We start from the raw sequence: 56,599 nt of genomic DNA, 5'->3' as shown, positions 1-56,599 counted from the left end.
ACTCGCCCCTTTTTCGCCACCGCCAGCAGCACCGCCGCTCCGCTAGCGGCAATAGCGCTGACCGGGATCCCCAGTGGTTCCAGAATGAAAAAGCCGGCCAGCAGCGCCACCAGCACCACCCAGCCGGTCAGGAACGTCGGGCGATCTTTAATCGCGCTGGCCGGTTCGGGCAACAGGGCCAGATCGTAGACCGGTGGAATATCGCGGCGAAAGACCAGATGCAGCATCGCCAGGGTCGCCAGGATCGCTGCGATATCGACCGGCACCATAACCGCCGCATAGGCGCTGAAGCCAAGATGGAAAAAGTCGGCCGAAACAATATTGACCAGATTCGACACCACCAGCGGCAGGCTGGCGGTGTCGGCAACAAAGCCGGCAGCCATCACAAAGGCCAGCGTCGCGCGCTGGCTGAAACCCAGCGCCGACAGCATCGCGATAACAATGGGGGTCAGAATCAGCGCTGCGCCATCGTTAGCAAACAGCGCGGCCACCACGGCGCCCAGCAGAATTATCCAGCTAAACAGTCGCCGCCCGCGCCCGTTTCCCCAGCGGGCAACGTGCAGTGCCGCCCAGGAGAAAAAGCCCGACTCGTCCAGCAGCAGACTGATAACGATCACCGCAATAAACGCCGCCGTGGCGTTCCAGACAATATTCCAGACCACCGGAATATCGCTCAGATGAATAACGCCGAACGCCAGCGCCAGCGCCGCCCCAAGGCTCGCGCTCCAGCCGATACTGAGCCCCTTCGGCTGCCAGATAACCAGCAGCAGCGTTAAGAAAAAAATGGTCCCTGCGAGCAGCATTCCTCACCCCATCAAATATGCAATAACAGATATATTAAGCCGCCATCAGCAGGAAGACGGCGAAGCGTCAGCCACCCGGGCACGCACCTCATCGCGCAGGCATCGCCATGCGCTGTCGATGATCTCTGCCGCCCAGGCCGGCATATGCGGCGACAAACGGTAGTGCACCCATTTCCCTTCCCGACGGTCAAGAACCAGCCCGCCCTCGCGTAGAATCGCCATGTGACGGGATATTTTGGGCTGAGATTCCGCTGTCACCGCGCAAATATCGCAGACGCACAGCTCACCTTGCTCCCTGAGCAACATCACGATCGTCAGGCGCGTGGCATCAGACAATATTTTAAAAACCTCTAGCGGATGCGGCATTTTTGATTCCTTAGTGCGTCATTTACATATATGCTAATTCATATATGTTTATTTTGAAATAACCCCCCTCAAAAAAAGGTGTTCCCCCATGGCTGATTTTCCTGCCCTGCAAGGTGAATTTTTTGATTTTGAACTTGCCAACAAGCTCCCGGATCGGGCGCCACCGCGAATCCTCATTCTCTACGGCTCGCTGCGCGAGCGCTCTTTCAGCCGCTTCGCCGCGGAAGAAGCCGGACGACTGCTGACGGCCATGGGCGCCAGCGTCCAGACCTTCAATCCTTCCGGGCTGCCGCTGCCCGATGATGCGCCGGAATCGCACCCTAAAGTGGTTGAGCTGCGTGAACGGGTGCGCTGGTGCGACGGGATGATCTGGAGTTCACCGGAGCGACATGGCGCGATGAGTGCGGTGATGAAAGCCCAGATTGACTGGATCCCCCTGAGCGAAGGTGCTGTCCGCCCTTCTCAGGGCAAAACGCTGGCGGTGATGCAGGTGTGCGGCGGTTCCCAGTCATTCAACGCCGTCAATCAGATGCGGATCCTCGGGCGCTGGATGCGGATGTTTACTATCCCGAATCAATCGTCTGTCCCCAAGGCCTGGCAGGAATTTGATGAACAGGGTCGCATGAAGCCCTCGCCGTGGTACGACAGAATCGTCGACGTCAGCGAAGAGCTGTTCAAGATAACCCAGCTGCTGAAAGGCCATACCGCGCTGCTCGCCGGGAGATACAGCGAACGCAAAGAGAGCCATCAGGCCCTCTCAGCGCGAGTCAATCAGGCCAAAATCTGACGGGGAATGCGCGGGGATGCTCCCCGCGCTGGCAGGGCTTCAAATCCCAATCGGTTGATAGCCTTGCCACTCGGGCCTGGCCGCCTCGCCCGCAGCGTTGGGCGTCAGGTGGAGATACCAGTCGCCCACCTTGTCCAGCAGCAGACAGTCATCGACGGCCTGCAGATTGTCCTTATGCTGCTGCCAGGCGCCGCGCAGCAGCGTCTTCAGCGCTTTCTCCTTCGCCTCCCGCGCGTCACTCGCCGCAAACAGACCGAATTCATGCAGTTCCGCCAGGGTGTCGGAGCGATAGCCGCCGGCGTTAACAAAGAACAGCTTCACCCCGCCGTGAGCAGGCGTTCTGGCCAGAGTCACCTCATAACCATCGGCCCAGTTGATCCTGCTATAGCCGTCAATATGGATTTTATCCGCATCGCCAAACCAGGCCTCGCGCAGCGCAGGCCACGCCTCCTCCGGGGTTCGCGCCACCACAAACTGAATGTCATGAACTTCAATATTCGATTTACCCGCATTGCCACCGACGTAAAACATAAACAGATACATTGCCGATCCTCTGATTATCATTTTCGATATATATCAGACTACATAACGCTTGTTTCAGCAAGTTTCCCCGACGCAGGCTGTCGGAAATGCAGCAGCCTGCTATCACCGGTGCTGCATTTGCAGCAACCTGCCCGGCAGATAAAAACGTAATTCATTGATTTTAAATATCTAAAAATTCTCCGCGAACTGGCACAGCCTTTGCTATTCACATATAACACATTGGAATTATAGGTTATTTAGTTATCTATTTTTTGCATATAGCCATTTAGTTAACCACGAGAAAACCGTATGTCAGAAAGCCAATCACCCGTCAGCTATACCCGCCATTCGCCGGATGCCCATGTCATCAGCAGCGATGAAGAAGCCATCGCCATTGCCCACGAGATCGCCCTGCTGCTACAGCCCGGAGCCGCAGAACGCGACCGTAGCGGCACGGTAGCGCCCGAGATTGTCGATACCTTCTCCAACAGCGGCCTGTGGGGCATCACGGTGCCGCGCCAATGGGGCGGCGCCGAGGTCTCCGCCGCCACCCTGGCTCAAGTGATTGCCATCATCTCCGCCGCCGATCCGTCGCTCGGACAAATTCCGCAAAACCATTACTGCCTGCTCGAGGACATTCGCCTGCAGGGCAGCGCAGAGCAACAGGCCTTCTTTTTTGGCCTGGTATTACAGGGGCATCGTTTTGCCAACGCGCTTTCCGAGACCGGCGGCAAAACGGTGCTCGATATCCGCACCCGCCTGGAGACCCGTGGTGATGCGCTGTACATCAACGGACGGAAGGGCTATTGCACCGGCTCGCTCTACGCCCACTGGATAGGCATTCTGGCGCTGGACGCCGACGATCGCGCGCAGCTGGCCTTCGTGCCGCGCGACAGCGCTGGCTTGACGGTGCTCGATGACTGGGACTGCCTTGGGCAGCGAAATACCGCCAGCGGCACGGTCCTGGCGGAGAATCTGGCGGTCGCGCCGTTGCATCTTTTCCCGACGTGGAAATCTTATGCCTCGCCGACGCTCGCCGGCCCCTTCGCGCAGCTCACCACCGCCGCGATTGATGCCGGGATCGCCCGCGCAGCCCTCAACGACACCGTCAGCTTCGTTCGCCAGTTCGCCCGACCGTGGATTGATGCCGGCGTCGAACGGGCCAGCGACGATCCGCTCACCATCTACCATATCGGACAGATTGATAGCCGACTGGCCGCCGCTGAGGCGCTGCTGGAGCAGGCGGGCAAGGTTCTCGACCGCTTTAAACAGGATCTCAGCGAGGAGCATGTGGCGCAGGCTTCCATCGCCGTTGCCCGCGCCAAAGTGTTCACCACCGAGGTTGCCCTTGACGCCGCCAGCCGCCTGTTTGAACTCAGCGGTACCCGGGCGACCGGCAACCGTCACAACTTCGATCGCCACTGGCGCAATGCGCGCGTTCACACCCTGCACGACCCGGTACGCTGGAAATATCAGCTGCTCGGCAACTGGGTATTAAACGGCATTCGCCCGCAGCGTCACGACTGGAACTAAGGTGGCCCCCGTGCTGGAGTTTTTTGCCGATATCGACTGGAGCGATGTGCTCCAGGCGGGCATCGACACGTTAATCATGCTGGGCTGGTCGCTGGGCTTTACCGTACTGCTCGGTCTGCCGTTAGGGATTGTCCTCTACCTCACCGGCCAGCCGCAGCTGCTGCACGCCCCGCGGCTGTATCGTCTGCTGTCGTTTTGCGTCAACGTCCTGCGTTCGCTGCCATTCATTATTTTGCTGATCGTCATGATCCCGGTCACCACCTTAATTACCGGCACCTCCCTGGGCGTACAGGGCACCATTCCGCCGCTGGTGGCGGGCTGCGCGCCTTTCTTTGCCCGGCTGGTGGAAAGCGCCCTGCGCGAGGTGGATCACGGTCTGGTGGAGGCCAGCTGGTCAATGGGCGGCAATACCGCACAGCTGATCTGGCACACCCTGTTGCCCGAATCCCGCGCCGGGCTGGTTGCCGCCGTCACCGTCACCGCGATTTTGCTGGTGGATTACACCTCTATGGCCGGGGTTATCGGCGGCGGCGGGCTCGGGGATCTGGCGATTCGTTTTGGCTACCAGCGCTTTCAGACCGACGTGATGGTGGTCACCGTCCTGCTGCTGATTGCCCTGGTGCAGGTTTTACAGATGAGCGGCGACCGCCTTGTGCGGTACATGAGCCGTAAATAACAAAGACACGCGACTTTCCCAGGAAAAAACCATGAACAAAATAGTGCACAAAACCCTTATCGCCGCCGGGCTGCTGGCCCTCTTCTCCGCCTCTGTCGCCGCCAACGAAACGCTGACCGTCGGCGCCACGCCGGTACCGCACGCGGAAATCCTTGAGTTCGTCAAGCCGGAGCTGGCCAGACAGGGCGTAGATTTGAAAATCAAAGTCTTTAACGACTTTATTCAGCCTAACCAACAGCTGGCGGAGAAAAACCTCGACGCCAACTACTATCAGTACCGTCCGTTCCTCGATAACTACAACCAGACGCGACATACCGATCTGGTCCCGGTGGTAGGCGTCCATATTGAACCGTTTGGCGCCTACTCCAGCAAATATCACGACATCAAAGCGCTCCCGGATGGCGCCACCATCGCAGTGCCGAATGACCCGGTCAACACCGGGCGAGCGCTGGTCATGTTAAGCGATGCCGGCCTGCTGACCCTGAAAAACCCGAAGGATCCGCAGTCGGCGACCCGGGATATCGTCGCCAACCCGCACCATTTTAAAATTCGCGAGCTGGAAGGCGCCATGCTGGCGCGGGCGGTGAATCAGGTCGATCTGGCGTTTATATTCGCCAACTATGCGCTGGAAGCGGGGATCGATACCGATAAAGCCCTGCTGGTAGAAAAAGGCAGCGATCTGTACGTCGAGTATCTGGTGGCCCGCCCCGATAACCTCAACGATCCGGGGATCCAGAAGCTGGCGAAAGCGCTGCACTCCGACGCGGTGCGCAATTTTATCCTCACCCGCTACAAAGGCAAAATCGTCCCGGGCTTCTGATCGCCGGACCGTATCCGGCAGCGCTGATGCTGCCGGTTTTTCAAGGCTGACGGAGCAAACTACCGTGACTCACGATCCTCGTGCCGTACCGCATATACAGTTAAGCGGAATAAGCAAAGCCTACCCTAACGGCGTTCAGGCGCTGCAGAATATTAACCTGACGCTCTATCAGGGCGAGATTTTCGGCATTATCGGCCGCAGCGGCGCCGGGAAATCGACGCTGTTGCGCCTGTTTAATCGCCTGGAAAACGCCGACAGCGGCGAAATCACCATTCACGGCGAACAGACGTTGCGCTATTCACGCAGCCAGATGCGCGACCTGCGCCGCCGGGTGGCGATGATCTTTCAACACTTCAACCTGATGTCGACCAAAACGGTGGCGCAAAACGTCGAACTGCCGCTTAAGATGGCCGGCGTCCCGCGGGCTGAAAGGCAGCGCCGGGTCGATGAGATGCTGGAACTGGTCGGCCTCAGCGCCCTGCGCGATAGCTGGCCGGCAAAACTCTCCGGCGGGCAAAAGCAGCGTACCGGGATCGCCCGCGCGCTGGTAACCCAGCCGGAAATTCTGCTTTGCGACGAGGCAACCTCGGCGCTGGATCCGGAAAACACCCTCGCTGTGCTTAAGCTGTTGAAAGAAATTAACCAGCGCCTTGGTCTGACGATTATCCTCATTACTCATGAAATGGAGGTCATCCGCACGCTCTGCGATCGGGTGGCGGTGCTGGAGCGCGGGCATATCATCGAACAGGGCGAGGTGTGGCGGGTGTTTGGCAACCCGCAGCACGAGGTGACGCGTAGCATGACCAGTACGCTGCATCACGATCGCCCCGGCGAAAACCTGTCGTCGGTGGCCGGCTCGCAGCTGGTGACCCTGCACTTCGACGGCAGCAGCGGCGGCGAGCCGGATTTACACCGCATCGCCGCTTTGCTCGGCGATGGCGCACGCCTGCTGTACGGCAACTGCGAGCAGATTCAGGGGCGGGTCATCGGACAGCTACGCATCCGGCTGCCCCGGCCGCTGGATGACAGCGCGTTAGGTCAGCACGGCTGGGTCGCGGATCGTTTGACTCTCGGGAGCGAACTGACGGTGGAAAATTCTCCGTCTTAATCAAAATCTGGCATTTTATTGCCAGATTATTGCTAATGCTGATTCGCTATAAATCATATTTTTTCGTTGTTAGACAGGCCGTGGTGCGCCTCTTATCTTTCGTCATGAATTGTAAATTTCAGCGCAATTATTTGATGAGGGAGCACTTTTGTCCAGATTACTGCACGGATTAAAAACTAAACAGACGCGATTTTCGCACGCTATTGCAATCGCGTTAATCGGCGGCACGCTGGCATTTTCTTCTGTGACCAGCGCGGACGAAATTTTGCAGGAAGGCATCACGCCGGCCACCGATGCCAGCCAGATCCCGGCGGCCGCCAAACTGCGTAAAGACACCGTCGTCGCCGGGATTTCCGAGCCACAGGGGATCTTTAACCCCTACTTCTTCGTTAACGGCTGGGACGAAAACGTCACCAACGTCATCTTTTCGCGCCTGATTGACTGGGACAGCCACGGCAACCTGGTCCCTGGCCTGGCCGAAAGCTGGCAGGTGAGCGCCGATAACAAAGTCTATACCATCAAGCTGCGGCCGAATCTGACCTTCAGCGACGGCTCGCCGCTCACCGCGGAAGATGTCGCCTTTACCCTCACCGTGCTGCTGGATCCGAAGTATGACGGCGATACCGATATTACCCTCGCCAATATTGCCGGCGGCGCCGAGTATAAAGCCGGGAAAGCCGACAGCGTCAGCGGCCTGAAGGTCATCGACCCGCTGACCCTGCAGGTCACTACGACGCAGCCCGGCGCCACCACCCTTTCGCGGATCGGTGGTCCGGTGCTCTCCAAAGCCTGGTATGGCAAAGGCTACCAGCGCGGCCAGCTTGACTATCTGCGCAGCCTGCATGGAAAACCGCTGGGCAACGGTCCTTACGTCTATGACAAATATATTCCGGGCCAGGAGATTCGTTTCCACGCTAACAGCCACTTCTACCGCGGCACACCGCCGACGCCGCGCTTTATCTACCGCGTTACCAACCCGTCGACCAACTTTCAGCTGTTCCAGACCGGGGAAACCGACTACGACGCCTTTACCTCGCGCCCGGACGATATTGAACAGCTGAGAATGCTCGGCTTCGCCAATATCAACCTCTACGGCTCCAGCGATTACAGCCAGGTGGAGTTTAACGTCCGTCGTCCGGCGCTGAAGGATGTCAAAGTTCGGCAGGCGCTGATTTACGGCCTCGACCGCCAGAAGCTGATCGATGTGGTGTACCAGGGCTATGGCAAGGTGGCAGTTGAACCGATCGCCCCTATCTCCTGGGCCTACAATCCGCAGGGGGTCAACCCGTATCACTACGATCCGGCGCAGGCGAAAAAACTGCTTGATGAAGCGGGCTGGAAACCGGGCCCGGACGGCATCCGCGTGAAAGACGGTCAGCGTCTGGAGCTGACGCTGCTGGTCAGTAAGAAGGTGCTCAACGATGCGCTGATCCCGATTGCCAAAGAGAACTGGCGGCAGATCGGCGTCGTGCTCAAACCGCAGGTGGTCGACTTCAACGCCCTGATGGCCCAGCGTAAAGCGGGCAACTATGACCTGGCCTCCTTTAGCACCAGCACGCTCAACGACCCGCACGACGGCGTATGGGATTTCTACAGCACTGAAGCCAAAGAGTCGGGCTATAACAATCCGCAGGTCGATAAGCTGATTAACGAAGGCAACGCGCTGCTCGACGTCGAAAAGCGTAAGCCGATTTACCATCAGCTGTATCAGGTGCTGGCGGAAGACCCGCCGGTCATTCTTCTCGGCTACCGCCAGATTCTCTCGGCCAGCAGCGCCAGGGTATCCGGTTTTAAACCGGATATTTATAACGGCCTGACCGGCAGCCTGCCGGATGTGAAAATCGCCAGGTAACCATCACAGCCGCCGGAATACCCCGGCGGCTGAGTGAGAATGTTATGAGAAATTTTATCCTGAGACGGCTGCTGCAAACGCTGCCGATGCTGCTACTGGCCTCATTGATTATCTTTATGCTGTTTGCCAAAACTCCCGGCGACTTTATCGACGGCAATATTACCCTCACCGCCGCTCGCGCCGCCGAACTCAAAGCCATCTATGGCCTCGACCAGCCGCTGTTGACCCGCTATCTGCGTTGGCTCGGCCAACTGCTGCGAGGCGATCTCGGTTTCTCGCTGCAGTACCAGATTCCGGTCAGCCAGTTGCTAAACCAGTACATCTGGAACTCGTTCCTGCTGGCAAGCATTGCGCTGGTTTTTTACTGGGGCATCGGCCTGACGGTGGGCATCGTCTCCGCCATGAAGCCAAACTCGCTGTTTGACCACCTGGTGAGCGTGGCGGTCTTTGCCGCGATGTCCTTTCCGACCTTTTTCCTCTGTCTGCTGTTGATTAAGTGGTTCGCCGTGGATCTGCACTGGCTGCCGGTTGGCGGGATGACCAACACCGGCAGCGATGAACGCGGCTGGGGCTATATCCTGCAGGTGGCCGCGCACCTGGTGCTGCCGGTTCTGGCGCTGGTGATGCTGCAGGCCGGCAGCCTGACGCGCTACTTCCGCGCCAGTATGCTCGACGTCGTCAGGATGGATTTTATTCGTACCGCCCGCGCCAAAGGGCTGCGCGAACGGACGGTGATCTTCAAACACGCGCTGCGCAATGCGCTGCTGCCCATTATCACCCTGCTCGGCTTCGAGCTACCGGGGCTGTTCTCCGGCGCCATCATCACCGAAAAGGTCTTTAACTGGCCTGGGGCCGGGCATATTCATATCGATTCGCTGGCCGCCCGCGATTATCCGGTACTGATGGGGTTTACCCTGTTCCTGGCGGTGCTCACCATTCTGGGCAACCTGATAGCCGATGTTCTCTACGCGTGGGCCGACCCGCGAATTCGGGTGAGGTCATAAATCATGTTTAGCACTCTGTTTTCAACGCAACGTCGCCTGCGCAAGGCGGAGATTCCGGCGCTCGCTATGATCACCCCATCACCGTGGCGCCAGGCCTGGCGGTCGCTTCAACGCAACCGGCTGGCCATGTTTTGCCTGCTGCTGCTGGCGGTGATGGCCGCCTGGTGCGTGCTGGGGCCGCTCTGGTCGCCGTGGAAAGATGATGCCACCGATGTCCTGATGATTAACAAGCCTCCCGGCGCTGAGCACTGGCTGGGTACCGACTTTCTCGGCCGCGATGTCTACACCCGCCTGCTGATGGCCGGACGTATTTCGTTGATTATTGGCCTGCTCACTATGCTGCTGTCGGTGGCGCTGGGCTACCTGCTCGGCGCCGTCTCCGGCTATGCCGGCGGCCTGACCGATAAGCTGATCATGCGCCTGGCGGACCTGGTGATGACGATTCCCGGTCTGCCGCTGCTGATCGTCGCCGGGGCGATGTTATCCGAACTCGATTTTTCCCCGGATGCCCGGATCTACATGGTGGTGGTGATGCTCAGCCTGCTGGAGTGGCCAAAGCTGGCGCGGCTGGTACGTGGTCAATGCCTGTCGCTGCGCGAACGCGATTTCATGCTGGCAACCCGGGTACTGGGTCTTTCCGCCCGTCGTCGCCTGTTTGGCCATCTGCTGCCCAATACCATTCCGATTCTGGTGGTCATGGCGACCATGGCGGTGGCGAATGCCATTCTGAGCGAATCGGCGCTCAGCTACCTTGGACTGGGCGTGGTACCGCCCACGCCCTCCTGGGGCAATATGATGGACGCCGCCAACAGCCTGATCGACTTCCAACGTCGTCCATGGCTATGGATGCCGCCGGGTATCGCCATTTTTATCACCGTCATTGCCATTAACGTGCTGGGCGACGGCCTGCGCGATGCGATGGATCCGAAAATGAAACAGAGGCTGAAATGAGCGCCCCGTTACTCACCTTCCGACAACTCTCGGTCTCCTTCGCCGCCGAAAAACAGCGCGTGCGGGCGGTACAGGAGGTATCGTTTGCCATTCATGCTGGCCAGACCGTCGGGGTCGTCGGCGAATCCGGCTGCGGAAAAAGCGTCACCGCAATGGCCTTAATGGGCCTGTTGCCGCCCCAGGCCGCGCGTATCGATAGCGGAGAAATCCTCTTTGACGGGCAGGACCTGCTGCGTCTGAAAGCCCGCAACATGGCCGACCTGCGCGGCAACCAGCTGGCGATGATCTTTCAGGAACCGATGACCGCGCTGAACCCGGTGCTGACCATCGGCGAGCAGCTGTGCGAGCCGCTCATTCGCCACCTGGGCGAAACGCCCAAAGCCGCCTGGCGCCACGCCACCCGCCTGCTAAGCGAAGTGGGGCTGGCCCGCGCGGATAGCCTGATGAACAGCTACCCGCACCAGCTCTCCGGCGGCATGCTACAGCGCGTGATGATTGCCATGGCGCTGAGCTGCCAACCGAAGCTGCTGATCGCCGATGAACCCACCACCGCGCTGGATGTCACCGTTCAGGCGCAAATCCTGCGCCTGCTGCGCGATCGGGCGCAGGCCAGGGGGATGGCGATGCTGCTGATCACCCACGATCTGGGCGTGATTGCGCAAATGGCGCAACAGGTGGTAGTGATGTACGCCGGCCGGGTGGTCGAATCGGGTCCGACGGCCGAGATCTTACGCCAGCCGCAGCATCCCTATACCCAGGGGCTGATCGCCTCGCGGCCGGTGCCCGGCGAACGACGCCGTCGCCTGTACTCGATTCCCGGGCAGGTGCCGGATCTCGCCGCCCTGCCTGCCGGCTGCGCCTTTGCCGACCGCTGCCAGCGGGCCAGCGCAGCCTGTCGCCAGAGTATCCCTGCGCTATTGGGAACAACGCGGCAGGCCGCCTGCTTTCACACCACATCCGCGGAGCCGGTTGCATGAACAGTGAAAACCATCAATATGTCATTGAAGTCGAAGGGTTAAAAAAACACTTTCCGCTGCGCGACGGGCTCTTTGGCCAGCAAACCGGGCAGCTGCGAGCGGTGGACGGCGTCAGCTTTCGCATCCGCCAGGGGACTATTTTCGGCCTGGTGGGCGAATCCGGCAGCGGGAAAACGACCGTAGGACGCACGCTACTGGGGCTATACGAGAAGAGCGCCGGTAGCGTGAAATACCGGGGCCGGGAGCTCTCCACCCTCACCTCGCAGGAGATGCAGGCGCTACGCCCTAAAATCCAGCTGGTGTTTCAGGATCCCTACAGTTCGCTGAACCCGCGGATTCGCGTCGGCGAGGCGATTGGCGAAGCCATGCTGCAGCATAAACTGTGCAGTCGGGCGGAGCTGTATGACAAAGTGATTGCGGTGATGCAGATCTGCGGCCTCGCGCCCCACCACTACAACCGCTTTCCGCATGAGTTCTCGGGCGGTCAGCGCCAGCGTATTGGTATTGCCCGGGCGCTGATTCTCAACCCCGACTTTATCATTGCCGACGAGCCTATCTCGGCGCTGGATGTCTCTATCCAGGCGCAGATCATCAATCTGTTTTCCGATCTGCGCGACGATTTTGGCGTCACCTTTCTGTTTATCTCCCATGACCTTGGAGTGGTGGAGCATCTCTGTGATGACGTGGCGGTGATGTATCTCGGGCAGTTGGTGGAGACCGCCAGCCGCGATGCGCTGTTTGCCCAACCTCGCCATCCCTACACCCAGGCGCTGCTGGCGGCGGTACCGACGCTCGATCCGCACGCCGAACCCGTCGCGGTCGTACAAGGCGAGATCCCCGATCCCTCGAATCCGCCGCCCGGCTGTCGTTTTTCCTCACGCTGCCCGAAGGCCAACGACCGCTGTCGCCGCGAAATTCCCGCGCTGCGTGTGATAGCCGCCGGCCACTCTGTGGCCTGCCATGAGGTGGTCGCCTCCTGCTAAAGCGCGAGGCCCTCCGACTGCCGGCCGGCGCCTGAGGCAAAAAAAACCAGTCAGCAATGACGCTGGCTGGTTTTAACCTACCGTCGCGGCGTACTCAATACGCCGCCTTCAGGCGCGCTACTCTTCCAGCGCGTAGGCAATAATATCATCGCCCACATCCGGGGAGTGGCTGGCGCCACCGGCGGAAATGACCACGTACTCTTTTCCGCTCTTCGGCGATTTATAGATAAGCGGCGCTGCCACGGCCCCAACCGGCAGGCGAGCTCGCCACAGCTCTTTCCCGGTTGCGGAATCCAGCGCCCGCAGGTAGTTATCCTGGGTCCCGGCAAAAAAGATCAGCCCGGAAGCCGTCGAGGTCGGGCCGCCCAGCGTCGGCATACCCAGCGGGATATGCATGTGGGTTTTCAGACCCAGCGGACCGGTATCCTCGACGGAGCCCATCGGCACCTGCCACATCAGCTGACGAGTATTGAGATCGATAGCGCTCATCGTGCCGAACGGCGGCGTATTACACGGTATCCCCAGCGCGGATTGCAGAATATCGATCCGCACGCCGCCATATGGCCCGGCGACCTGCGGGCGCACGGTCCCCATGAACCCCGGAACCTCATCCGTAGAGACTTTGTATTTCGCCATATCCTGCTGACGTACCAGCGACATTCTCAGCGGCATGCGCATATCGTTAACAAACAGCGTCCCGCTACGCTCATCGATGGAGATTCCGCCCCAGTTCATGCCGCCCAGCAGGCTCGGCCATTCGATATACGGCTTCTCTGACGGCGGCGTATACATCCCAAGCCAGGTGGACTCTTTGAAGTCAATGCGGCACATCAGCTGGTCAAACGGCGTCACGCCCCACATTGATTTCTCGGTTAACGGTTCAACGCCGAGCTGCGGCATCCCGGTCGAGAACGGCTGGGTGGTAGAAAGGCGTTCGCCTTCTGCCCCTTCGTGCGCTACCGGCAGTTCGTCAACGCGCGTCACCGGCTTGCCGGTGCGGCGATCGAGAACATAGATCTGACCGGTTTTGGTGGTCTGAATCAGGACCGGAACCTCTTCGCCCTGGTCATTTTTCATGTGGAACAGCACCGGCTGAGACGGCAAATCATAGTCCCAGACATCATGGTGAACGGTCTGGAAGACCCATTTTGTTTCACCGGTGCTGGCATCCACCGCCACCACGGAAGAGCCATACTTCTCTTTCGCTGCGTTACGGTCGCCGCCCCAGTAATCCGGCGGACCGTTGCCGGTCGGCAGATAAACCAGGTTCAGCTCTTTATCAAAGGCCGGCACCGTCCAGACGTTCGGCGTTTCGAGGGTATACACGCGCCCTTTTTGCGGATCGGTCACATTTTCCGGCTGACCCACATCCCAGGCCCAAACCACGTTGCCGTTGCGCACATCGAAGGCGCGGACCACGCCGGAAGGTTCACCGTGAATAATATCGCGAACCCAGCCGCCCAGTACCGCAATATGCCCCATGATCACCGGCGTCGAGGTCGGGTGGTAGCGCTTGCTGTTCTCGGTGTTGTCCATCCCCTGCTTGAGATCGACGCTACCGTGATGGCCGAAGTTATCGCACAGCTCGCCGGTTTTGGCGTTCAGCGCCAGCAGGCGCGCATCGACGGTGGAAACCAGAATCCGCTGCGGACACTGCTGCAGATCCGGGCTGGCTTTCTCCTGCGCCGTCAGCGACGTATCGTTTTGCACATCATAGTAGCCGACGCCGCGACAGGTGACGTGTTCGGCGGTCTGCGCATGCGGGTCAAAGCGCCAGCGCGCTTTCCCGCTATCCGCATCCAGCGCGGTGACCACGTTCAGCGGCGTACAGGAGTAGAGCGTATCGCCAATTTGCAGCGGCGTATTCTCATCCACCCCAATCCCCGGGCCGCTCACCCGGCGGCCGGTGTGGTAGGTCCACGCCACCTTCAGGTTTTTGACGTTTTCCGGGGTAATATCATCGTACGGGGCAAAACGGGTACCTGAAGCATCGCGGGCGAAAAAATTCCCAGTTGTCGCTTTGAGAAGCAAGGGTCGGCTTGCTATCTGCAGCGGCTTTCACCACGCCATGATGAATGCCGCCGTGAGGATAAAACGCCGAGACCAGCGTCGCCAGCAGAGCGATGAAAATCGCCGAGGCGCTCCAGTTGGCATAGCGAACCGCGGCCCGTTTAACCGGCAGCGTCGTTGCCAGCCACAGGCCAAGCATCAGCAGCAGAGCCGGCACCACCAGACGAGGAATCAGTCCCCAGTAGCTGAGCTGCACTTCATAAAGCGCCCAGACAAGGGTCAGTAAGAAGGTCACAATGGTGAAAGGGAGGACGTATTGACTGCGGATAAGGTATCCGATGGCGATAAGCAGATAGGCCACGCCGGCCAACAGATACCAGGCGCTACCGCCCAGAGTCAGGAGCTTGCCGCCCCAGAAAGTGAAAAAGAGTCCCGTACAAAAACTGAGTAATACAAATATAACCCGGTAGACGGTGAAGAAGATCCTCCTGCCGCTACCTCGCTGTTCGTTCATATCTCATCCCATACGACATTAGTCGTTATAACCAATATATTTATTTTTAACAGCATCCGATCCAAACAAATCGGATACAGACCGCATAACATCCTGGTTGGACGCTCATGAGCCGAGCGAAGAACGTAATAAAGTATATGGATTTGTAAAAGTTATGTAAAACAATCCAGCATTAAATGTTTAAAATTTTTTAATTTATAAACGGAAGTTGCAGCGGCGAACGCTGATAAAGCGCGTGATAAATAAGCAGAGGAAGATAAACGGGCGGGAGATGGCTGGCCAACAGCCCCCTGCGGGCCAGCACACCGGTAGGTGCAAATTAGTTTACGGGCCGCGACCCGCTGATTTGCCGTAGAGCAGCCTTCATTTCCAGCTGCGCCAGCTCCTTCAAACCTTCGCGTTTGATAAACTGACTGCGATGTTTGCTTTTGACCTCTTCTATACTTTTTTTGATCTCCTGCGGCGGTAATTTATACCAGCCGCGACGATGTTTTTCGCCCCCGACTTCCAGCCACAGCGCAGAGTAACTGGTTTGTACTTTCTCGCTTTTGACGTGAAAATCGGAGTCGATGGCATAGATCTCTTTAATATCGCTGTGCTGTAGAAAACCATAGAGCAGAGAAATAATTAAATTTTTCGGTCGGGTGCCGTGCAGCTCTTTGGTCAGCACTTTAATTTCATCATTGGCAATATCTTTCCCTCCCTGAATGCCGCCTATATAAGCCCGGCCATCTTCGGTGCAAGAAAAACAGATGCTGTAAATGCGTTTTCCATCCTGAAGCATTAATAGCATCAGTTCGCCCTCCTCCTGAAAAGGCGAAGCCAGCAGTTTTACCGCAATGTGGCTACCGTTTTTCAACGGAATTTCCGCCACGGTCAGCCCGTACTCTACCACGTTATACAGCTGCGGCAGTGCGTCTGCGCTAAAGGTTTTTTCGATAAAAATCAAGGCGCCATGGGCAATATCCAGCTTGGCTCTTCTTGACATTTTTTTATTTAAATAGGCTTTGAACGGCTTATCCTGAAAACTCACCAGCCCCTGCGTTGCACCGGTTAATCTGGCGCAAACATATTTATCACAAAGCTCTTGATATTCCTTATACTTTCCCCCTGCGAGAGGTATTTCTCTGCATTTTCGTAAGACCTTTTTATATTTGAGTTTAATTTGACAAATCAATTTATTATTTTTTCGCCATTCTTTGATGGCAACTGTTGCTGTTTGAGCCATTGATCAAGATCCATAGAATCAACCATAATCGTGGCCATAATATCATAAATAGTTCAAGTCAACGCTTGATTAGTGAGTCGTTGTCCTTTCATTTAATAAATAGGCAGATAATCATTCTTTCGCTTTATAATTAAAGGCAGGGAGATGTCAACTCTTATTATTGGCAGTCTCTTGTGGCGTCAGATGAAAAATATCAGGTGGCGCCACGCTATTACCGCTCTGTGCGGTAACGAGGCGCCCAGGGTTCATCCTGCCGTGGTTTTGCTCTATAATCTGACCACAGTCAAAAGTGAACTAAAGTGGGTAACTCATGGAAATTGATCTCGACAATCTGGTCTTCAGCGGTCTGGAAGAAGCGCAAGAGCGCAATGCCGAACGCCTTGAAGAGGCTGACAAAAAAGCCGAAGCGATCGTTGCCGATGATGATTGTGGCGACGCCTGCAAAATCTGATTCCTGAACCGGCTAACCACGCCGGTTTTTTTCGCCCGTCAGTCAAGCCGTAAATGCCCCCTTCAGCGTGCCCAGCAACGCCTGCGCCGCCTTCGACAGCTGCAGATGACCGGCATGAATCACCCCGACACACTTCTCAATCGGCGGGTTATCCAGCGGCAGGCATACGGCGCCCAGCGCCTGCATCTGCGACTGGCAGAGCGCCGGAACGGCGCTGCCGCCGAGACCGCTGGCCACCATTCTGCCCACCGTCACCAGCTGATGGCTCTCCAGCGCAACATCCAGTTGACGGCCGCTGCGCGCCAGTTCCTCTTCCAGCATCAGGCGGACCGCCGAAGGCCGCTGCAGCGTAATGAAATCCAGCGTCAACAGCTCGCGCCAGGAGAGACGATGTTTACCGGCCAGGGGCGATGATTTCGGCACAATCGCGATAAAACGGTCCACGCCCAGCGGCGTAAACAGCAGATTATTGGTCGGCGCCGGCTCAAAAGCGATGCCCATCTCCACCCGCCCTTCACGAACCATTTCGATCACCTGCTCGTTAATCACATCGTGAACGGTCACGTTAATCCCGGCATAGCGATCGCGAAAAGCTTTCAACACCTCGGGCAGGACGTTTGCCGCAAACGAGGGCATGGCCGCGATCGAGATTTTGCCGCGCTGCAGGGTAAAGCTCTGGCGCATCGCCTCTTCGGCGTTATCCCAGTCGGCCAGCAGCTGGCGGGCCATCGGTAAAAAGATCTCCCCCTCCTGAGTCAGCGTCACCCGGCGGGTGCTGCGTTGCAGCAATGCGCCGCCGAGTCCCTCCTCCAGTCCTTTGATGGTCAGACTGAGGGCAGGCTGCGAAATATTCAGCCGCTCGCTGGCGTGGGCAAAATTCAGAGTGTGAGCTACCGCTAAAAACGCGCGTAACTGTTTGACACTCATTCTCATTTTTCATCCCGTTAACTAATTGAAAAAATTTAGTTAACAACAAATTAATAAGAAAACCCAATGAGTAGGTCACAAATTCAAAATTAACAAATCAGTCTGCGCCGCCAATGATAGCCCCATCGCAAGCCAGCAGAGGTGAATCATGGCAGGACTGGATAAGCGCGTCGCCAGCTACGAAGCGGCGCTGGAAGGGTTAACGGACGGTATGACCGTGCTGGCCGGCGGTTTTGGCCTGTGCGGCATTCCGGAAAATCTGATTGCCGAAGTCAAACGCCGGAACGTACAGGGGCTGACGGTGGTATCAAATAACTGCGGCGTCGACGGTTTCGGCCTCGGCATCCTGCTGGAGACGCGCCAGGTCCGCAAAGTCGTGGCCTCGTATGTCGGTGAAAACGTCCTCTTTGCGCAGCAGGCGCTCAGCGGCGAACTGCAGGTGGAGCTGACCCCACAAGGCACGCTGGCGGAGAAAGTTCGCGCCGGCGGCGCAGGCATCCCCGGCTTTTACACCGCCACCGGCTACGGTACGCCGGTGGCGGAAGGGAAAGAGGTGCGCCAGTTTGCCGGTAAGCCCTACATCCTCGAAGAGGCCATCACCGGCGACTTCGCTCTCGTTAAAGGCTGGAAGGCAGACTGGTACGGCAACGTTATCTATCGCCACACGGCGCAAAACTTTAATCCGCTGATGGCCGCCGCCGGGCGCATTACGGTGGTCGAGGTAGAAGAGATCGTCCCGCCGGGCGAACTTCCGCCCTCTTCGATCCACACCCCCGGCATCTACGTCGACCGGCTGATCGCCGGCCAGTTCGAGAAACGCATCGAACAGCGCACGCTGCGCGCAGGGAGTCTCTGATTATGCTGACTCGTGAACAAATGGCCATCCGCGTCGCCCGGGAGCTGCGCGATGGCGACTACGTCAATCTCGGTATTGGCATCCCGACGCTGGTCGCCAACTACATCCCGGCAGGCATTGACGTCATGCTGCAATCCGAAAACGGCCTGCTCGGCATGGGCGGTTTTCCGCACGAGTCGGAGCTCGATGCCGACATGATCAACGCCGGGAAACAGACGGTCACCGCCCGGACCGGCGCGGCGATTTTCGATTCCGCCCAGTCCTTCGCCATGATTCGCGGCGGCCATGTCGATCTGACCGTTCTCGGCGCCTTTGAAGTTGACGTTGAGGGCAATATCGCCTCGTGGATGATCCCGGGGAAAATGGTGAAAGGCATGGGCGGAGCCATGGATCTGGTGGCCGGGGCGCAAAACATCATCGTGGTAATGACCCACGCTGCGAAAAACGGCGAATCCAAACTCCTGCCGCGCTGTACCTTACCGCTGACCGGCGTCGGCTGTATCCAGCGGGTGCTAACCGACCTCGCCCTGCTGGAGATACGCGACGGGGCTTTCGTCCTGCGCGAATACGCGCCGGGCGTCACCCCCGACGAAATTATGCGTAAAACCGCCGGACGCCTGATTGTCCCGGACGACGTCTGTGAAATGCGGTTCAACTGAGGAGGCAACATGCAAGAAGTGGTGATTGTTGGTGCGGTCAGAACGCCCATCGGCAGCTTTCGCGGCGTATTTTCCACGCTTTCCGCCGTTGACCTCGGCGCCGGGGTCGTGCGCAGTCTGCTGGCCCGCTGCTCGCTGCCGGCAACGGCAGTCGACGAGCTGATTTTCGGCCAGGTTTTAACCGCCGGCTGCGGGCAGAATCCGGCGCGTCAGACGGCCTTGCGCGCCGGTCTGCCGGTCAGCTGTCCGGCAGTGACGGTGAATCTGGTGTGCGGTTCCGGGCTGAAAGCCGTACAGCAAGCGGTGCAGGCGATCCGCAGCGGCGACGCCCAGGTGGTCATCGCCGGTGGTCAGGAGAGCATGAGCAATGCCCCCTATCTGATTGACGGCGCCCGTGCCGGGCTGCGCGTCGGCCATCGCAGCATGCAAGACAGTATGATTCAGGACGGCCTGTGGGACGCCTTCAACGACTATCACATGGGGGTGACGGCAGAGAATCTCGCCGACCGCTATGCCATCGATCGCCAACGGCAGGACGCCTTTGCCGCCGATTCACAACAGAAAGCGGCGGCAGCGATCGAAGCGGGCCGTTTTGAGCAAGAGATCGTGCCGGTGGTCGTCAGACAGGGAAAGCAACCGCCGCAGACCATTACCCGCGACGAGCAGCCCCGTCCGGCCACCACGCCAGAGCAGCTGGCGCAGCTGCGCCCTGCGTTCCGCGTGGAAAACGGCACCGTCACCGCCGGCAACGCCTCTGCGCTCAACGACGGCGCGGCGGCGGTACTCCTGATGAGCGCCGACAAAGCCCGGGAGCTGGGGCTGCCGGTACTGGGACGCATTGTCAGCAGCGCCGTGACGGGCGTCGATCCGGCGGTCATGGGGATTGGCCCCGTCAGCGCCTGCGAGATGGCGCTGGCACGGGCCGGATGGCGGCTCGACGAGGTGGATTTAATTGAGGCTAACGAGGCTTTTGCCGTTCAGGCGCTGGCCGTTGGCCAGTCTCTGGGCTGGGAGAGCAGCAAAGTCAACGTCAACGGCGGCGCCATTGCCCTCGGCCACCCTATCGGCGCCTCCGGCTGCCGGATCCTCGTCACCCTGCTGCATGAAATGCAGCGCCGGAGCGCCAGTAAAGGGCTTGCCACTCTCTGCGTCGGCGGCGGACAGGGTATCGCCATGACCATCGCACGTTAACAGGAGTCACTATGTATAAACCAACGCTGGCGGTGCTCGGCGCCGGACTGATGGGTATCGGTATCGCCTGCCACTTTGCTCGCCACGGCCACCGGGTACGGCTGTACGATACCGACCCGTCGCGTCTGGCAGAAGTCCCTGCCGTTGCCGCCGCTATTTTGCATGAACTGCAGGAGAGCGGACAATTTGATGCCGCCCACCAGCAGGCGGTTCTGGCGCGCTTAGCCGGGACCACCAGCCTCAGCGATCTGGCGGAATCTACGCTGCTGATAGAGGCGATTCCTGAACGTCTGCCGCTCAAACATGCGCTGTACGCGCAGCTGGAAACGCTGATTGCCGACGATGCGATCATTGCCAGCAACACCAGCGGCCTGCCGCCGGATAGCCTTGCGGCGGGCATGCGCCATCCGCAGCGACTACTAATCGCCCACTTCTGGCACCCGCCGCACTTTATTCCGCTGGTGGAGGTGGTGCCCGGCAGCGCCACGCGCCCGGAGCTCCCCGCCCTGGTGAGCGACTTTTTCACCCGCGCGGCGCTGGAAGCGGTGGTGCTTCAGCGTGCGGCGCCGGGGTTTGTTGGCAACCGCCTGCAGTTCGCTCTGCTGCGCGAGGCGCTGCATATCGTACACAGCGGTATCGCCTCGCCGGAAGTGGTCGATCGGGTGATGCGCGCTTCCCTCGGCCGCCGCTACGCGATGGTCGGTCCTCTGGAAGCGGCCGATATGACCGGGCTGGCGACGGTGCTGGATATTTGTCAGCACCTGCTGCCAGAGCTGGCCGGCGACGCGCAAATGATGGAACTGGTCGCGGAAAAAGTCGCCAGGGGCGAGACCGGCGCGCGCAGCGGGCAAGGATTTTATCGCTGGGATACTGCGCGGATGGCCCGTATCCAGTCGCGTCGGCAGCACCTCCTGCGCTATGCCCTGAAACCGTAGCTTCTCGAACTGTAGCCAACAATAACAATGAGCGTGAGGTGTCGTGATGAGTGTTTTGATTGCCCTGGCCGCGCTGGCATTACTGATGCTGGCGGCCTATCGAGGATATAGCGTTATCCTCTTTGCCCCTATCGCCGCCCTCGGCGCAGTGCTGCTCACCGACCCCGGCGCAGTAGGACCGACCTTTACCGGTCTGTTTATGGAAAAAATGGTCGGGTTTGTAAAGCTCTACTTCCCGGTGTTTCTGCTGGGCGCGGTGTTCGGCAAGCTGATCGAGCTGGCGGGCTTCTCGCGCGCCATCGTCGCCGCCGCCATTCAGATCCTCGGCCGACGTCACGCCATCCCGGTTATCGTGCTGGTTTGCGCCCTGTTAACCTATGGCGGCGTCTCGCTGTTTGTGGTGGCCTTTGCGGTCTACCCTTTTGCCGCCGAACTGTTCCGCCAGAGCGCTATCCCCAAACGGCTGATTCCGGCCACCGTTGCGCTGGGCGCGTTTTCATTCACCATGGATGCCCTGCCCGGGACGCCGCAGATCCAGAACATTATTCCCACCAGTTTCTTTGGCACCAACGCCTGGGCGGCTCCCTGGCTTGGCACGATCGGTTCGCTGTTTATCATCACCTTTGGTCTGCTATGGCTGGAACGTCAACGCCGTAAAGCCCAGCACGCGGGAGAAGGTTACGGCACGGATTTGCAAAACGAACCGGACACGCCGGACAACATCAACCTTCCTCATCCGCTGATTGCCATTGCCCCGCTGCTGCTGGTGGGGATCCTGAACCTGCTGTTTACCCGCTGGATCCCGCGATGGTACGGTACCACTCACGAGCTGGTTTTGCCGGGACTGGCGAAGCCTATCGTCACCGAAGTGGGTAAAATCACCGCGATCTGGGCCGTTGAAGCAGCGCTGCTGGCTGGCATTGTCGTGGTGCTGATCTTCGGCTTTCGCAATATCCGCGGGCGTCTGGCGGAAGGCAGTCGCACCGCCGTTAGCGGCGCCATTCTCGCGGCGATGAATACGGCATCGGAATATGGTTTTGGCGCCGTCATTGCCGCGCTGCCCGGTTTCCTGGTTTTGTCAAAGGCGCTGACGGCCATTCCCAACCCGCTGCTGAATGAAGCCATCAGCGTGACGGTGCTGGCGGGCATTACCGGCTCCGCATCGGGCGGGATGAGCATCGCCCTGGCGGCGATGTCGGAGACCTTTATCGCTGCCGCCCACGCCGCCGATATTCCGCTGGAGGTATTGCATCGCGTAGCCTCGATGGCCAGCGGCGGCATGGATACGTTGCCGCATAATGGCGCGGTCATTACCCTGCTGGCGATCACTGGCCTCAGCCATCGTCAGGCCTACGGCGGCATTTTTGCCATTACCCTGATTAAAAGTCTGGCGGTTCTGTTTGTCATTGCCGTCTTCTATTTAACCGGCATTGTCTGATGCGACAATATATAACCGGCATCACGAAGGAAAACACCATGAATCTGAACGGAAAGGTGGCGCTGGTCACCGGCTCAACAAGCGGTATCGGTTTAGGGATCGCGAAGGTACTGGCAAAATCCGGCGCGCAGCTGATCCTCAACGGCTTTGGCGACAGCGCATCGGCGCGCGCGGAAGTGGCGCAGATCGGCAAAGCCCCGGGCTATCACGATGCCGACCTGCGCGATGTGCAGCAGATTGAAGCGATGATGGCCTACGCCGAAGCGGAATTTGGCGGCGTAGATATTGTGATTAATAACGCCGGGATCCAGCACGTGGCCCCGGTGGAGCATTTCGCCGTAGAGAAGTGGAACGATATTATAGCCATCAATCTCTCCAGCGTCTTTCACACCAGTCGTCTGGCGCTCCCCGGGATGCGGGCGCGTAACTGGGGGCGCATTATCAATATTGCCTCGGTTCACGGTCTGGTGGCCTCGAAGGATAAGTCAGCCTACGTCGCAGCCAAACACGGCGTGATCGGCCTGAGCAAAACGCTGGCGCTGGAGACCGCCAGAACCGGCGTGACCTGCAATGCGATTTGCCCTGGCTGGGTATTAACCCCGCTGGTACAGCAGCAGATCGATAAACGCATCGCTGAAGGTTGCGATCCGCACCAGGCCCGCGAACAGCTGCTGGCGGAAAAGCAGCCCTCCGGCGAGTTTGTCACCCCGGAACAGCTGGGTGAACTGGCGCTGTTTCTCTGTAGTGAAGGTGCAGCCCAGGTGCGCGGCGCGGCATGGAACATGGACGGCGGCTGGGTCGCGCAATAACCGACAACCTGCTCAGGAGGCCCCCGTTCCTTCTGAGCAGCCCTCATTTTTTCCGGCGAAATATTTCCCTGCCGTCGGTTTATTTTCGGCAAAAGACAATGAGTTCGGGCTATTTATTTAATAATGATGTATGGTTTCAGGCCATTAAATCAGGAAGGAAATCATATGTCAGATCGAAAAGATGCCAAAAGCCGCCGTAATTATCTTGTAAAATGCACCTGCCCTAATTGCTCCCAGGATTCAGAACACAGCTTCAGCCGAGTACAAAAAGGCGCCCAGCTCATTTGCCCCTACTGCCACAAACTCTTCCAGACAACAGCAAAAAATGCTGCTTAATCTCTAGATGCCAGACGCTGATTGTTCCACGAAATCCAACACTGATTAGATTTTTCTTATCATCTTGAATGAATGGCACAATCGGTTGTTATTTTTTTGGCAAATAGAAAACCCGCACAATGGCGGGTTTTAAATAAATCTATTCTGTCTGTTACCCTGGTAAATCTGTCTACTCAGGCTGCGCCGTCTTCGTTATCGCAGACCCACCAGCGTTCAGCATACTTATCCTACGATCGAAACGTTTGTCGCCGCCGGGCCTTTCGCGCCGCTGCCGACCACAAACTCGACCTTCTGCCCTTCAAACAGGGTGCGGAAGTCTTCGCTTTGAATGGCAGAAAAGTGGACGAAGATGTCCTTGCTGCCATCGGCCGGCGTAATGAAGCCGAAGCCTTTATCTGCGTTAAACCATTTGACTAAACCAGTCATTTTATTCGACATTCGATATTCCTTTTTATGAGCCCTTAATCGGCAAACTGGTTTGCGCTACAGAATCAACTTAACACTTAATGGAGGGACTCAAGGAAGGAGGTATCAGCGATAACGCCTGGAAATGAGGACTGCTTTAGTGAACTGCTTTCTGTCTTACAAACCGACCAGGCTATTAAGGCACAGGGGATATTTATTAGCAAGGTTTATTTTAGCCGTCCGGAAGCCTGCTCCGGTAAGAAATTAAATCAATAGCTTTATTGTTCGATTAAGGTATAGTGCGCCGGTACTTATTTTCCCAAGGATTTTATTTGTTCCAAAAAATGACAGGCATTGTCAAAGCGTTTGATAATAAAACCGGCAAAGGCCTTATAATTCCCTCCGATGGTCGTAAAGACGTTCAGGTCCATATTTCTGCATTATCCCCTGGTGAATCAGCAACCATAATCCCGGGTATTCGCGTTGAATTTCGCCGGGTCAACGGCCTGCGCGGTCCGACGGCGGCAAACGTCTACCTTTCATAGTCACAGCCCGACCACTGATGACGGCCCCGATAGCAGACCGGGGCGGCTAAAACATCTCCAGAAAACGTTTTACCGTTCGCGATCGTTCGAATCGCCGCCACGCAATCGCAATATCGGTCGTCACCGGCGTCCCCGACAGCGGGCGATAGATTACCTCGGGATGGTGGATACAGGTCATCGACTGCGGCACCAGCGCAAAACCGAATCCGGCAGCCACCATGCTTAAGGAGGAGGAGAGTTGCGAAGATTGTCTCGCCTGACGCATATCGATGCCCGCGCGCAAACAGCTATTAAAGACCTGCTCATACAGCCCCGGGGCCACCTCGCGCGGAAACAGAATCGGCGCAGTCTCCTGCAGTTGCACCAGCGGCAGCATGGCCTCACCGGCAAGCGGGTGGTCACGGTGCAGGGCGATAACCATCGGCTCCACATCGATAATGCGCAGGTTAAACGCTTTGCTGCTTTCGCACGGCAGGCGCACAAAGGCGATATCCAGCTCCCCTTCCCCCAGCGCGCTCATCAGCGCCGCCATGTTGCCCTCGACCTGACGCAGGGTGACCGCCGGATAGCGGAGCTGAAACTGGCGCAGCAGCGCGAAAATCTGCGGATGAAAAGCATTAGAACTGGTGATGCCTAACGCCAGCCTACCGTTCATCCCGCGGGCGATACCTTTGGTCTTTTCCAGCGCCGCGTCGCTAAGAGCGAGGATCTGGCAGGCATCTTCATAAAACGATTCTCCCGCTTCCGTCAGCTCAATTCCCCGCGTCAGACGGCGCAGCAGCGGCGTGCCAATTTCTCTCTCAAGCCGCTGAATTTGCTGACTTAATGGCGGCTGAGAAATACCAAGATCCCTGGCGGCGCGGGTGAAATTTCGCGCCTCAGCCACGGCGACAAAATAGCGTAGATAACGAAGTTCCATATCAAAAACGTCTCAAACCAGCATGCTTTCTATATTGGAACTGAGAGCTGAATCGGGTCAACAATTATTTAATCTTTCTTATATTTGTTGAGCGAGGACGTCTCTGATGACCCATTCTTCTGCATGTACCTGCCAGCAAAGCCTGTGTGAAACCGTACGCGGGTTTTCCGCCCAGCAGCCTGATAACGTGCTCTATCAGACCTCTTTGATGAGCGCGCTCCTGAGCGGCGTCTATGAGGGCAATACCACCATCGCCGATCTGCTTACCCACGGCGACTTCGGTCTCGGAACCTTTAACGAACTCGACGGCGAGCTGATCGCCTTCAGCAGCGAGGTCTACCAGCTGCGCGCCGACGGCAGCGCACGCAAAGCCCGCGGGGAACAAAAGACGCCGTTCGCGGTGATGACCTGGTTTCGGCCGCAGCACCGCGTCAGCTTCGACCATCCGGTAAACCGCCAGCAGTTGCATGAGATCATCGACCGGCAGATCCCCTCCGACAATCTGTTCTGCGCCCTGCATATCGACGGCCACTTTCGTCACGCCCATACCCGGACCGTCCCCCGGCAGACTCCCCCCTACCGGGCGATGACCGATGTTCTGGACGACCAGCCGGTGTTCCGCTTCAACCAGCGTAAAGGGATACTGGTCGGTTTTCGCACCCCGCAGCATATGCAGGGAATTAACGTTGCCGGGTATCACGAACATTTCATCACCGACGATCGTCAGGGCGGCGGCCATCTGCTGGATTACCAGCTCGATAGCGGCGTGCTGACTTTCGGCGAAATCCACAAGCTGCTGATTGACCTCCCGGCCGACAGCGCTTTCCTGCAGGCCGATTTGCATCCTGACAATCTCGACGCCGCCATTCGCGCGGTAGAAAATTAAGGAGCTTCATATGGACAATCAACGTCACGAACGCCAGTGGGCGCACGGCGCGGATATGATAGTCAGCCAGCTTGAGGCCCAGGGGGTACGCCAGGTCTTCGGCATCCCCGGCGCGAAAATAGATAAAGTCTTCGATTCGCTACTGGACTCCACCATCCGGATTATTCCCGTGCGCCACGAAGCTAACGCCGCGTTTATGGCCGCGGCAGTCGGCCGCCTGACCGGTAAAGCGGGCGTCGCGCTGGTCACCTCCGGCCCTGGCTGTTCGAATCTGATTACCGGCATGGCCACCGCTAACAGCGAGGGCGATCCGGTGGTCGCGCTGGGTGGCGCGGTTAAGCGGGCGGATAAGGCAAAACTGGTCCATCAAAGCATGGATACCGTGGCGATGTTCAGCCCGGTGACCAAATATGCCGTGGAAGTGACCGCCTCCGACGCGCTGGCGGAAGTTGTCTCCAACGCTTTCCGCGCCGCCGAGCAGGGGCGCCCGGGCAGCGCCTTTATCAGCCTGCCGCAGGATGTTGTCGATCAACCTACCCGCGGCGCGATTCTCCCGGTCGGCAACGCCCCGCAAATGGGCGCGGCACCTGACGAGGCTATCGAGAAGGTCGCGCAGATGATCGCCGCCGCCAAAAACCCGATTTTCCTGCTCGGGCTGATGGCCAGCCAGCCGGAAAACAGCCATGCCCTGCACCAGCTGCTCGAGCAGAGTCATATTCCGGTCACCAGTACCTACCAGGCCGCCGGGGCGGTCAATCAGCAGCACTTTGCGCGCTTCGCTGGCCGGGTCGGACTGTTTAACAACCAGGCCGGCGACCGCCTGCTCCACCTCGCCGACCTGATCATCTGCATCGGCTACAGCCCGGTCGAGTATGAACCGGCGATGTGGAATCGCGGCGACGCGACGCTGGTCCATATCGACGTGCTGCCCGCTTATGAAGAGCGTAACTACACCCCCGATATCGAGCTGGTGGGTGATATCGCCGCGACGCTGAACAAACTGACCCGGCGCATCAGCCATAAGCTGGTGTTAACTCCGCAGGCGGCGGAGATCCTCACCGATCGCCAGCATCAGCGCGAGCTGCTCGACCGCCGCGGCGCGCAGCTGAATCAATTTGCCCTTCATCCGCTGCGCATCGTGCGGGCAATGCAGGATATCGTCAACAGCGATGTCACCCTCACCGTCGACATGGGCAGCTTCCATATCTGGATCGCCCGCTATCTGTACAGCTTCCGCGCCCGCCAGGTGATGATTTCCAATGGTCAGCAGACGATGGGCGTCGCGCTGCCGTGGGCAATCGGCGCGTGGCTGGTCAATCCGCAGCGCAAAGTGGTCTCGGTCTCCGGCGACGGCGGGTTCCTGCAATCCAGCATGGAGCTGGAGACCGCCGTCCGACTGCAGGCCAATATCCTGCATATCATCTGGGTCGACAACGGTTACAACATGGTGGCGATTCAGGAACAGAAAAAATACCAGCGCCTCTCCGGCGTGGAGTTCGGCCCGGTTGATTTCAAAGCCTACGCCGAATCGTTCGGGGCTAAAGGCTTTGCGGTGGCGAGCGCCGACGCGCTGGAGCCGACGCTGCGTGCCGCCATGGACGTCGATGGCCCGGCGGTGGTCGCCATTCCGGTCGACTACCGCGATAACCCTCTGCTGATGGGGCAACTCCATCTCAGCCAAATACTTTGAGTCACTACAAAAAGGAAAGGAATATGCAAAAAGTCGCACTTGTCACCGGCGCCGCTCAGGGCATCGGTAAAGCTATCGCGCTGCGCCTGGTTAAAGACGGATTTGCCGTGGCCATTGCCGATTACAACGATACCGCAGCGAAAGCCGTGGCCGCCGAAATCAACCAGCACGGCGGCCGGGCGCTGGCGGTTAAGGTTGACGTCTCGCGCCGTGAACAGGTTTTCGCCGCCGTCGAACAGGCGCGTAAAACGTTGGGCGGTTTCCACGTTATCGTCAACAATGCCGGCATCGCCCCTTCGACGCCGATCGAAGCGATCGTCGAGGAGACCGTCGATAAGGTCTATAACATCAACGTCAAAGGCGTCATCTGGGGCATTCAGGCGGCGGTCGACGCCTTTAAAAAAGAGGGCCACGGCGGGAAAATTATCAACGCCTGTTCCCAGGCCGGGCACGTCGGCAATCCGGAACTGGCGGTCTACAGCTCGAGTAAATTCGCCGTACGCGGCCTGACCCAGACCGCTGCCCGCGACCTGGCGCCGCTGGGGATCACCGTTAACGGCTACTGTCCGGGGATCGTCAAAACGCCGATGTGGGCGGAGATCGATCGTCAGGTCTCGGAAGCCGCGGGCAAACCGCTGGGCTACGGTACCGCCGAGTTCGCGAAACGCATCACCCTCGGACGTTTGTCCGAACCTGAAGACGTCGCGGCCTGCGTGTCGTATCTGGCGAGCCCGGACTCTGACTATATGACCGGTCAGTCGCTACTGATCGATGGCGGGATGGTTTTTAACTAATTCCATGATGCTCTGACATGGTTTGCCCCTGCCGCGAGGCCGGGGCTTTTTTTATCTGCCGGTCACGCTCACTCGGGCGCTAAACGCGCGCCCCGCAGCCCGGCGGGTAAGGGTTATCCCGGCCGATTAGCGCGCGCTCGCCTGCGCCTGCGCCAGCTGGCGTTCAATAGCCTGACGTCGCGCATCGTTCGCCGGCAATATTTCCAGCAGCTGTTGCAATGCCGCGACCGCCTGCGGGTAATTTTCGCTGCGCAGCGCGCTCAGCGCCAGCAGTTCCAGCACCGGCAGATTCTGCGGCTGCCGCTGATGCAGTTCGCGCAGCAGAAGTTCTGCCATCCGCAGCTGGCCGCTATCGCCGGCCCGCACCAGCACGCTGGCGTAATCGAATGTGGCCACCGGATCGTGCGCCGCCAGCTGATGGGCGCGGGCAAAGGCGCCGATCGCCGTCTCGCCGTCGTTGAGCAGCAGGGCAATGCGCCCCAGCAGCTGCCAGCCGGCAAGATAGTCAGGTTGATCCTGTAACTGGCTGCGCAGCCCGAGCCTGAGCTGAGCCAGTTGATCCATCCGCAGCGGCGCCGCCGTTGGGTCTTGCAGCTGGCGGAGCAGCGCGGGAGTTTGACGTTCCGCCTGTTGCCAGAGCAACACCTGACCAATATCGCTGGTTTTCAGGAAGATCCCGCAGCTCAACAGTACCAGCGCCACGGCGCCGGGCAGCAGCACCCAACGGCCGAGCGGGCGAACTTTAGCCGGCGAGGCGTCGGGAATATCGGCCAGCAGCGTACGCTGCAGTTCAACCACCATCGCTTCCCGGTCGACAACGTTGTCCTCCTGCGCCAGCTCGTCGAGCCGCGTCTGGTACAGCGTCCGGTTCAGGCTATCGCGATCCGCCGCCGTCTCCCCCTGCCACGGAAAATACAGCAGCGCCAGCGCCCCGGCCAACATCAGTAGCGCCGGCAGTAAAAACAGGGTCATCAATCCTCTCCTTTGTTCAGTAACGCCGCCAGCCGCTGACGCTCTTGTGCACTCAGTGCAGCGCTTGCTCCGCCGCGACGTCGGGTTCGCGCCACCAGCAGCGCGACACCGGCGATAACAAACAGCCCCGGAACCAGCCACAACAGTAAGGTCCCGGCGGTCAACGGCGGTTCATAGCTGACGAAATGGCCGTAGCGCGCCACCATATAGGCGATGATTTGATCTTTGCTTTGCCCCTGCTGCATCAGCTCATAAACCTTCAGCCGCATATCGGCGGCAATCATCGCATTCGAGTCCGCGATGCTGTTGTTCTGGCACTTCGGACAGCGCAGCTGGGAGGTGATCTCGCGAAACGCCTGCTCCTGCGCTTCGTTTTTGAACTGCCAGGTGTCGATGGCGGCCAGCGCCTGGCCTGCGAGCAGCAGCGCCATCAGCGCCAGTATCCAGCGCCTCATGTTGCCGGCTCCTGCGTATATTTCAGCCACAGCGGCTGGAGCTGTTCGCGCCACACCCTGGCGTTCAGATCCCCGGCGTGACGCCAGCGAATAATGCCCTGGCCATCAATCAGAAAGGTTTCCGGCGCGCCATATACGCCCAGATCAAGGCCCAGCATACCGCTGCCGTCGAACAGACTCAGCGCATAGGGGTTGCCCAGACTGTCGAGCCAGGTCACCGCCTTCTGCCGGTCATCTTTGTAGTTCAGCCCGACGACGCGGACCCCCTGCCTGGCCAGCTCATTAAGGAACTGATGCTCGGCGCGACAGGTCGGGCACCAGGTGGCCCAGACGTTCAGCAGCAGCGGTTTCCCGTCGATCAGCGCCGCGCGGCTGTAAGTTTTTCCCGCCGTCGTCAACGCCTCAAGACGAAACTCAGGCAGCGGTTTGCCGATCAGCGCGGATTCGAGCATCGTCGGATCGTCGCCGTCGGCGTTACGCAACAGTTGCCAGAACAGCGCCATCGCCAGCAGCAGAAACAGCGCCAGCGGAATAAAAAGCAGCCTGCGGTTCATGGCGCCTCCTGCCGTTGTTTACGCATCCGGTAGCGCGGGTCGAGCATGCAGCACAGGCCGCCAAGCGCCATCAGGCCGCCGCCGAACCAAATCCAGCGCACGAACGGTTTGTAGTACAGACGCACCGCCCAGCTGCCATCCTCCAGCTCTTCCCCCAGCGCGGCATACAGATCGCGCGTCAAACCGCCGCCGATCGCCGCTTCGGTCATCATCATGCGGCTGGCGCTGTAGTACCGTTTTTCCGCGTACAGCGTGGCTTCCGGGCGACCGTTGCGCGTCACCGTAATCACCCCTTCGCCGCCGGTCCAGTTCGGGCCGACGATGTTGCGCACCCCGTCGAACACAAAGTGGTAGCGATGAATATCGATGCTATCGCCGGTTTTCATCCGCACGTCGCGCTCAATACTGTAGTTCTGGCTGAAGGTAATCCCGATGACGGTGACCGCCACGCCAACGTGGCCCAGCACCATTCCCCACTGGCTGCGCGAAATCACCCGCAGGCCGCGCCAGAAACCGTGCCGGTGGGTCGCCCGCTCATGGATTTCAATCAGGGCACAGAGCAGTACCCAAATCGCCATCATCAGACCGAGAACCGCCATGGCGACAATCCGGTCCTGCAGCAGCCACGGCAGCAGCAGAGAAAGTGACAATGTCACCAATAGTGCCATCGCCAGCCGCTTAAGCTGCTTGCCCGGCTGGTCACGCCGCCAGCGGATCAACGGTCCCACTCCCAGCAGCAGTGCAAACGGCGCCATCAGCGCGGTGAACAGCAGGTTAAAGAAGGGTTCGCCGATCGAGATACTGCCAAGCCCCAGCTCTTTGTGCACCAGCGGCAGCAACGTGCCGAGCAGCACCACCAGCATGGCGGCGATCAGCAAAATATTGTTCCCCAGCAGAAACGACTCTCGCGACCACAGCGTATGTTCGACCCGCGCCCGCACCTGTCCCCCCTTCAGGGCATACAGCAGCAGCGATCCGCCGATAGCCACCACCAGCAACGCCAGAATAAACAGCCCGCGCGTCGGATCCGAGGCGAACGAATGGACCGACACCAGCACCCCGGAGCGCACCAGGAAGGTTCCCAGCAGGCACAGTGAAAAGGCGGCAATCGCCAGCAGCACGGTCCAGGCCCGGAAGCTCCCGCGTTTCTCGGTGACCGCCAGGGAGTGCAGCAGCGCCGTCCCCACCAGCCATGGCATAAACGAGGCGTTCTCCACCGGATCCCAGAACCACCAGCCGCCCCAGCCCAGCTCGTAGTAGGCCCAGGCAGAGCCCAGCACGATACCCAGAGTCAGAAACACCCATGCTGCCTGGGTCCACGGGCGCGACCAGCGCGCCCAGGCGGTATCCAGCCGTCCGGCGAGCAGCGAGGCAATCGCAAAGGCGAACGCCACCGAGAAGCCCACATAGCCCATATAAAGGATCGGCGGATGGAAAATCATGCCGATATCCTGCAGAAGCGGATTGAGGTCGCGACCATCAACCGGATAGAGCGGCAGCGTGCGGGCAAAAGGATTCGAGGTGAACAGAATAAACAGCAGAAAGCCGAAGGCGATGGTCCCCATCACCGCCAGCACCCGCGCTACGGCGTCCTGCGGCATCCGCCGACTGAACAGCGCCACCGCGAAAGTCCAGACGCTCAGCAGCAGCACCCACAGCAGCAGTGAGCCTTCATGGGCGCCCCAGGTCGCCGCGACCCGGTACCACACCGGCAGCGCGCTGTTCGAGTTATCCGCGACATAGCGCACGGTGAAATCATTGACCACGAAGGCATGGACCAGCACGAGAAAGGCGCCCGCGACGCAGAAAAACAGCGCGCAGGCCAGGGGCCGCGCCAGCGCCATTAGCCGCGGGTCCTGCCGCGCAGCGCCCCATTGCGGATAAATGCCCAGCAGTAGCGCGAGGCCTGTCGCCAGGCACAATAGATAGTGCCCCAGTTCCGGCATCATGGTTGTTCTCCCTTCTTCTCCGGCTGCAGCGCCTCTTTCACTTCCGGCGGCGTATAGTTCTCATCGTGCTTCGCCAGCACCTGGCGGGCGGTAATGTGCCGATCGCCATCGAGCACCCCCTGGGCTACCACTCCCTGCCCCTCGCGGAACAGATCCGGCAGAATGCCCCGATAGCTAACTTCCACAACCCCGCGGGCGTCGTACAGGCGGAAACTGACGTCCAGGCTCTGCGGGTCACGCTTGACGCTGCCGGGCTGAACGTAGCCGCCAATCCGCAGGCGCTGGCCGTGATGTGGCCGCTGATGGGTTTCCGTTTTGCCATACAGGATCTCCCCCGGGGTGTAGAAAAGATCGATATTGGCGCTGAGGGCATACAGCGTCAGGCCAATGGTCAGCCCGAGGCCGACCAGCACCGCCAGCGCGATCCCAAGCCGGGTTTTACGACGCGTTTGCATCGCTGCCCTCCGCTTCTGCACGGCGGCGAGCGGCGACGATACGCCGCTCCCGGGCCTGCTGACGGCTCAGCTCACGGAACAGCGCCCGTCGCTGCCAGCAGGTATGTAGCGTCAGAAAACCGAAGATCAGCAGCGTCGCCGCCACCGCCAGCCAGACATACAATGCGTAGCCGCCCATAGCCAGAAAGGCGGCGGCAGATGAAAAGGCGGGGGTCATTTCTCCGCTCCTTTTGGGGCAGTAACCAGCGCCTGGACCCAGGGTCGACGCCGCTCCTGTAACAGAATCAAATTGCGCAGGCGCATCAGCGTCAGGGTGGCCACCAGGCTAAGGAAGGCCAGAATGCAGATTCGCAATGGCAGACGCATACTGGGGTCAATCGACTGTTGCATGTTGGTCGACCCTTGATGCAGCGTGTTCCACCAGATGACCGAATAGTGAATGACAGGCAGATTGACCACCCCCACCAGCACCAGAATACCGACCGCCCTGCCCGCCAGACGGCGATCGTCGAAAGCGTGCCAGAGAGCGATAATCCCGGCATAGAGAAACAGCAAAACCAGCTCCGAGGTCAGGCGCGCATCCCAGATCCACCACGTTCCCCACATCGGTTTCCCCCATGCCGCCCCGCTGACCAGGGCGATGGCCGTGCAGGCGGCGCCCACCGGCGCCAGCGCCGCCACCGTCAGATCGGCCATTTTCATCTGCCAGACCAGCCCCACAAAGGCGGCGACGGCCATTGCCAGATAGACGCCCATCGACCACATGGCCGCCGGGACATGCAGATACATAATCCGGTAGCTTTGCCCCTGCTGATAATCCGCCGGCGCGTAGACAAATCCCCACACCAGCCCCACCGCCAGCAGCAGCGCGCTCAAGGCCGTTAGCCAGGGAATACAGCGGCCGCACAGGCCGTACAGCCGTTCGGGTATCGCCAGTTGATGTAATGTTTTCCACATAACGTTTGCTCACACTACTGTTTTTATGGCTGCGGCAGCCTCGCCGCAGCGAATTATTGCACCGTCAGCCGTAATGCGGCGGCGGTGGCGAACGGACACAACGTGGCGCTGGCGGCTAAAAACGCCGCCAGAATCGCCAGATAACCATCCACCGGCAGCCCGGCGGCGCCAGCCTGAATGGCGCCGGTGGCAAAAATAAGCAGCGGAACCGACAGCGGCAGCACCAGCAAACTCAGCAGAACTCCGCCGCGCCGCAGCCCGACCGTCAGGCCAACCCCCACCGCACCGAAAAAACTCAGCGTCGGCGTCCCCAGCAGCAGGGTCAACGCCAGTATGCCGGCATCGTGGGGTGCCATCCCCAGCAGCAGCGCCGCCAGCGGGGATACCACCAGCAGCGGCAGGCCGGTCATGACCCAATGGGCGAGCACCTTGACCAGTACCACCACCACCAGCGGTGTCGGCAGCAGCAGCAGTTGCTCAAGCGAACCGTCCTGCCAGTCGTCGCGAAACAGGCGGTCCATCACCAGCAGCGCCGCCAGCAGCGCGGCTACCCAGATGATGCCGGGCGCGATTTGCGTCAGCAGCTGCGGGTCGGCGCCAACGCCAAACGGAAACAGGGTGATCACCACCAGGAAAAACCACAGCGGATTGAGAATCTCTGCCCCGTTGCGCCATGCCAGGCGCATTTCGCGGGCAAACAGCGTCCCTGTCATGCGTTTCCCTCCCCCCCGACGCCGAGCCTTAACGTACGCAGCGCGCAGGCCAGCGGACGCAGGGGCTGATGGGTGGTGAGAATCGCGCTGCCGCCCGTCAACACATGCTGCTCCAGTCGACGACTTAAGGTCTCAATCGCCGACGCGTCGAGCGCGGTAAACGGCTCGTCGAGGATCCACAGCGTCGCCGACGTCAACCACAGGCGGGTCAACGCCACCCGCCGCTGCTGTCCGGCCGACAGCTGGCTCAGCGGGACATCTTCATAACCCGCCAGCCCCATTTCGGCCAGCGCCGCTTCTCGCGTCTGCTGCCGGGAGTGCGGGAAGAAGAAGTGCAAATTTTCGTCCGCGGTCAGCGCCGTTTTGACGCCGGGCTTATGCCCGAGCCACAGCAGCTGGCGATGAAACGCTTCGCGCACGCTCGCCAGCGGTTCGCCCTGCCAGCTCACCGTACCGCTTTCCGGACGCGCCAGGCCGCACAGCATCCGCAGCAGTGAGGTTTTCCCGGCGCCGTTATCGCCGGCCACCTGCAGGAGTTCACCTGGCCCGACCGTCAAGGTCAGCGCCTGGAACAGCACCCGGTCATCGAAGATGCCGCTCAGTCCTTGTGCATGCAGCATGAATGTACTCTCCTTGGTTCAGACCGCCGTTAGCGTCGACAATCCGTTCGGGATGCGCCACCCGGGCGGCGCATCCACGACGGTTACTGGCCGGAAACCGGCAGTTTCGAGATGTCGACGTTACCTGTCGCCTTCTCATCGCGCACGATCGACTTGTCCTTCCGCACTTTCGCCACATCGCTGGCGCTTACCGGCGGCGCGTTGTTCCCCCAGCTGGTGCGGATAAAGTTGACCACATCCGCCACCTGCTGGTCATCGAGACGCCAGCCGAACGAGGGCATGGTCAGATTAGAGACCGCATTTTTCACCGCCGGCGTGGTGCTGCCGGTGAGGATAATGTGGATGAGCGACGTCGCATCTTCGGTCTGCACAACCGGGTTGCCCTTCAGCGACGGGAAGGCGCGCTGGTAACCCACGCCATCGGTACGGTGGCAGGCCGCGCAGTTATCGACGTACAGCGCCGCGCCGGGCTTACTGTCATCGCCCTTCCACAGATCCTTCGCCACGCTGTCTTCTACCGGCGCGGGGGTCTGTTTTCCGCCACGCGGCGGCAGCGACTTCAGATAGCGGGCAATGGCGGTGATATCGTCATCAGAGAGATACTGCAGGCTGTGTTCCACAACATCGCTCATTCCCCCGAAGACCACGGACTTATCGTTACGCCCGGTTTTCAGGAACTCCGCCAGTTCGGCTTCGCTCCATGTGCCCAGGCCGTCGCGATTTTCGCCGCGCAGGCTGGAAGCGACCCAGCCGTCAATCGGCGCATTGCTGCCCGCCAGATAGTCGTCACCCTCGCTTTCGCTAAGCGCTTTTTCCTGCATCGTCAGGCTGCGCGGCGTGTGGCAGGCCCCACAGTGACCGAGCCCCTCGACCAGATAGCGCCCGCGTTCCAGCACCGGGTCGACCTGCGGATTCGCGACAAAATCAGCCGGCGTCGGAGCGAAGATCCCGCGCCAGAACGCCAGCGGCCAGCGCATTGACAGCGGCCACGGAATATCGCTATCGCGATTCGCCTCGGCCACCGGCGCCACCCCATGCATAAAGTAGGCGTACATCGCGCGCATATCCGCTTCGCTCACCCGAGCGAATGACGGGTACGGCATCGCCGGATAGAGGGTTGAGCCATCCTTGCGAACCCCTTTACGTACCGCATCGTCGAACTCCTCGAAGGTGTAGCCGCCGATGCCGTGGACGCTGTCCGGGGTAATGTTAGTGGAGTAAATCGTGCCAATTGGCGTCTCCATCGCCAGGCCGCCGGCAAAAGGTTTCCCCTCTTTACCGTTGGTGTGACAGGCCACGCAGTCCCCGGCCCGCGCCAGATACTCGCCCTGCTGAATCAAATTGCTGTCCGCGGGAGCCTCTTCGGCAAACGCCGCACAGCTTAACGCACCGAGCACCAGTGCCGATAACCATTGCATTTTCATCATTTGCCTTCCTTTATGCCTGCACCAGTGGACCCGGGTTTTTCAGGTACCGTTCACGGATCGCTTTTGCTGACCAGTAGGCCAGCGCGGCCACCGTCCCGGTCGGGTTATAGCCCAGGCCCTGCGGGAAGGCAGAGGCGCCGATAACAAAGACGTTGTGCACGTCCCAGCTTTGCAGATAGCGGTTCACCGCGCTGGTTTTCGGGTCTTCGCCCATCACCGCGCCGCCGTTCATATGGGTGGTCTGGTAGCTGGTGGTGTCAAAGTGGCTGTTGGCATTTTTCGGGCTGCCGAGCAGATATTTCGGCTTCATCGCTTTGGCGATCGGCGCCATCTTATCGAACATGAACTGCGCCATCTTGATGTCGTTTTCCTGCCAGTCAAAGGTCATGCGCAGCAGCGGCTGGCCGAAGACGTTTTTGTAGTTCGGGTCGAGATCGAGATAGTTCTGGCGATAGGACTGGTGCGCGCCGTGGGCGTCCATCGACAGATGATGGGTGTAGGTATCGGCAACCGCCGATTTCCACTTGCTGCCCCATGCCGGCGTCCCCGGAGGAACCGGTAGTCCGGAGACAGGCTTGGTCCCGGCCTGGTTGACCCAGAACGGCGAGCCGCCGACAAAGCCGGCCTCGGCATGGTCGAAGTTATCGGCGTTAAAGTCATCCACCCCGACACCGTTACCACCGGCGCCGATAAACGGGTTGGTAAAGGTATCCTTATCAAAAATAGCCTTGATGGTGGTCATATTCTGGTAGGCGAAGTTGCGGCCCACCACCCCTTCACCGGTTTGCGGATCGTAGGGTTTACCGATGCCGGAGAGCAGCATCAGGTGAACATTGTGGAACTGGAAGGCGCCGACAATCACCAAATCTGCCGGCTGCTCCATTTCGCGCCCCTGGCCGTCGACGTAGGTCACGCCGGTGGCGCGCTGCTTATCGGCGGTCAGATTGACCTTCAGAACATTAGCGTTGGTGCGCAGCTCAAAGCGCTTTTCCTGGCGCAGCGCGGGCAGGATGTTGACGTTCGGCGAGGCTTTGGAATACATGTAGCAGGCGTAGCCGCTGCAGTAGCCGCAGAAGTTGCACGGCCCCATCTGCGCGCCGTAAGGGTTGGTGTAGGAGTCCGAGGTATTCGCCGACGGCAGATTGTAGGGGTGGTAACCCACTTCCCGCGCCGCTTTCTCAAACAATTGCGCCGACCAGGTGTTTTTCTGTGCCGGCAGCGGGAAGTCGTCCGAACGATCCGGCGCAAAGGCGTTGCCGCCGCGCCCTTTGCCGACGACCTGCCCCTTCACCGACCAGGCGGTACCGGAGGTGCCAAAGACCTTTTCGGCCTTATCGAAGAAGGGCTCCAGCTCGTCGTAGGTGACGCCGAAATCCTGAATAATCATATCCTGCGGGATAAAACCTTTGCCGTAGCGCTCTTCATAGTGGCTGCGCATGCGCAGTTCTATCGGATCCACGCGGAAATGGACCCCGGACCAGTGCAGACCGGCGCCACCGACGCCGGTCCCCGGCAAAAAGGCCGCCAGCTGACGATACGGTACCGCCTGCTGGCTGGTGTTGTGACGAATAGTGACGGTGCTTTTCGACAGATCCTGGAACAACTTACGGCGAATATTGTAAGTCAGCTCGTCAACCACCTGCGGATAAGCACCGTCAGGCCAGGTATCGCGCATCGGGCCGCGCTCCAGCGCGACAACATTTAATCCGGCTTCGGTCAGCTCTTTGGCCATAATGGCGCCAACCCAGCCAAAGCCCACAATCGCGACGTCGGTTTTTTTCAGTACGGTGGCCATCGTTATGCCCTCTCCCCATTAATTGATACCGGCGGGAGGGGATAGCGTTCACCCCGTTCAACCCAGTCCATAAAGTCGGCGCGTGCGCCGGGAAAATTAATCAGCGTCCAGCCAACCATGCCTTTGTTACCGCCATGAATCGGATCGCTGAAGAAACCTTCGCGGGTGTTTTGCAGCAGATACGAGAAGAACAGCGAAGACGGCAGCTGTTTAAAGGCGGCGCTACCGGCTTCAAACTGGCTTAAGGCGGCATCCTGTTGTTCCGGGGTCAACCCGGCGAACGGCTGGTGATACTGGCCCTGGCACCATTCATCGGCGTCGGCAATTCCGAGGTTGTAAATCTGTTTGGGGACCAGCGGCAGCTGATAACCCATCTCTTTTGGCACATCGGGGTTAAACGGCCCCTGCATATACCAGATGGAACCGGTGGCATACGGAGTATTCATCTGACGGTCGATAAACTCCGGTACGCCGGCTTCACGTGCGCCCGGCCCCAGCTCATCGGCCGGAATGAGGCGCGCTACCGCGGCGTTGATAAATGCCCACTCGCGCTCGTTAAAAAACTGCGGTTTCCACTCGCCGGTGGTCGCGGAAGCGGATCCGGCGGCAGGGGCACTCTCCGCCGCCTGCGCGGTAGCGGCGGCGGCAACCGCGCCGACGCTGCCGCTACCGATCACGACCGTTGGTATCAAAGCCATTGATTTTACTAAAAAATCACGCCTCGAATTATTGGTTTTTTCGCTCGACATTTTCACATTCCTGTCAATTAAGTTACTGATTTTGTTATTACAAGCCCAGCAAACGCCGCTTTGGAACCGATTCCAGAAAGATGCCGCTTTAGCGGACCTGCTGGCACGACGCCATTAAGTCGTACAAAAAATAAATCGCCACTGGCGATGATGTTTATAGAGTTATCGTTTGGATATTAGTCGATTCTCATACGCCGTCATGAAAAAAAGGAAAATATCCCTTTTCATTTGCTAATCAGAACGCGTATTCAATATCCAGAGTGCAGAAATTGGGGGTGGAATCAGTTCCGGCACGGATCTGACCATCGCCTCAAAAAGAGTGACATGTGTCACAAATGTTGCTTTTTTGTTTATGGTACATGGCTGTCTTGCAGCGTGCAAACGTAAGATTCCGTAAAAAGTAGACAATTTGAGCGGTTAAATTTATTAATAACGGATATTAACCATATTTCGCGCCACGCTTATTCGCTGAGGGACAAGCAGGAATGACGGCGGCGATGAATTATTCGCCGCGACGGTGAAAAGCGGCCGAATATAGAATTACCGCAGGGAAATGGTTTCTTAACGGAATATTTTCATGGCGCCAGTATCACGCTATTTATTGCGCGGACGGCGCTATCGCTATCGCCGTCCGCCACAGACGTTCCGGCTTACGCTCGCGGGAAAATCCACAGATCGTTGACCGGGAAGGTCAGGTGACAATGCTCCGTATTGCGCAGCGATGAACCATAGGCGCGAATGGCGAAATCATCTCCCCGGGTACGGAACAGGTACTCCCAGCGGTCGCCGAGATACATGCTGGTTAACAGCGGTAGCTCCAGCATATTATCCTGGGGCGTCGCCCCAAGGCACAGACGCTCTACGCGGATCACCGCCGTCGCATCCTGCCCGACGTTGACCCGTCCGTCCGCCATCCCCCAGAGCGCCCAGCTTGCCCCTTCAATCCGCGCCCGTCCGTCCACCACATCGGTAATCTTACCGTGCAGGCGGTTATTGCTGCCCATGAACTCGGCGGCAAACAGCGTCGCCGGATTGCCGTACATCTCCTGCGGGGTCCCCTGCTGTTCAATCACGCCATTGTTGAGCAGCAGGATACGATCGGAAATCGCCATCGCTTCGTTCTGATCGTGCGTGACCATCAGCGCCGACAGCCCCAGTTTGATAATCAGCTCGCGTAGAAACACCCGCGCCTCTTCGCGTAATTTGGCGTCAAGGTTCGACAGCGGTTCATCAAGCAGGATAACCGGCGGGTTGTAGACCAGCGCCCGCCCAATCGCCACCCGCTGCTGCTGCCCTCCCGATAGCTGATGCGGATGGCGGTTGCCGAGGTGCCCCAGCCCCAGCTGATCGAGCACCGCCTGCACCCGCTGTTTCATTTCGCCAGAGGCGACTTTACGCAGCCTGAGCGGGTAGGCGACGTTCTCGAAAACCGTTTTGTGCGGCCACAGAGCATAGGACTGAAACACCAGACCAAGATTGCGCGCCTCGGCCGGAATTTCGCTGCGCGGATTGCCGTCATAGACCGTCTGCTTGCCGATAGCGATCCGCCCGCCGGTGGGCTTCTCCAGCCCGGCAACCGCGCGCAGCAAGGTGGTTTTCCCGCTGCCCGACGGCCCCAACAGCGACACCACTTCTCCCCGCTTCAGCGTCATCGACACCCCTTTCAGCACCGGATTGTCGCCATAGGTCAGATGCAAATTTTCTACTGATAATTCAATCATGTAATTTCACTCCAAAGCGCAGGGCGATACCCAACCCGACCACCACCAGCAGGATATTGATAAACGAGAGCGCGGCGACAATATCGATAGCTCCCGCAGCCCACAGCGAGACCAGCATCGAACCAATGGTCTCCGTTCCCGGCGAGAGCAGATAGACGCCGGTGGAATACTCACGCTCAAAGATCAGAAACATCAGCAGCCAGGAGCCAATCAGGCCGTAGCGCGACAGCGGCACCGTAACGTGGCGCGTGACCTGGCCCCGCGAGGCACCGTTGCTCCGGGCGGCTTCTTCCAGCTCCGGCGCCACCTGGAGCAGGGTTGAGGAGATTAACCGCAGCCCATAGGCCATCCACACGACGGTATAGGCCAGCCAGACGCTGAAAATGGTATTGCGCAACGCCCGCAGCTGCACAATCAAATGTTCGCGCAGCCAGTCGGCCACCGGCAGCGCGGAGAGCCAGCCGTTTTTCAGCGACTGATCCAGCCACATCGGCAGGAACAAAAACACCCACAGGAACGCCAGTCCGGCCAGCAGGCCCGGCACCGCACGCGGAACCAGCACGCTGTAGTCGAGAAAACGCGTGACATTGTCCGCTTTGCGATGCATCGCAATCCCGACAAACAGATAGCAGATCACCGCCAGCGCGCCGCCGAAAATACCGATGGCCATGGAGTTGACGATGGCCCGCAGCAGGTTCGGCTGCTGCCAGATATTACGGAAGGTCGCCAGCGAGAGTTCATCCCAGAGAGAAACCCCCACTCCCCAGTTGGAGATAAACGCCCGCATGGCCACGCCAATCAGCGGCACGCCGATAGTCACGGTCAGCCAGAAAACCACCACCCCACCGGCAACCCAGCGCCACTTGCCGAGCGGTAGCGCTCGCGCCTGCGACGCTTTGCCTTTCATGGTCACAAACCGATTGGCCGTGCGCATCAGACGACGCTGCAACATGACCAGTGGAATAGTGATACAGATAAGCACGACCGCCACCGCCGCCATCAGATGATAGGAGGGCGTACCGAGTTTATTGGTGAGTTTATACAGGTAGGTGGCCAGCACCATGTTGCCTTCCGGGTCTCCCAGCACCAGCATCAGACCAAACACTTCGAGGCCGAGGAAAAACAGCAGCACGCAGGCATAGAGAATGGACGGACGGACCATCGGCAGGCTGACCGAGGTCATCACCTGAAGCGGAGATGCCCCCACGGTCCGCGCCGCCTCTTCGACATCCGAACCGACGCTACGCAGCGCGGAGGAGATATAGAGATAGGCGTGCGGGACGTGGGTCAGCCCGGCAATCACCACAATGCTGAACATGGAGTAGATATTCCACGGCACAAACCCCAGCAGTTGCTCTGCCCATTGCGAGAAAAACCCGACCGGTCCGGCCGCCACCACATAGCCAAAAGCCAGTACCATCGGAGAAACAAAAATCGGCACCAGAATCAGCGGTTCAATAAACCGACGCCCGGGCAAATCAGTACGCACCATTAAGAACGCGAGGATCCCGCCCAGCGGTATCGCAATCAGCACCAGCCCCACCGCCAGAATAAAACCGGACTTCAGCGCGAGATAAAAGTCAGGGTCGGTAAAAATAAACTCAAAGGCCCCGAGGCTGAATTCTTTGCTGCGGGCAAAAAACGGAGCGGAAAGAAAGCTCTGCACCACGATAAATAACAGCGGGATATAAATCACTAATGCCGTTATCACTACCACGATGCCGCGCGGTAGCCCCTGCCACTTTCTGCGTATTACATTCATAGCTTATCCCTTTGGTCAGGCGCGGAGTACAAACCAGACGGGTGTTGAAAACCGGGAATACCCGGCGCGAAAAGGCGGCGCATCCGATGATGCACCTCCTGGCAGGTATTATTTTGCGGCGGCGGTACGCCATTGTTTGATAAATTCCAGACGTTTTTTCGGTTCCAGATATTCCAGCAACGTTTCATCAACCGGAATCGGCTTCAGCGCGTTACCCAACATTTTAGTCATTCCGTCGATATCATTTTTGCCTTCAATATCGTTACGAATAGAGGGAATATCCGCCTGATTAGCCAGAATACTCTGCCCTTTTTCCGACAGGACATAATCGAACCACAGTCTGGCGGCATTCGGGTGTGCGGATTCCTGGGTAATAAACGAGACCCGCGACAATACCAGCACGTAATCTTTTGGATATGAAATCCCCAATGACGGATCGGTTTTCGCCCGCGCCTCGGCGTAGGAGCCGAGAATGTTATAGCCCAGCAGGTTTTCACCCGAGGAGACCCTCTCCATCATGGTGCCGGTTGAGGACTGCACGGTCAGGCCGCCTTTCGCCATCCCGGCCAGATCGGCGAAATAGTTAGCGTCGGCTTTGCTGTCCTGTACCGCCAGCATGAAGCCCAGTCCCGATTTCTCAATATCGTAGGTGGTCACTTTGCCTTTGAATTTATCCGCCTGCGCGGTAACCAGTTTTGCCAGCGCGGTGTGTGAATCCGGGACATCCCCCTGCGGAATCAAGCGTTTGTTATAGATAAAGACCACCGGTTCATAGGTGGTTCCATAGGCTTTTTGCTGCCACACCGCCCATTTCGGCAGCTTGCTCAGTTCAGGAGAGGCGTACTTTTCGGCATAATCCGTCGCCAGTTTTAGCGCCGTATCCATCGATGAACTCCAGACGACATCGCCGCTCCCGCCGCCCGCCGCCTGCTCGCTGATATAGCGGTTATAGAGTTCGGTACTGTTCATATCGTTATATTCAACTTTGATCCCAGGGTACTGCGCCTCGAACCCTTTAATTAACGGGCCTGCGGCTTTGGTATCCGTCGTCGAATAGATGACGACCTTGCCCTCTTTCCCCCCGGCATCAACCACTTTTTGATAATCAGCCGGGTAACCCTGGGGTAATTCTGCCAGAACGGAACAGGAGAAGACTGTCGTCAGTGAAACCACTAAACCACCAATTTTCCTATACATAAAACCAACCCTTAATTATCATTTATTAAACACAAATTTAACATATAGCGAGACATCAGGACCTTGCAATGACGGGGGGTGTTTTTTTCCGGCTTTTGTGACGCTGGCGTAATTTAAATAAACGGGCGCCAACGGCGGTCAAAAATTGAGGAATATGGCGAAGAATATTTCCCCACGCCCGGAAACAAATATTAAGACAACCTTAAGAATCAGCTGAGATGTTGATAAAACGGGGGCAGTGCCTTCCCTGTAAGGAATGGCTGCAGGCCAGAATTGACCTGCAGAAGGGCAATTTTCCGCCACTAAATGGCGTTGCGGGAAATAATACGGGCGGTATGGCTAACAGCAGAAAAAGGGGGTCGGGAAAATTCAGGCCGGGAGGAGACGGCCCGGTGATGATTCAACATCACTCTCGCGGCCAGACCCGGGGAAACAGCGGAGAGACCAGCGCCTCGCCATCTTTCAGCGTCAGCTCCGGGAACGGCGGCGAGGTGACGCCGCCGCGATCGGCGAAGGTGGCGTCATCCCCGACCCAGCGAGCGGAAAAGACCCGTCGCGCGCGCGCGGTCGCATTGCCCCTCGCGCCGTGCAGCGTCCGGTAATGAAAGGCGACCGCATCTCCCGGCTCCAGCGCCCAGCTGACAATATCGTAATCATCCTGATGCGCATCAATATCCGGCAGCTCTTTAAAACGGCTGTGCGCGTAGAGCTTTGAGCCGTTAAAACGGGTTGGGCTGTACTCGTCGCCCCAGCGGTGGGAGCCGCGGATGCAGCGCAGCGAGATCGCTTCCGCCACCGGGTCCAGCGGGATCCAGAAGCTGACGTTTTGCTGCCCGTCGACGCAATAATAGGGCTGATCGTGATGCCAGGGCGTCACCGTGCTGCCGCCGGGCGGCTTCACCAGCGTATGTTCATGGAAAAACGTTGCCGTCTTCGATTGCATCAGCGCAGCGGCGATTTCCGCCGCCGGCGAATGCAGGACAAAGCGTTCAAAGTCAGGGATTCGCGACCAGTTACAATAATCCTGAAAAAACGGGGCGGAGCCATCTTTCGGCACCACCGTGCGGGCGTGGCCATACTCGCTGGGGTTGGCCATCAGCTCCGCGACGCCGGCGGCCAGGCTTTCAATCCACGGCCTGAACACCCCCTTCAGCAACACGACGCCATCCTGCTGATAGCTGTCGATGGTCTGCGAATCAATATGTGGGTCACGCTGATTTTGCATAGCTAACCTTCCTGTGTGGAGAGATGAGGTGGCAGGAGGTGACCCTGGCAGGGCCAGCTATTTAGCCACCGCGAATGGAACCCCTACAGGTTATTTAATCTGCCATCACAGGTAAATTATTATAAAACGAGTCGCTGAATAGAAAATTACGAGCCTTAATGGCAGTGGAAAAATAAATAAGCCTGAGGTGATCGCAGGCTTATTTATTCAAAAATGTGCGGGGGTTAATTCAATACTGCGGCAATAGTCCATAAACAGTTGCGTCGGTCGGGTCGGTTCATTATTGGCAAGATGCGCCATAATTAATGTCGACGCGGGCATATCATCTTCAATATCTAATTGCACCAGTCTCTCGCCGTCATAGGTCATATCGCACAACGGCCGGGTGACTAATACCGAAAACCCCAGTCCCTGTCCCACCATACAGCGCACCATTTCGATGGAGGGTGAACTGTAGGCGACTTCAGGGTGATAGCCCTTCTCTTTAAATATGGTGATGAAATAATTCTTGCTGGGCACCGCATCGAGCAAAATCATCGGCTCATGGCTGAGCTCCTGCAAGGTGACGCTATTTTTCTGCGCTAATGGATGGCTGGCCGGCAGCAGCGCATAGGGTTTATGCGGCGCATTCAGCATCTCTTTATTAACCGAATGGCCTAATTCCAGATCGTAGACCAGCGCCAGGTCGAAGCGCCCGCGATGCAGACCGTGCATTAACTCATGCTGTTCGCCGTCATACAGCTGGAGGGTGATGTCGGGGTACATTTTTTTAAACCCGGCGACCAGCTTTGGCATGTACAGCGGCGCGACGGACTCAAAGCAGCCGACGGAAATCGTCCCGGAAACCAGCTCTTTATCGGCGCGGGAGTTTTGTTCAAACTCATAGGAGAGCCGCAGCAGCTCTTTTGCTTTCTCATAAAAGCGCCTTCCGCAGGAGGTCAGCGAGACGCCCTGGGCGTGATGGCGAATAAACAGCTGCTGCTCAAAAGTGCTTTCAAGGTTTTTAATGGCAATCGAGATCGACGGCTGGGCAATATGGAGCTGCCGGGAGGCTTCAGCAATACTCTCGGTCTCTACAACGGTGACGAAGTATTTAAGTTGTTTGAGCGTGAATCGCGTCATAGCCTTACCCTTTACGAAATATTGTCACAAGCGGAAACGGGATAGTTTCCTGATATGCAATTTGCAAGCATCGTGCCATTTCGCTATAGATTCGTTTATTTCCTCGCTGAGCAAATGATTTATTTAGCGTCGCGGCGCAATGAAAATCATGGCGACACCGCCGCATCCGTTTAATTGCACCAACCTGAATCACGCTGCACCAAATTAATTCTTCATGCGCCCCAATATGGTACAACTCGCGATTTAAAGGCCGGTTCCGTTACCCCCTCCGTGTAATTGTTTTTTTAATGTTTAGTTCTTGTTTCGCACTCATTGCTTTAAATTTATTGAAATTAATCCACCTGTATAGTTTTTTAAACTTAAAGACCAAAAATTTACTAATTGCCTCGCAGCGAAAACTGCCAGCATAGTGTTATTGCAAGATAAACCCTGGCGATGCCCCATTTTTGATCATCGGTATCGCATTCATGTCCGTTAATTATGGCGAGTGAAATAGCCCATGACGTTTAACTGGAACTACATGTTAAGTCTGCTCAGCGATGCAGATTTTTGGCAGGCCACCTGGACCGTCATTAAATTAAGTCTGCTGACCTGGGGTTGCAGTATTGTGCTGGGATTTGTTCTCGCCCTGGCCAAGCAGTCGCCGCGCAAACTGTTTAATCTTCCGGCGCGGCTCTATATCTGGCTGTTTCGCAGCCTGCCGCTGCTGGTACTGCTGATATTCGTCTATAACCTGCCCCAGGCGGTGCCGTCGTCAGCGCCAGTGCTCAACGACCCGTTCTGGGCCGGTCTGCTGGCGATGGTGCTAAGTGAAGCCGCCTATGTCGCCGAAATCCACCGGGGTGGCCTGCTGTCGATACCTAAAGGCCAGAGCGAAGCCGCCCGGGCGCTGGGACTGCGCTATGCCGGTACCCAATGGCGGGTGATTATTCCCCAGGCGCTGCGCGTCGCCCTCCCCGCGCTGGCCAACGAATATATTGCCGTCGTGAAGCTCAGCTCGCTGGTGTCGGTTATCTCCCTGACCGAGATTTTAATGGTCGGCCAGCGTCTTTATTCACAAAACTTCCTGGTGATGGAAACCATGGCGGCGGTGGCGTTCTACTATGTGCTGATCGTGACCGTTTTCGACTTCCTGCTCAAACGCCTGGAGAGCTATCTCGACGTCACCCGGCGGAAAGTCACGCGCCCCATCGACAGCGAGATGCAGCGGCTGGCAACGCAAACACGCCCGGCAACCGTGCGCAGCGCGGTCGATAACTCGCAGCCGGCGCTGCAGGCGTCAAAACTGCACAAAGCCTATAACAACGTGGAAGTGCTCGGGGCCGTCAGCCTGCAAATTCAGCCGGGAGAGGTGGTCTCGGTGATTGGCCCCTCCGGCTCCGGGAAAACCACGCTGATCCGCCTGCTTAACGGACTTGAGCAGATCGACAACGGTGAAATTCGCATCAACGGCCAGCCGTTTATTCACCTCGATCGCCAGGGGGTGCAGAAACCGCGTTTTATGGAAAACGCGCAGTACCGCCTCAACATCGGCATGGTCTTCCAGAGTTTTAACCTGTTCCCCCATCTGACGGTTCTCGGCAATCTGCTGCTGGCGCCGCGCTACCATCGGCTGGCCCCGGAAGCCGAGCTGAAGCAGCAGGCCTGCGAATTACTGCATAAGGTCGGCATGCTGGAGCACGCGTGGAAATATCCGCACCAGCTTTCTGGCGGCCAGCAACAGCGCGTCGCCATTGCCCGGGCCCTGATGATGCGACCGCAAATCATGCTGTTCGATGAACCCACCTCGGCGCTTGACCCGGAAAAGGTCAATGAAGTGCTCCAGGTTATCGAATCGCTGGCCCATGAAGGCATCACCATGGTCATCGTGACCCACGAAATGAATTTTGCCTTCAAAGTCTCTGACCGGATTGTCTTTATGGAAAAAGGGCGCGTGGTATGCGACGACACGCCGCAGGCGATGCGCGACGGCAACCATCCGCGCGTTGACGCCTTCCTGAAAGATGTCTCCCTGGCTTAACTCTCCGCTTGTGAAAGGAAAAATTATGATCGCGCAGTGGCAAATCGAACAGTTTCATCAGCAGGGTTTTCTGGTGGTCGAAGGGGTGCTGTCCCCTGACGAAATCGCCGCCTTGCAGCAGGATTTTGACGGTTGGGTCGAAGAGAGCCGCCGCCATACCGAGGTGTGGGGCGAGACGCTGGACGGTCGCCCGCGTTTCGACCTTGAAGGGGATCACCGCGCCGATCACCCTTCTCTGCGCCGGGTCAGTTCGCCGACGGAGATTTCCGTCGCCTTCGAACATGCCGCCCTGCAATCGCGCATGGCGACCATCGCCGCCCAGCTGATCGGCGGCAGCGGCACCCGTTTTCATCACAGCAAAATCAACTCCAAGCTGCCGTTTACCGCGACGCAGGTGAAATGGCATCAGGATTTTCTGTTCACGCCGCACAGCAATGACGACATCATCACTGCCCTGCTGATGGTCAGCGACGTCACACCGGAAAACGGCCCGCTGAACGTGGTGCCGGGGAGCCACAAGGGGCCGCTGTGGTCCCACTGGCAGGACGGGCGTTTTACCGGCTCGGTTGACGACGAGGTGGTATCCGAGCAGTGCCAGCAGCCCGAAGCCTGCTTTGGCCCGTCAGGCTCGGTGTGCTTTATGCATACCCGCCTGCTCCACGCCTCGAGCCCCAATGAAACCGAACAGCCGCGGACGCTGTTTATCAGCGTTTACGCCGCCGAGGACGCCCTGCCCTTTGGCGAAAACCCCTTGCCAAGCCTGCACGCGGGCCAGCTGGTGGCCGGCGTGGAGAGCGGCCTGGTACGCAGCGCCGCCAACCAGCTACGTTTGCCGCAGAAGCCGCGCGGCGCCTCATTCTTCGTTCAGCAAGCCGGCCACGATCTTGCCAGCATGTAATGTCATCCCTGGAGGTTTTTATGAAACGCTTTAATGTTCTGCTTCTTTGCACCGCTGGCGCCCTGACCTCGTTCAGCACTTTTGCGGCGTTCCTGCAGCCGGGGAAAATTACCGCCGGTTCGGATATGACCTTTTATCCTTATGAATATATGCAAAACAATCAACCGGCCGGTTTTGATATTGAGTTTCTCGCCGGTCTGGCTAAAACCATTGGCCGTGAGGCGGTGAATACCGATACCCGCTTTCCTAATCTGATCCCCGGTCTGCAGGGCGGGCGGTTCGACATTACCAACTCCTCGATGTATATCACCGCCGAACGCCTGAAGGTGATCGACATGGTGCCGTACCTGAAAAGCGGCGAATCGATCCTGGCGCTTAAAGGCGCCAGCTATCAGCCCAAAACTCCGGAAGCGTTCTGCGGCCATAAAATCGGCTCGATGGGAGCCACCTCCTGGCTGGCGCAGCTGCAAAAACTGTCGGCGGACTATTGCGTGAAGAAAGGCCTGCCGCCCATTGTGCTGAGCGAGTACAGCACCGACCCGCAAACCACCCAGGCGCTGCTGTCGCGGGCGGTGGAGGCGCAGATTACCGACGCGGCGGTCGCGCGTGGCGTCGTTGAGAAGTTGGGCGACCGGATCGTTATCTCTTCCGATACCTTAATTTACCCGGTGCTCAACGGCTTTGGCGTCAAAAAAGGCAACAGCGAAGTGAAAAGCGCCCTTGAGGAGGGGCTGAAGAAATTCAGCGCCACGCCGGAATACGCGGCGCTGCTGAAAAAATATCACTTCCAGCCGCCGACGGAAGACGACCTGAAAACCCTGATGCCAAAAGCGGAGTAAGGCGATGGCTTACTCTTTCGAAGAACAAACGCGGATCGATCTGGCGGCGACCTTTCGCATCATCGCGCATCTCGGCATGCATGAGGCCGTCGCCAACCACTTTAGCGCGGCCCTGTCGGCGGACGGCAAAAAGTTTCTGCTGAATCCGAAGTGGAAACACTTTTCGCGGATCCGCGCCAGCGACCTGCTGCTGCTCGATGCCGATGATGAAGCGACCGCGCTGCGGCCGGACGTGGACGCCACCGCATGGGCGATCCACGGCCAGATTCATCAGCGGCTGCCGCAGGCGCGGGCGGTGCTGCATCTGCATCCGATCTACACCACCAGCGTCGCCTGCCTGGCGAACCCGCAGATCCTGCCGGTCGATCAGAATAGCGCGCGTTATTTTAATCGTGTGGCGGTGGATACGCTGTACGGCGGAATGGCGGATACCGTCGCCGAAGGGGCGAGACTGGCCGGGCTGTTGGCGGATAAGCGCCGCCTGCTGATGGGCAACCACGGGGTACTGGTTACCGCCGCGACCATCGGCGAGGCGTTTGACGATATCTGGACGCTGGAGCGGGCCTGTCAGATTCTGGTCACCGCGTGGTCAACCGGCCAGCCGCTAAAGGTGTTGTCGGCTGAGGTGGCGGAGAAAACCGCCCAGGACTGGGAGAACATTGCCGATTTTTCCCGCCAGCACTTCGCCGAGATGAAGCAGCTGATGATAGATGCCGATCCTTCGCTGCTGGACTGAGCGATCCTCCCTCTCCCGGGCCGACGCCCGGGATATCGCTATTAAGGCTGGGCCAGGCGGGTAAAAACCGCCTGGAGTTCTTCGGGTTTTCGCCACCCCTGATGCAGGTCGCGCACCCGCCCGCGTGCGTCAATCACTATCGATGTCGGCGTCCCGATCACCTGATAACGATCCTGAGTGATATGCAGCTGGTCGCGCAGCACCGGGTAGCTGATGCCATGCTTCGCCAGCAGCGGAGCGATATCCACCTGCTCCGGGTCGGTATTCACCCCCACCACTACCAGCTTATCCGGCCAGCGTTGGCTGAGCGCCTGCAGCGTATCCATTTCCGCGAGACAACCTCCGCAGTTGGCCGACCAGAAATTGAGATACACCGCCTTCCCCTCCCAGCGTTCCAGGCCGGCAGGTTTGCCTTGCATATCAAAAGCCGCCAGCGCAGGTGCCGTCTCGCCACGGGCCAGCTTCTCTTCTTTACAGCCTGCCAGCAGCAGAAGCAGCAGTATCGTTATCATGACTTCAGGCATGCGCATCGGTATTAACCTCCTCGCCGAGATATTTGCCGTGCTGGAGCCGGACGATACGGTCAGCGAATTTTCCCAGCGCCGGGTTGTGGGTCACCATCACGATAGTGCGCCCCTGACGATGCAGGTCGGTCAGCAGGTCCAGCACCCGCTGTTCATTCTCTTCATCCAGGTTACCGGTGGGCTCATCGGCAAAAATCACCGGGGGTTCATTGACCAGCGCCCGGGCAATACAGACACGCTGCTGCTCCCCGCCGGAGAGCTGGCTGGGTAAATGGGTCATGCGATGTTCAAGGCCAACCTGCGCCAGAACTGCCCTGGCCGCCGCCTCATCGACGACGCTGTGGTAATGCTGCGCCAGCATGATGTTTTCCAGCGCCGTCAGAAAAGGAATCAGATGGAACTGCTGAAACACCAGGCCTATCTTCTGCGCGCGAACGCGCCGCCGCCCTTCTTCATCCAGCGCCGCCGCATCGGTTCCGTCGAGGATAACCTGCCCCTCGCTGGCGGTGTCCAGACAGGTCAGGATATTCATCAGCGTGGTTTTCCCGGAACCTGATGCCCCCATAATGGCGACGAACTCACCGCGGGCGATGCGCAAATTAATGTCATCCAGCGCGCTAACATCGCCGAAGCGCTTAGATAAATGACGGGTTTCAATCGCCATCTGACGTAAAGGCGTGACGGTCATGGCGTTATTCTCCTTTCAACACTTTCGCCGGTTCAACGCTTACCGCGCGGCGTACCGGAACAATGGCCGCCAGCAAGGCGACCAGCAAAGACAGCGCCAGGGTTATCGGCAGCACCGGCAGGCGCAGCGAAATAGTGGCATTAAACACGGTCAGCCCCAGCAGTTGGGCGAGCAGATAGCCGAGCAGCCAGCCGCAGACCACCGCTGCCAGAGTGATAATGCTGGTTTCGAGCAGCATCTGGCGGATAATATCGCCATTGCTGGCGCCCAGCGCTTTTTGCAGCGCAAACTCACGGGCGCGTTCACCCACAATCGCCATCAGGGTGGTATTCACGCACAAGGACGACAGCGCCAGAATCACCAGAGAGACCAGCCCCATCAGCCCTTTGATTTTATCCAGTACCTGGCCTTCGGATGCCGAGACCTTACGGACCGGGCGGATCTCCAGCGCGGGATAGCGCTGCTGCAGCTGCCCGGCATAGCTTTCCACCTGGCCGAGATCGTTACTGACGCTCAGCAGACCGTGGCTGATAATCGCGGGCTTTTGCAGCCACGCCTGCGCCACGTTCAGGCTGACAATCAGCATGTTATCGGTCGCGTCACCGGCTTCGACGATCCCCTTGATCAGCAGTTTTTTGCGCCGCTGATGGTCCACCAGCGTGACGCTATCGCCAACGTTTAGCGCCAGCCGCTGAGCCAGCTTAACGCCCACCATCGCATTGCGATCGTCAAAGCTGACGCCGATCCAGTTGCCACTGACCTGCCAGTACGGCACCAGCTTTTGCAGCGACTCAAACCACACGCCGACGATCGCCACTTTTTCCAGCTCGGTACGCGCCGTGCCGTATAGCCAGGGGCTGGCGCCATGAATCAGTCCCTTCGGCGCATCGTCAATAATCGCCTGCAGTGTCGGCTGCGGCATACGGGTACCGTGCCCAGGCCCGATATAAAAATTTGCGCCGAAGGTCCGCAGCTCCTCGCTCATTTTGCTGTTGATATCAAACCACACGGCGGAAAGCGCCGTCACGATGGTCGCACCAACCGCCAGCGCGGTGAACACGACGCCGACGCGCTGCAGACGCAGACGCAGCGCCCGCCAGACTAATAGCCACAGCATGTCGCGCTTAGCGGCCATACAGCACCTCCACGGGATAAAGTCGGGCGATTCGACGCGCCGGGAACCAGGTGCCGATAAGCGCAATCAGCACTGCGATCACCAGCACACAGGGCACCACCACCCAGGCAAAGTCGAGCGGCGTGGCAAAGAGCATCAGGCCAATCATCTTCGCCAGCCCCCAGCCAGCAACACAGCCCAGCCCCCCACCTGCCAGCCCGCCCAGCGCTGCTTCAAGATAAAACAGCAGCAAAATTTGCCACTGTCGGGCGCCAAGCGCTTTCATCAGGCCGATCTCCCGGGCTCGCTCCATAATGGTACTGGTCATCAGCGAGGCAATCCCCATTGCCGCAGCGGCCAATGCCGCCAGGGTGACGACCGCCATCAGCAGCTGAATTTTATCGATAACTACGCCCTCCGAGGCCGCAACCTGCCAGACCGGGCGCACTTCTGCACCGGAAATGGCCTCCTCCAGCTGGTGAGCAATAGAAGAGACATACGCCGTGCAATACCACAGGTCATACTCTTCAGCGTTCAGAGCCTCGAGATTCTCACGCGCCCGGCGCGACAGCTCATTTTCTGGTACCGTCAGGGCCGATACGCGAATTGCCTGTATTTTTCCCGTCAGGCCCAGCAGCCGCTGTACGATGCTAAGCGGCATCACCAGCTGGTTGTCTTCATCACCACCGCTGGAGAGAACGCCGCTGACCACCACATCCACGGTCTCGTTCGCCACCTGTAGCCTGAGATGGTCACCGGGTTGCCAGCCGTAATTACGCGCCAGCGCATGCCCGACTAATGTTTGCGGCGTCTTGCCTACAGGTTCCTGCGGCCAGGTGCCAGTCACCTTCCAGAACGGGCTGACCGTGCGCTGCCCGGTCTCATAACCCTCTTCATCCGGTATCGCGACCGGCTGGCTGAAGAAGGTGCCGAGCAGACGGATTTCGTGCCCGTCAACGGTCGCCTCGCCGCTGAGCATTGGCGCAAAACCGACGATATTATTTCGCCAGAAGATATCTTTAATATTCGCCAGCTCGGACTCATCAAGGAAATCATCGCTGGCCAGCGGGTTGCTTTGCTCGCTGAACAACGCAGGTAGCGCTGCCTGCCCGGCCGGTTCAATTAAGATATTGGCACCGTAGGATTTCAGCTCGCGGGACATTTTGTCACCGATGTCGATAGAAATAGCCAGCAGCGCCGAGATCAGACTCGTGGCCAGGAAAACGGTTAACACCGCCAGCGCTTTGCGGCGCAGATTACGCCCCCATGACTGATAGATCATTCGCCACAGCATGGTTACTCCTCCTGCGCCGTGCCGGGAACAAACGTCTCTGGCGCGTTGCGGAAACGGTTGTAGTTTGCTTCAGAGGCAAAAAACCAGGTTCTGCCTGCATAGCTGTATTTATACTCAGCCGCCGTGTTGGTCAGAGCCGTCCCGTCCACCGGGTCGGTCACCTTGATAGTCAGCACGGTAGAGAAATAGTTGCCTCCGACGGCCAGGGCCGCACCGGGTATCGTCAACTCACGTTCGTCGTTATGCCAGCCATCGATCGGCACCGGATTACAGCCGCCGGGTTTACCAATCGAAGGAATAAATATGTGTACCCCGCAGGCGACACAAATCACCTGGTTACCTTCCATGACATATCCCTGATCGCCGCACAGCAGACAGGCGTCAAATACCACGCCAAAGCGTAATTTGTCGGGATAGCGGTTGATGACAAAAAAGCGCACCGCCTTACCGTCGTCTGCCACCCAGACGAAACGGTGCAGTTTGCCGTCGCGAACCTGTGTAAGCGGAATATGGACCAGACCATCAGCGGCAAGGCTGACCGGCTGAGCTTCCGATAGCCTCGGCGGCCGGGAGGCCACCAGATCCCACCACAGCTGGCCACCTGCAATCACCAGCGCACAGCAGATCGTCGTTAACCAGAGGCGGACAGCGCTGCGGCGCTCGGCCAACGCCAGTCGACGGGTAACCGGCTCCGCCGCCGCCTTCACCGCCCGGGCATAGCGACGAAGAGTCGGGGTCCAGCACAGACACAGCAGCAGGAGCACGGCGGCTGCAAGCCAGCTGTACCCGGCGGCATTGTTGGTCACTTTGGCCACAAAACTCAGCAGCGGCTTCAGTAAGGGGATGATTTGCAGCTTCATCAACAGCAGCAGCAGATTGCCGAACATCGGTAGCCAAAGCAGGATCATCAGCAGAATCGCCAGCGGCCAGTACGGCCAGCTCATCCGGCGCAGCAGCAGAGCGCACAGCACCGCGGCCAGACACAGCAGCGCAACGGCCAGCGCCAGCGCGGTCAGGTTCAGCAGCAGGTCGGTGTTCAGCACGTGGGTGGAGGTTAATCCGCCAAGATTGGGGTCCAGAGCCCAGTGACGGGCGGCGCCAAATACGAGGATCCATTGCCACACGTAGCGCAGACGCGGCGAGGCCCACCAGAAGCTCAGTAAAAACAGCACGGAAAGGAGGATTTCTCCGCTCACCAGCATCAGCTGTAGCGTCTGGCTCCCGCGAATAAACAGTCCGGCCAGTAGCCCACTGGCCAGCGCCGTGAGCAGCGTCCACGTGAGGGGGCGCAGTGAAGGAGACACGCCGCGGCCCCAGAGAACCGAGGACAGCAGCGTAATACAGAAAAAAACCTGCAGCGTGGTGACGAAAAAATAACTCATAACTTCGACCCGGTTCGGCGGATAAGGTGCAATCCGCATGCGGTAATACACCGCAGGACGGCATGCTGGCCATCCTGCGCGACGAACGTTTAGTTCAGGCCGACGTATTTGAATTCATAGCTGACATCGAACGGTTTCCACCAGCGGCCCACCCCGGTTTCGCTGTCGGTATGACGGTGCATCCCGGCTTTTGATGGCGGTTCAATGTGGTACGTCACTTTATAATTGCCGACGCCCATCATTTTAATATTGGCGCCATAGTGCGGACCGTCGCTTGCGACCATCGGCATAAAAGTCCCCTCCTGCTTTTCACCGGTATCGCTATTGACCAGGGTATAGGCAATGGTCAAATAGGGAATCCATTCACCGGCGCCAAAACCATTCTTTCCCCCTTCAACCGCATGAATATCGGCCTCCAGATGGATATCTGATTTCGCTGCCGGCAGACCCATTCCG

Annotated in this window: 56 protein-coding genes and 1 pseudogene (2 of these 57 only partly in view); 26 read left to right on the top strand and 31 right to left on the bottom strand. The window is 58.7% G+C overall.

The genetic code is table 11. The annotated features are described in order from the left end of the window. Positions 1-803: the 5' portion of an arsenic transporter gene (locus GRPL_RS10315; RefSeq protein WP_032699610.1), read on the bottom strand. It extends 490 nt beyond the left edge of the window; 803 of the gene's 1,293 nt are visible here — the first part of the coding sequence; it begins with the start codon at positions 801-803; the stop codon falls past the left edge of the window. A gap of 45 nt (positions 804-848) precedes the next feature. Next, positions 849-1,169: a metalloregulator ArsR/SmtB family transcription factor gene (locus GRPL_RS10320; protein WP_032697310.1), complete on the bottom strand. Its 321-nt coding sequence runs from the start codon at positions 1,167-1,169 to the stop codon at positions 849-851. Between the two features lie 88 nt (positions 1,170-1,257). Here GRPL_RS10320 and arsH point away from each other — a divergent pair, with 88 nt between their 5' ends. Then, complete coding sequence (arsH, locus tag GRPL_RS10325; RefSeq protein WP_032687258.1) at positions 1,258-1,956, top strand: arsenical resistance protein ArsH; 699 nt, start codon at positions 1,258-1,260, stop codon at positions 1,954-1,956. Between the two features lie 39 nt (positions 1,957-1,995). Here the strand turns inward: arsH and GRPL_RS10330 are convergent, their stop codons facing one another. Continuing rightward, complete coding sequence (locus tag GRPL_RS10330; protein WP_032687256.1) at positions 1,996-2,499, bottom strand: DUF1543 domain-containing protein; 504 nt, start codon at positions 2,497-2,499, stop codon at positions 1,996-1,998. A gap of 288 nt (positions 2,500-2,787) precedes the next feature. Here GRPL_RS10330 and GRPL_RS10335 point away from each other — a divergent pair, with 288 nt between their 5' ends. The 9 genes from GRPL_RS10335 (at position 2,788) to GRPL_RS10375 (ending at position 12,382) form a co-directional block, all read left to right on the top strand. Next, complete coding sequence (locus tag GRPL_RS10335; protein WP_032699609.1) at positions 2,788-4,011, top strand: SfnB family sulfur acquisition oxidoreductase; 1,224 nt, start codon at positions 2,788-2,790, stop codon at positions 4,009-4,011. 31 nt (positions 4,012-4,042) lie between these two features. Beyond that, a complete protein-coding gene (locus tag GRPL_RS10340) occupies positions 4,043-4,687 on the top strand; it encodes a methionine ABC transporter permease (protein WP_370297556.1) in 645 nt (214 codons plus the stop codon). Between the two features lie 43 nt (positions 4,688-4,730). Then, positions 4,731-5,507, top strand: coding sequence for a MetQ/NlpA family ABC transporter substrate-binding protein (locus GRPL_RS10345; protein WP_032699617.1), 777 nt, complete (start codon positions 4,731-4,733; stop codon positions 5,505-5,507). A gap of 64 nt (positions 5,508-5,571) precedes the next feature. Further along, positions 5,572-6,615 (top strand): methionine ABC transporter ATP-binding protein, encoded by a 1,044-nt coding sequence (locus tag GRPL_RS10350; protein WP_032699608.1) that lies wholly within the window; start codon positions 5,572-5,574, stop codon positions 6,613-6,615. A 148-nt stretch (positions 6,616-6,763) separates the two neighbouring features. Next, entirely contained in the window at positions 6,764-8,467 is a 1,704-nt protein-coding gene (locus tag GRPL_RS10355; protein ID WP_032699607.1) for an ABC transporter substrate-binding protein, read from the top strand. 44 nt (positions 8,468-8,511) lie between these two features. Continuing rightward, the gene (locus tag GRPL_RS10360) at positions 8,512-9,471 is read left to right on the top strand and encodes an ABC transporter permease (protein WP_032699606.1); all 960 of its coding nucleotides are present in this window, start codon (positions 8,512-8,514) and stop codon (positions 9,469-9,471) included. Between the two features lie 3 nt (positions 9,472-9,474). Continuing rightward, positions 9,475-10,422 carry an oligopeptide ABC transporter permease gene (gene opp4C / locus GRPL_RS10365; RefSeq protein WP_032687249.1) on the top strand — a complete coding sequence of 316 codons (948 nt, stop codon included), beginning with the start codon at positions 9,475-9,477 and terminating at the stop codon, positions 10,420-10,422. After that, the gene (locus GRPL_RS10370; RefSeq protein ID WP_032699604.1) at positions 10,419-11,399 is read left to right on the top strand and encodes an ABC transporter ATP-binding protein; all 981 of its coding nucleotides are present in this window, start codon (positions 10,419-10,421) and stop codon (positions 11,397-11,399) included. The genes opp4C and GRPL_RS10370 overlap by 4 nt, the downstream gene beginning before the upstream one ends. Then, positions 11,396-12,382: an ABC transporter ATP-binding protein gene (locus tag GRPL_RS10375; protein ID WP_032687247.1), complete on the top strand. Its 987-nt coding sequence runs from the start codon at positions 11,396-11,398 to the stop codon at positions 12,380-12,382. The genes GRPL_RS10370 and GRPL_RS10375 overlap by 4 nt, the downstream gene beginning before the upstream one ends. A gap of 117 nt (positions 12,383-12,499) precedes the next feature. Here GRPL_RS10375 and GRPL_RS0125760 read toward each other — a convergent pair. Both GRPL_RS0125760 and GRPL_RS10380 read right to left on the bottom strand, forming a co-directional pair. Continuing rightward, a pseudogene (locus GRPL_RS0125760) lies at positions 12,500-14,906 on the bottom strand (membrane-bound PQQ-dependent dehydrogenase, glucose/quinate/shikimate family). A gap of 319 nt (positions 14,907-15,225) precedes the next feature. Beyond that, the gene (locus tag GRPL_RS10380; RefSeq protein ID WP_032687244.1) at positions 15,226-16,134 is read right to left on the bottom strand and encodes a DUF535 family protein; all 909 of its coding nucleotides are present in this window, start codon (positions 16,132-16,134) and stop codon (positions 15,226-15,228) included. 310 nt (positions 16,135-16,444) lie between these two features. Between GRPL_RS10380 and GRPL_RS27790 the strand changes: the two genes are divergently transcribed. Then, on the top strand, positions 16,445-16,585 hold the full coding sequence (locus GRPL_RS27790) for a hypothetical protein (RefSeq protein ID WP_152631987.1): 141 nt from the start codon (positions 16,445-16,447) through the stop codon (positions 16,583-16,585). Positions 16,586-16,627: 42 nt separating this feature from the next. On the opposite strand, the gene GRPL_RS10385 is transcribed toward GRPL_RS27790, so the two are convergent. Then, on the bottom strand, positions 16,628-17,518 hold the full coding sequence (locus tag GRPL_RS10385) for a LysR family transcriptional regulator (protein ID WP_004862938.1): 891 nt from the start codon (positions 17,516-17,518) through the stop codon (positions 16,628-16,630). A gap of 142 nt (positions 17,519-17,660) precedes the next feature. Between GRPL_RS10385 and GRPL_RS10390 the strand changes: the two genes are divergently transcribed. The 7 genes from GRPL_RS10390 (at position 17,661) to GRPL_RS28250 (ending at position 23,736) form a co-directional block, all read left to right on the top strand. Next, complete coding sequence (locus GRPL_RS10390) at positions 17,661-18,368, top strand: CoA transferase subunit A (protein WP_032687242.1); 708 nt, start codon at positions 17,661-17,663, stop codon at positions 18,366-18,368. Positions 18,369-18,370: 2 nt separating this feature from the next. Continuing rightward, positions 18,371-19,027: a CoA transferase subunit B gene (locus tag GRPL_RS10395; protein WP_032699603.1), complete on the top strand. Its 657-nt coding sequence runs from the start codon at positions 18,371-18,373 to the stop codon at positions 19,025-19,027. 9 nt (positions 19,028-19,036) lie between these two features. Continuing rightward, positions 19,037-20,218, top strand: coding sequence for an acetyl-CoA C-acetyltransferase (locus GRPL_RS10400; protein WP_032699602.1), 1,182 nt, complete (start codon positions 19,037-19,039; stop codon positions 20,216-20,218). Positions 20,219-20,229: 11 nt separating this feature from the next. After that, positions 20,230-21,153: a 3-hydroxyacyl-CoA dehydrogenase family protein gene (locus GRPL_RS10405; RefSeq protein ID WP_032687237.1), complete on the top strand. Its 924-nt coding sequence runs from the start codon at positions 20,230-20,232 to the stop codon at positions 21,151-21,153. Positions 21,154-21,196: 43 nt separating this feature from the next. After that, entirely contained in the window at positions 21,197-22,591 is a 1,395-nt protein-coding gene (locus GRPL_RS10410) for a GntP family permease (protein WP_196770340.1), read from the top strand. A gap of 38 nt (positions 22,592-22,629) precedes the next feature. Next, on the top strand, positions 22,630-23,400 hold the full coding sequence (locus GRPL_RS10415) for a 3-hydroxybutyrate dehydrogenase (RefSeq protein WP_032697316.1): 771 nt from the start codon (positions 22,630-22,632) through the stop codon (positions 23,398-23,400). 165 nt (positions 23,401-23,565) lie between these two features. Then, the gene (locus GRPL_RS28250; RefSeq protein WP_213084092.1) at positions 23,566-23,736 is read left to right on the top strand and encodes a YnfU family zinc-binding protein; all 171 of its coding nucleotides are present in this window, start codon (positions 23,566-23,568) and stop codon (positions 23,734-23,736) included. A 222-nt stretch (positions 23,737-23,958) separates the two neighbouring features. On the opposite strand, the gene cspE is transcribed toward GRPL_RS28250, so the two are convergent. After that, positions 23,959-24,174, bottom strand: a complete 216-nt coding sequence (gene cspE, locus GRPL_RS10420) for a transcription antiterminator/RNA stability regulator CspE (protein ID WP_004862963.1) — start codon at positions 24,172-24,174, stop codon at positions 23,959-23,961. Positions 24,175-24,473: 299 nt separating this feature from the next. Here cspE and cspF point away from each other — a divergent pair, with 299 nt between their 5' ends. Beyond that, on the top strand, positions 24,474-24,686 hold the full coding sequence (cspF, locus tag GRPL_RS10425; RefSeq protein WP_032687233.1) for a cold shock-like protein CspF: 213 nt from the start codon (positions 24,474-24,476) through the stop codon (positions 24,684-24,686). A gap of 46 nt (positions 24,687-24,732) precedes the next feature. On the opposite strand, the gene GRPL_RS10430 is transcribed toward cspF, so the two are convergent. Continuing rightward, on the bottom strand, positions 24,733-25,605 hold the full coding sequence (locus GRPL_RS10430) for a LysR family transcriptional regulator (RefSeq protein WP_032687232.1): 873 nt from the start codon (positions 25,603-25,605) through the stop codon (positions 24,733-24,735). 106 nt (positions 25,606-25,711) lie between these two features. Between GRPL_RS10430 and budA the strand changes: the two genes are divergently transcribed. Genes budA through GRPL_RS10445 form a run of 3 tightly spaced genes read left to right on the top strand, consistent with a single transcriptional unit; the run spans position 25,712 to position 28,975 of the window. Beyond that, entirely contained in the window at positions 25,712-26,491 is a 780-nt protein-coding gene (gene budA, locus GRPL_RS10435) for an acetolactate decarboxylase (RefSeq protein WP_032697317.1), read from the top strand. A 10-nt stretch (positions 26,492-26,501) separates the two neighbouring features. Further along, positions 26,502-28,181 carry an acetolactate synthase AlsS gene (gene alsS, locus GRPL_RS10440; protein WP_032687229.1) on the top strand — a complete coding sequence of 560 codons (1,680 nt, stop codon included), beginning with the start codon at positions 26,502-26,504 and terminating at the stop codon, positions 28,179-28,181. 23 nt (positions 28,182-28,204) lie between these two features. Further along, positions 28,205-28,975 carry a (S)-acetoin forming diacetyl reductase gene (locus GRPL_RS10445; protein WP_032687228.1) on the top strand — a complete coding sequence of 257 codons (771 nt, stop codon included), beginning with the start codon at positions 28,205-28,207 and terminating at the stop codon, positions 28,973-28,975. Positions 28,976-29,101: 126 nt separating this feature from the next. Here the strand turns inward: GRPL_RS10445 and ccmI are convergent, their stop codons facing one another. The 17 genes from ccmI to GRPL_RS10530 form a co-directional block, all read right to left on the bottom strand. After that, a complete protein-coding gene (ccmI, locus tag GRPL_RS10450; RefSeq protein ID WP_032699600.1) occupies positions 29,102-29,947 on the bottom strand; it encodes a c-type cytochrome biogenesis protein CcmI in 846 nt (281 codons plus the stop codon). Beyond that, positions 29,947-30,390, bottom strand: coding sequence for a cytochrome c-type biogenesis protein (locus GRPL_RS10455; RefSeq protein WP_162180091.1), 444 nt, complete (start codon positions 30,388-30,390; stop codon positions 29,947-29,949). The genes ccmI and GRPL_RS10455 overlap by 1 nt, the downstream gene beginning before the upstream one ends. A gap of 8 nt (positions 30,391-30,398) precedes the next feature. Further along, complete coding sequence (locus GRPL_RS10460) at positions 30,399-30,956, bottom strand: DsbE family thiol:disulfide interchange protein (protein ID WP_032699599.1); 558 nt, start codon at positions 30,954-30,956, stop codon at positions 30,399-30,401. Next, positions 30,953-32,905, bottom strand: coding sequence for a heme lyase CcmF/NrfE family subunit (locus tag GRPL_RS10465; protein ID WP_032699598.1), 1,953 nt, complete (start codon positions 32,903-32,905; stop codon positions 30,953-30,955). Before GRPL_RS10465 ends, GRPL_RS10460 begins: the two co-directional genes overlap by 4 nt. Beyond that, the gene (gene ccmE, locus GRPL_RS10470) at positions 32,902-33,360 is read right to left on the bottom strand and encodes a cytochrome c maturation protein CcmE (RefSeq protein ID WP_032697323.1); all 459 of its coding nucleotides are present in this window, start codon (positions 33,358-33,360) and stop codon (positions 32,902-32,904) included. The genes GRPL_RS10465 and ccmE overlap by 4 nt, the downstream gene beginning before the upstream one ends. After that, entirely contained in the window at positions 33,344-33,577 is a 234-nt protein-coding gene (gene ccmD / locus GRPL_RS10475; RefSeq protein ID WP_032687221.1) for a heme exporter protein CcmD, read from the bottom strand. The genes ccmE and ccmD overlap by 17 nt, the downstream gene beginning before the upstream one ends. Beyond that, positions 33,574-34,317: a heme ABC transporter permease gene (locus tag GRPL_RS10480; protein WP_032687219.1), complete on the bottom strand. Its 744-nt coding sequence runs from the start codon at positions 34,315-34,317 to the stop codon at positions 33,574-33,576. Before GRPL_RS10480 ends, ccmD begins: the two co-directional genes overlap by 4 nt. Before the next feature lie 53 nt (positions 34,318-34,370). Further along, entirely contained in the window at positions 34,371-35,030 is a 660-nt protein-coding gene (gene ccmB, locus GRPL_RS10485) for a heme exporter protein CcmB (protein WP_032699596.1), read from the bottom strand. Then, positions 35,027-35,650 carry a cytochrome c biogenesis heme-transporting ATPase CcmA gene (ccmA, locus tag GRPL_RS10490; protein ID WP_032699594.1) on the bottom strand — a complete coding sequence of 208 codons (624 nt, stop codon included), beginning with the start codon at positions 35,648-35,650 and terminating at the stop codon, positions 35,027-35,029. The genes ccmB and ccmA overlap by 4 nt, the downstream gene beginning before the upstream one ends. 83 nt (positions 35,651-35,733) lie before the next feature. Continuing rightward, positions 35,734-37,077, bottom strand: coding sequence for a cytochrome c (locus tag GRPL_RS10495; protein ID WP_162180089.1), 1,344 nt, complete (start codon positions 37,075-37,077; stop codon positions 35,734-35,736). Between the two features lie 10 nt (positions 37,078-37,087). Continuing rightward, entirely contained in the window at positions 37,088-38,872 is a 1,785-nt protein-coding gene (locus tag GRPL_RS10500; protein WP_032697326.1) for a GMC family oxidoreductase, read from the bottom strand. Positions 38,873-38,874: 2 nt separating this feature from the next. Next, entirely contained in the window at positions 38,875-39,621 is a 747-nt protein-coding gene (locus GRPL_RS10505) for a gluconate 2-dehydrogenase subunit 3 family protein (RefSeq protein ID WP_032687216.1), read from the bottom strand. A 650-nt stretch (positions 39,622-40,271) separates the two neighbouring features. Then, positions 40,272-41,342: an ABC transporter ATP-binding protein gene (locus GRPL_RS10510; RefSeq protein WP_032687215.1), complete on the bottom strand. Its 1,071-nt coding sequence runs from the start codon at positions 41,340-41,342 to the stop codon at positions 40,272-40,274. Then, positions 41,335-43,104 carry an ABC transporter permease gene (locus GRPL_RS10515; RefSeq protein WP_032687214.1) on the bottom strand — a complete coding sequence of 590 codons (1,770 nt, stop codon included), beginning with the start codon at positions 43,102-43,104 and terminating at the stop codon, positions 41,335-41,337. Before GRPL_RS10515 ends, GRPL_RS10510 begins: the two co-directional genes overlap by 8 nt. A gap of 108 nt (positions 43,105-43,212) precedes the next feature. Further along, the gene (locus tag GRPL_RS10520) at positions 43,213-44,301 is read right to left on the bottom strand and encodes an ABC transporter substrate-binding protein (protein WP_032699592.1); all 1,089 of its coding nucleotides are present in this window, start codon (positions 44,299-44,301) and stop codon (positions 43,213-43,215) included. Between the two features lie 406 nt (positions 44,302-44,707). Next, positions 44,708-45,526 carry a phytanoyl-CoA dioxygenase family protein gene (locus GRPL_RS10525; protein WP_032699590.1) on the bottom strand — a complete coding sequence of 273 codons (819 nt, stop codon included), beginning with the start codon at positions 45,524-45,526 and terminating at the stop codon, positions 44,708-44,710. Positions 45,527-45,733: 207 nt separating this feature from the next. Continuing rightward, positions 45,734-46,648: a LysR family transcriptional regulator gene (locus GRPL_RS10530; protein WP_032687211.1), complete on the bottom strand. Its 915-nt coding sequence runs from the start codon at positions 46,646-46,648 to the stop codon at positions 45,734-45,736. A 499-nt stretch (positions 46,649-47,147) separates the two neighbouring features. On the opposite strand from GRPL_RS10530, the gene GRPL_RS10535 reads away from it, so the two are divergent. The 4 genes from GRPL_RS10535 to GRPL_RS10550 are packed head-to-tail and all read left to right on the top strand — an operon-like array spanning position 47,148 to position 51,141. Further along, entirely contained in the window at positions 47,148-48,668 is a 1,521-nt protein-coding gene (locus tag GRPL_RS10535; RefSeq protein WP_032687209.1) for an amino acid ABC transporter permease/ATP-binding protein, read from the top strand. A gap of 25 nt (positions 48,669-48,693) precedes the next feature. Beyond that, entirely contained in the window at positions 48,694-49,566 is an 873-nt protein-coding gene (locus GRPL_RS10540; RefSeq protein ID WP_032687208.1) for a phytanoyl-CoA dioxygenase family protein, read from the top strand. Between the two features lie 20 nt (positions 49,567-49,586). Further along, positions 49,587-50,405 (top strand): transporter substrate-binding domain-containing protein, encoded by an 819-nt coding sequence (locus tag GRPL_RS10545; protein WP_032697339.1) that lies wholly within the window; start codon positions 49,587-49,589, stop codon positions 50,403-50,405. Between the two features lie 4 nt (positions 50,406-50,409). Continuing rightward, on the top strand, positions 50,410-51,141 hold the full coding sequence (locus tag GRPL_RS10550) for a class II aldolase and adducin N-terminal domain-containing protein (protein ID WP_032687206.1): 732 nt from the start codon (positions 50,410-50,412) through the stop codon (positions 51,139-51,141). Between the two features lie 41 nt (positions 51,142-51,182). Here the strand turns inward: GRPL_RS10550 and GRPL_RS10555 are convergent, their stop codons facing one another. The 6 genes from GRPL_RS10555 to GRPL_RS10580 form a co-directional block, all read right to left on the bottom strand. Further along, positions 51,183-51,671 (bottom strand): TlpA family protein disulfide reductase, encoded by a 489-nt coding sequence (locus GRPL_RS10555; protein WP_032687204.1) that lies wholly within the window; start codon positions 51,669-51,671, stop codon positions 51,183-51,185. Further along, positions 51,658-52,353, bottom strand: a complete 696-nt coding sequence (locus GRPL_RS10560) for an ABC transporter ATP-binding protein (RefSeq protein ID WP_032699588.1) — start codon at positions 52,351-52,353, stop codon at positions 51,658-51,660. The genes GRPL_RS10555 and GRPL_RS10560 overlap by 14 nt, the downstream gene beginning before the upstream one ends. A 4-nt stretch (positions 52,354-52,357) precedes the next feature. Then, the gene (locus tag GRPL_RS10565; RefSeq protein WP_032699586.1) at positions 52,358-53,488 is read right to left on the bottom strand and encodes an ABC transporter permease; all 1,131 of its coding nucleotides are present in this window, start codon (positions 53,486-53,488) and stop codon (positions 52,358-52,360) included. After that, positions 53,478-54,761 (bottom strand): ABC transporter permease, encoded by a 1,284-nt coding sequence (locus GRPL_RS10570; protein WP_032687201.1) that lies wholly within the window; start codon positions 54,759-54,761, stop codon positions 53,478-53,480. Before GRPL_RS10570 ends, GRPL_RS10565 begins: the two co-directional genes overlap by 11 nt. A 2-nt stretch (positions 54,762-54,763) precedes the next feature. Beyond that, a complete protein-coding gene (locus tag GRPL_RS10575; RefSeq protein ID WP_032699616.1) occupies positions 54,764-56,143 on the bottom strand; it encodes a Fe-S-containing protein in 1,380 nt (459 codons plus the stop codon). Between the two features lie 89 nt (positions 56,144-56,232). Beyond that, positions 56,233-56,599, bottom strand: partial view of an iron transporter gene (locus tag GRPL_RS10580; protein ID WP_032687199.1) — the 3' portion only. The gene runs 161 nt beyond the window's last position; the window shows 367 of its 528 coding nt (coding positions 162-528); the start codon falls outside the window, past its right edge; its stop codon occupies positions 56,233-56,235.

Origin of the sequence: Klebsiella planticola ATCC 33531, from assembly GCF_000735435.1 — a bacterium.
Classification (GTDB): domain Bacteria; phylum Pseudomonadota; class Gammaproteobacteria; order Enterobacterales; family Enterobacteriaceae; genus Klebsiella; species Klebsiella planticola.
This window is presented reverse-complemented; position numbering and strand designations above follow the sequence as displayed.

Excerpts from the sequence above, each read along its gene's own strand:
- GRPL_RS10380 (WP_032687244.1), bottom strand. The coding sequence starts at position 16,134 with ATGGCTCAAACAGCAACAGTTGCCATCAAAGAATGGCGAAAAAATAAT.
- ccmE (WP_032697323.1), bottom strand. The coding sequence starts at position 33,360 with ATGCAAACGCGTCGTAAAACCCGGCTTGGGATCGCGCTGGCGGTGCTG.
- GRPL_RS10560 (WP_032699588.1), bottom strand. The coding sequence starts at position 52,353 with ATGACCGTCACGCCTTTACGTCAGATGGCGATTGAAACCCGTCATTTA.
- GRPL_RS10360 (WP_032699606.1), top strand. The coding sequence starts at position 8,512 with ATGAGAAATTTTATCCTGAGACGGCTGCTGCAAACGCTGCCGATGCTG.
- GRPL_RS10535 (WP_032687209.1), top strand. The coding sequence starts at position 47,148 with ATGACGTTTAACTGGAACTACATGTTAAGTCTGCTCAGCGATGCAGAT.
- GRPL_RS10505 (WP_032687216.1), bottom strand. The coding sequence starts at position 39,621 with ATGTCGAGCGAAAAAACCAATAATTCGAGGCGTGATTTTTTAGTAAAA.
- arsH (WP_032687258.1), top strand. The coding sequence starts at position 1,258 with ATGGCTGATTTTCCTGCCCTGCAAGGTGAATTTTTTGATTTTGAACTT.
- GRPL_RS10520 (WP_032699592.1), bottom strand. The coding sequence starts at position 44,301 with ATGTATAGGAAAATTGGTGGTTTAGTGGTTTCACTGACGACAGTCTTC.
- GRPL_RS10330 (WP_032687256.1), bottom strand. The coding sequence starts at position 2,499 with ATGTATCTGTTTATGTTTTACGTCGGTGGCAATGCGGGTAAATCGAAT.
- GRPL_RS10395 (WP_032699603.1), top strand. The coding sequence starts at position 18,371 with ATGCTGACTCGTGAACAAATGGCCATCCGCGTCGCCCGGGAGCTGCGC.
- budA (WP_032697317.1), top strand. The coding sequence starts at position 25,712 with ATGACCCATTCTTCTGCATGTACCTGCCAGCAAAGCCTGTGTGAAACC.
- GRPL_RS10385 (WP_004862938.1), bottom strand. The coding sequence starts at position 17,518 with ATGAGAATGAGTGTCAAACAGTTACGCGCGTTTTTAGCGGTAGCTCAC.
- cspE (WP_004862963.1), bottom strand. The coding sequence starts at position 24,174 with ATGTCGAATAAAATGACTGGTTTAGTCAAATGGTTTAACGCAGATAAA.
- GRPL_RS10445 (WP_032687228.1), top strand. The coding sequence starts at position 28,205 with ATGCAAAAAGTCGCACTTGTCACCGGCGCCGCTCAGGGCATCGGTAAA.
- GRPL_RS10530 (WP_032687211.1), bottom strand. The coding sequence starts at position 46,648 with ATGACGCGATTCACGCTCAAACAACTTAAATACTTCGTCACCGTTGTA.
- GRPL_RS10320 (WP_032697310.1), bottom strand. The coding sequence starts at position 1,169 with ATGCCGCATCCGCTAGAGGTTTTTAAAATATTGTCTGATGCCACGCGC.
- GRPL_RS10390 (WP_032687242.1), top strand. The coding sequence starts at position 17,661 with ATGGCAGGACTGGATAAGCGCGTCGCCAGCTACGAAGCGGCGCTGGAA.
- GRPL_RS10525 (WP_032699590.1), bottom strand. The coding sequence starts at position 45,526 with ATGCAAAATCAGCGTGACCCACATATTGATTCGCAGACCATCGACAGC.
- GRPL_RS10515 (WP_032687214.1), bottom strand. The coding sequence starts at position 43,104 with ATGAATGTAATACGCAGAAAGTGGCAGGGGCTACCGCGCGGCATCGTG.
- GRPL_RS10500 (WP_032697326.1), bottom strand. The coding sequence starts at position 38,872 with ATGGCCACCGTACTGAAAAAAACCGACGTCGCGATTGTGGGCTTTGGC.
- GRPL_RS10570 (WP_032687201.1), bottom strand. The coding sequence starts at position 54,761 with ATGCTGTGGCGAATGATCTATCAGTCATGGGGGCGTAATCTGCGCCGC.
- GRPL_RS10550 (WP_032687206.1), top strand. The coding sequence starts at position 50,410 with ATGGCTTACTCTTTCGAAGAACAAACGCGGATCGATCTGGCGGCGACC.
- GRPL_RS10460 (WP_032699599.1), bottom strand. The coding sequence starts at position 30,956 with ATGAACCGCAGGCTGCTTTTTATTCCGCTGGCGCTGTTTCTGCTGCTG.
- opp4C (WP_032687249.1), top strand. The coding sequence starts at position 9,475 with ATGTTTAGCACTCTGTTTTCAACGCAACGTCGCCTGCGCAAGGCGGAG.
- GRPL_RS10510 (WP_032687215.1), bottom strand. The coding sequence starts at position 41,342 with ATGATTGAATTATCAGTAGAAAATTTGCATCTGACCTATGGCGACAAT.
- GRPL_RS10480 (WP_032687219.1), bottom strand. The coding sequence starts at position 34,317 with ATGTGGAAAACATTACATCAACTGGCGATACCCGAACGGCTGTACGGC.
- GRPL_RS27790 (WP_152631987.1), top strand. The coding sequence starts at position 16,445 with ATGGAAATTGATCTCGACAATCTGGTCTTCAGCGGTCTGGAAGAAGCG.
- GRPL_RS10575 (WP_032699616.1), bottom strand. The coding sequence starts at position 56,143 with ATGAGTTATTTTTTCGTCACCACGCTGCAGGTTTTTTTCTGTATTACG.
- GRPL_RS10335 (WP_032699609.1), top strand. The coding sequence starts at position 2,788 with ATGTCAGAAAGCCAATCACCCGTCAGCTATACCCGCCATTCGCCGGAT.
- GRPL_RS10465 (WP_032699598.1), bottom strand. The coding sequence starts at position 32,905 with ATGATGCCGGAACTGGGGCACTATCTATTGTGCCTGGCGACAGGCCTC.
- GRPL_RS10495 (WP_162180089.1), bottom strand. The coding sequence starts at position 37,077 with ATGATGAAAATGCAATGGTTATCGGCACTGGTGCTCGGTGCGTTAAGC.
- GRPL_RS10565 (WP_032699586.1), bottom strand. The coding sequence starts at position 53,488 with ATGGCCGCTAAGCGCGACATGCTGTGGCTATTAGTCTGGCGGGCGCTG.
- GRPL_RS28250 (WP_213084092.1), top strand. The coding sequence starts at position 23,566 with ATGTCAGATCGAAAAGATGCCAAAAGCCGCCGTAATTATCTTGTAAAA.
- ccmA (WP_032699594.1), bottom strand. The coding sequence starts at position 35,650 with ATGCTGCATGCACAAGGACTGAGCGGCATCTTCGATGACCGGGTGCTG.
- ccmI (WP_032699600.1), bottom strand. The coding sequence starts at position 29,947 with ATGACCCTGTTTTTACTGCCGGCGCTACTGATGTTGGCCGGGGCGCTG.
- GRPL_RS10375 (WP_032687247.1), top strand. The coding sequence starts at position 11,396 with ATGAACAGTGAAAACCATCAATATGTCATTGAAGTCGAAGGGTTAAAA.
- GRPL_RS10540 (WP_032687208.1), top strand. The coding sequence starts at position 48,694 with ATGATCGCGCAGTGGCAAATCGAACAGTTTCATCAGCAGGGTTTTCTG.
- GRPL_RS10555 (WP_032687204.1), bottom strand. The coding sequence starts at position 51,671 with ATGCGCATGCCTGAAGTCATGATAACGATACTGCTGCTTCTGCTGCTG.
- GRPL_RS10430 (WP_032687232.1), bottom strand. The coding sequence starts at position 25,605 with ATGGAACTTCGTTATCTACGCTATTTTGTCGCCGTGGCTGAGGCGCGA.
- ccmD (WP_032687221.1), bottom strand. The coding sequence starts at position 33,577 with ATGACCCCCGCCTTTTCATCTGCCGCCGCCTTTCTGGCTATGGGCGGC.
- GRPL_RS10370 (WP_032699604.1), top strand. The coding sequence starts at position 10,419 with ATGAGCGCCCCGTTACTCACCTTCCGACAACTCTCGGTCTCCTTCGCC.
- GRPL_RS10400 (WP_032699602.1), top strand. The coding sequence starts at position 19,037 with ATGCAAGAAGTGGTGATTGTTGGTGCGGTCAGAACGCCCATCGGCAGC.
- alsS (WP_032687229.1), top strand. The coding sequence starts at position 26,502 with ATGGACAATCAACGTCACGAACGCCAGTGGGCGCACGGCGCGGATATG.
- GRPL_RS10405 (WP_032687237.1), top strand. The coding sequence starts at position 20,230 with ATGTATAAACCAACGCTGGCGGTGCTCGGCGCCGGACTGATGGGTATC.
- ccmB (WP_032699596.1), bottom strand. The coding sequence starts at position 35,030 with ATGACAGGGACGCTGTTTGCCCGCGAAATGCGCCTGGCATGGCGCAAC.
- GRPL_RS10545 (WP_032697339.1), top strand. The coding sequence starts at position 49,587 with ATGAAACGCTTTAATGTTCTGCTTCTTTGCACCGCTGGCGCCCTGACC.
- GRPL_RS10415 (WP_032697316.1), top strand. The coding sequence starts at position 22,630 with ATGAATCTGAACGGAAAGGTGGCGCTGGTCACCGGCTCAACAAGCGGT.